Source organism: Laedolimicola ammoniilytica, from assembly GCF_025567165.1.
Lineage (GTDB): Bacteria > Bacillota > Clostridia > Lachnospirales > Lachnospiraceae > Laedolimicola > Laedolimicola ammoniilytica.
This window is the reverse complement of the sequence record NZ_JAOQKC010000015.1, coordinates 1-57,313: the sequence shown is the minus strand read 5'-3', so window position 1 is coordinate 57,313 and position 57,313 is coordinate 1. Positions and strand designations below refer to the sequence as shown.

The 57,313-nt window shown below is 52.8% G+C and carries 58 protein-coding genes and 1 pseudogene (1 of these 59 cut by a window edge); 52 read left to right on the top strand and 7 right to left on the bottom strand.

Going from position 1 to position 57,313, the window contains the following annotated elements:
- Positions 1 to 1,560: the 3' portion of a leucine--tRNA ligase gene (gene leuS, locus OCV63_RS11685; RefSeq protein ID WP_158364062.1), read on the top strand. Its footprint begins 858 nt before the window's first position; only the last 1,560 of its 2,418 coding nucleotides appear in the window; the start codon falls outside the window, past its left edge; its stop codon occupies positions 1,558 to 1,560.
- Positions 1,560 to 2,888: a chloride channel protein gene (locus OCV63_RS11680; RefSeq protein ID WP_158364060.1), complete on the top strand. Its 1,329-nt coding sequence runs from the start codon at positions 1,560 to 1,562 to the stop codon at positions 2,886 to 2,888. Before leuS ends, OCV63_RS11680 begins: the two co-directional genes overlap by 1 nt.
- Positions 2,889 to 2,904: 16 nt before the next feature.
- On the opposite strand, the gene OCV63_RS11675 is transcribed toward OCV63_RS11680, so the two are convergent.
- From OCV63_RS11675 to OCV63_RS11665, 3 genes are all read right to left on the bottom strand, one after another.
- Positions 2,905 to 3,309 (bottom strand): hypothetical protein, encoded by a 405-nt coding sequence (locus OCV63_RS11675; RefSeq protein ID WP_158364059.1) that lies wholly within the window; start codon positions 3,307 to 3,309, stop codon positions 2,905 to 2,907.
- 114 nt (positions 3,310 to 3,423) lie between these two features.
- A complete protein-coding gene (locus tag OCV63_RS11670) occupies positions 3,424 to 4,077 on the bottom strand; it encodes a hypothetical protein (RefSeq protein ID WP_262670832.1) in 654 nt (217 codons plus the stop codon).
- 189 nt (positions 4,078 to 4,266) lie between these two features.
- Positions 4,267 to 4,530 (bottom strand): chorion class high-cysteine HCB protein 13, encoded by a 264-nt coding sequence (locus OCV63_RS11665; protein ID WP_158364055.1) that lies wholly within the window; start codon positions 4,528 to 4,530, stop codon positions 4,267 to 4,269.
- A gap of 186 nt (positions 4,531 to 4,716) precedes the next feature.
- Between OCV63_RS11665 and OCV63_RS11660 the strand changes: the two genes are divergently transcribed.
- The 7 genes from OCV63_RS11660 (at position 4,717) to OCV63_RS11630 (ending at position 13,228) form a co-directional block, all read left to right on the top strand.
- Positions 4,717 to 5,505 (top strand): zinc dependent phospholipase C family protein, encoded by a 789-nt coding sequence (locus tag OCV63_RS11660; RefSeq protein WP_262670831.1) that lies wholly within the window; start codon positions 4,717 to 4,719, stop codon positions 5,503 to 5,505.
- Positions 5,506 to 5,528: 23 nt separating this feature from the next.
- Positions 5,529 to 6,764 (top strand): MFS transporter, encoded by a 1,236-nt coding sequence (locus tag OCV63_RS11655; RefSeq protein WP_158364051.1) that lies wholly within the window; start codon positions 5,529 to 5,531, stop codon positions 6,762 to 6,764.
- Between the two features lie 29 nt (positions 6,765 to 6,793).
- The gene (locus OCV63_RS11650; protein WP_158364049.1) at positions 6,794 to 7,705 is read left to right on the top strand and encodes a S8 family peptidase; all 912 of its coding nucleotides are present in this window, start codon (positions 6,794 to 6,796) and stop codon (positions 7,703 to 7,705) included.
- 49 nt (positions 7,706 to 7,754) lie between these two features.
- On the top strand, positions 7,755 to 9,467 hold the full coding sequence (locus OCV63_RS11645; RefSeq protein ID WP_158364047.1) for a S8 family peptidase: 1,713 nt from the start codon (positions 7,755 to 7,757) through the stop codon (positions 9,465 to 9,467).
- 76 nt (positions 9,468 to 9,543) lie between these two features.
- Positions 9,544 to 10,761, top strand: coding sequence for an NADP-dependent isocitrate dehydrogenase (locus OCV63_RS11640; protein WP_158364045.1), 1,218 nt, complete (start codon positions 9,544 to 9,546; stop codon positions 10,759 to 10,761).
- Positions 10,751 to 12,193, top strand: a complete 1,443-nt coding sequence (locus OCV63_RS11635; protein ID WP_158364043.1) for an MBOAT family O-acyltransferase — start codon at positions 10,751 to 10,753, stop codon at positions 12,191 to 12,193. Before OCV63_RS11640 ends, OCV63_RS11635 begins: the two co-directional genes overlap by 11 nt.
- 39 nt (positions 12,194 to 12,232) lie before the next feature.
- Positions 12,233 to 13,228, top strand: coding sequence for a hypothetical protein (locus tag OCV63_RS11630; protein ID WP_158364041.1), 996 nt, complete (start codon positions 12,233 to 12,235; stop codon positions 13,226 to 13,228).
- On the opposite strand, the gene abc-f is transcribed toward OCV63_RS11630, so the two are convergent.
- Positions 13,222 to 15,135 (bottom strand): ribosomal protection-like ABC-F family protein, encoded by a 1,914-nt coding sequence (gene abc-f, locus OCV63_RS11625; protein WP_158364039.1) that lies wholly within the window; start codon positions 15,133 to 15,135, stop codon positions 13,222 to 13,224. The genes OCV63_RS11630 and abc-f overlap by 7 nt on opposite strands.
- Positions 15,136 to 15,309: 174 nt before the next feature.
- Between abc-f and OCV63_RS11620 the strand changes: the two genes are divergently transcribed.
- The 13 genes from OCV63_RS11620 (at position 15,310) to rlmH (ending at position 28,143) form a co-directional block, all read left to right on the top strand.
- Positions 15,310 to 15,957 carry a redox-sensing transcriptional repressor Rex gene (locus tag OCV63_RS11620; RefSeq protein WP_158364037.1) on the top strand — a complete coding sequence of 216 codons (648 nt, stop codon included), beginning with the start codon at positions 15,310 to 15,312 and terminating at the stop codon, positions 15,955 to 15,957.
- Positions 15,958 to 16,050: 93 nt separating this feature from the next.
- Positions 16,051 to 17,217 carry an alanine racemase gene (gene alr, locus OCV63_RS11615; RefSeq protein WP_158364035.1) on the top strand — a complete coding sequence of 389 codons (1,167 nt, stop codon included), beginning with the start codon at positions 16,051 to 16,053 and terminating at the stop codon, positions 17,215 to 17,217.
- Positions 17,218 to 17,305: 88 nt separating this feature from the next.
- Complete coding sequence (locus OCV63_RS11610; RefSeq protein ID WP_158364033.1) at positions 17,306 to 17,653, top strand: type II toxin-antitoxin system PemK/MazF family toxin; 348 nt, start codon at positions 17,306 to 17,308, stop codon at positions 17,651 to 17,653.
- A 108-nt stretch (positions 17,654 to 17,761) separates the two neighbouring features.
- Complete coding sequence (locus OCV63_RS11605) at positions 17,762 to 18,490, top strand: YebC/PmpR family DNA-binding transcriptional regulator (protein WP_158364031.1); 729 nt, start codon at positions 17,762 to 17,764, stop codon at positions 18,488 to 18,490.
- A 15-nt stretch (positions 18,491 to 18,505) separates the two neighbouring features.
- A complete protein-coding gene (locus OCV63_RS11600) occupies positions 18,506 to 19,288 on the top strand; it encodes a CFI-box-CTERM domain-containing protein (RefSeq protein WP_158364029.1) in 783 nt (260 codons plus the stop codon).
- Between the two features lie 77 nt (positions 19,289 to 19,365).
- Positions 19,366 to 20,043: a ClpP family protease gene (locus OCV63_RS11595; RefSeq protein WP_158364027.1), complete on the top strand. Its 678-nt coding sequence runs from the start codon at positions 19,366 to 19,368 to the stop codon at positions 20,041 to 20,043.
- 142 nt (positions 20,044 to 20,185) lie between these two features.
- Entirely contained in the window at positions 20,186 to 22,957 is a 2,772-nt protein-coding gene (locus OCV63_RS11590; protein ID WP_158364025.1) for an FtsK/SpoIIIE family DNA translocase, read from the top strand.
- A gap of 21 nt (positions 22,958 to 22,978) precedes the next feature.
- Entirely contained in the window at positions 22,979 to 23,935 is a 957-nt protein-coding gene (locus OCV63_RS11585; RefSeq protein ID WP_158364023.1) for a chitobiase/beta-hexosaminidase C-terminal domain-containing protein, read from the top strand.
- A gap of 16 nt (positions 23,936 to 23,951) precedes the next feature.
- Positions 23,952 to 24,254, top strand: coding sequence for a Dabb family protein (locus OCV63_RS11580; RefSeq protein ID WP_158364021.1), 303 nt, complete (start codon positions 23,952 to 23,954; stop codon positions 24,252 to 24,254).
- 188 nt (positions 24,255 to 24,442) lie between these two features.
- Positions 24,443 to 25,327: a sulfide/dihydroorotate dehydrogenase-like FAD/NAD-binding protein gene (locus OCV63_RS11575; protein WP_158364019.1), complete on the top strand. Its 885-nt coding sequence runs from the start codon at positions 24,443 to 24,445 to the stop codon at positions 25,325 to 25,327.
- Entirely contained in the window at positions 25,327 to 26,715 is a 1,389-nt protein-coding gene (gene gltA / locus OCV63_RS11570) for an NADPH-dependent glutamate synthase (RefSeq protein WP_158364017.1), read from the top strand. The genes OCV63_RS11575 and gltA overlap by 1 nt, the downstream gene beginning before the upstream one ends.
- 151 nt (positions 26,716 to 26,866) lie before the next feature.
- Positions 26,867 to 27,667 (top strand): MBL fold metallo-hydrolase, encoded by an 801-nt coding sequence (locus tag OCV63_RS11565; protein ID WP_158364015.1) that lies wholly within the window; start codon positions 26,867 to 26,869, stop codon positions 27,665 to 27,667.
- Positions 27,664 to 28,143, top strand: coding sequence for a 23S rRNA (pseudouridine(1915)-N(3))-methyltransferase RlmH (gene rlmH / locus OCV63_RS11560; RefSeq protein WP_158364013.1), 480 nt, complete (start codon positions 27,664 to 27,666; stop codon positions 28,141 to 28,143). The genes OCV63_RS11565 and rlmH overlap by 4 nt, the downstream gene beginning before the upstream one ends.
- Positions 28,144 to 28,216: 73 nt before the next feature.
- Here rlmH and OCV63_RS11555 read toward each other — a convergent pair whose 3' ends face one another.
- A complete protein-coding gene (locus tag OCV63_RS11555; protein WP_262670830.1) occupies positions 28,217 to 29,626 on the bottom strand; it encodes an alanine/glycine:cation symporter family protein in 1,410 nt (469 codons plus the stop codon).
- 155 nt (positions 29,627 to 29,781) lie between these two features.
- Between OCV63_RS11555 and OCV63_RS11550 the strand changes: the two genes are divergently transcribed.
- From OCV63_RS11550 to OCV63_RS11460, 19 genes are all read left to right on the top strand, one after another.
- Positions 29,782 to 30,909 (top strand): D-alanyl-D-alanine carboxypeptidase family protein, encoded by a 1,128-nt coding sequence (locus tag OCV63_RS11550; protein WP_262670829.1) that lies wholly within the window; start codon positions 29,782 to 29,784, stop codon positions 30,907 to 30,909.
- A gap of 131 nt (positions 30,910 to 31,040) precedes the next feature.
- Complete coding sequence (locus tag OCV63_RS11545; protein ID WP_158364009.1) at positions 31,041 to 31,652, top strand: hypothetical protein; 612 nt, start codon at positions 31,041 to 31,043, stop codon at positions 31,650 to 31,652.
- A gap of 4 nt (positions 31,653 to 31,656) precedes the next feature.
- Complete coding sequence (locus OCV63_RS11540; protein WP_158364007.1) at positions 31,657 to 32,643, top strand: diaminopimelate dehydrogenase; 987 nt, start codon at positions 31,657 to 31,659, stop codon at positions 32,641 to 32,643.
- A 13-nt stretch (positions 32,644 to 32,656) separates the two neighbouring features.
- On the top strand, positions 32,657 to 33,199 hold the full coding sequence (locus OCV63_RS11535; protein WP_262670828.1) for a DUF2284 domain-containing protein: 543 nt from the start codon (positions 32,657 to 32,659) through the stop codon (positions 33,197 to 33,199).
- A gap of 175 nt (positions 33,200 to 33,374) precedes the next feature.
- A complete protein-coding gene (locus OCV63_RS11530; protein ID WP_158364003.1) occupies positions 33,375 to 33,635 on the top strand; it encodes a YabP/YqfC family sporulation protein in 261 nt (86 codons plus the stop codon).
- Complete coding sequence (gene yqfD / locus OCV63_RS11525) at positions 33,629 to 34,855, top strand: sporulation protein YqfD (protein ID WP_262670827.1); 1,227 nt, start codon at positions 33,629 to 33,631, stop codon at positions 34,853 to 34,855. Before OCV63_RS11530 ends, yqfD begins: the two co-directional genes overlap by 7 nt.
- A gap of 13 nt (positions 34,856 to 34,868) precedes the next feature.
- A complete protein-coding gene (locus tag OCV63_RS11520; RefSeq protein WP_158364097.1) occupies positions 34,869 to 35,858 on the top strand; it encodes a PhoH family protein in 990 nt (329 codons plus the stop codon).
- Positions 35,836 to 36,336, top strand: coding sequence for an rRNA maturation RNase YbeY (gene ybeY, locus OCV63_RS11515; RefSeq protein ID WP_158363999.1), 501 nt, complete (start codon positions 35,836 to 35,838; stop codon positions 36,334 to 36,336). Before OCV63_RS11520 ends, ybeY begins: the two co-directional genes overlap by 23 nt.
- 13 nt (positions 36,337 to 36,349) lie before the next feature.
- A complete protein-coding gene (locus OCV63_RS11510) occupies positions 36,350 to 37,531 on the top strand; it encodes a DUF3048 domain-containing protein (protein ID WP_158363997.1) in 1,182 nt (393 codons plus the stop codon).
- Positions 37,532 to 37,545: 14 nt separating this feature from the next.
- Positions 37,546 to 39,204 (top strand): putative polysaccharide biosynthesis protein, encoded by a 1,659-nt coding sequence (locus tag OCV63_RS11505; protein WP_158363995.1) that lies wholly within the window; start codon positions 37,546 to 37,548, stop codon positions 39,202 to 39,204.
- A 58-nt stretch (positions 39,205 to 39,262) separates the two neighbouring features.
- Entirely contained in the window at positions 39,263 to 39,727 is a 465-nt protein-coding gene (locus OCV63_RS11500; protein WP_158363993.1) for a hypothetical protein, read from the top strand.
- A gap of 61 nt (positions 39,728 to 39,788) precedes the next feature.
- Positions 39,789 to 40,640, top strand: coding sequence for a glutamate 5-kinase (gene proB, locus OCV63_RS11495; protein WP_158363991.1), 852 nt, complete (start codon positions 39,789 to 39,791; stop codon positions 40,638 to 40,640).
- Positions 40,637 to 41,500, top strand: a complete 864-nt coding sequence (locus OCV63_RS11490; protein ID WP_158363989.1) for a patatin-like phospholipase family protein — start codon at positions 40,637 to 40,639, stop codon at positions 41,498 to 41,500. The genes proB and OCV63_RS11490 overlap by 4 nt, the downstream gene beginning before the upstream one ends.
- A complete protein-coding gene (locus tag OCV63_RS11485) occupies positions 41,501 to 41,725 on the top strand; it encodes a DUF896 domain-containing protein (RefSeq protein WP_158363987.1) in 225 nt (74 codons plus the stop codon).
- On the top strand, positions 41,700 to 42,296 hold the full coding sequence (locus OCV63_RS11480; protein ID WP_262670826.1) for a 5-formyltetrahydrofolate cyclo-ligase: 597 nt from the start codon (positions 41,700 to 41,702) through the stop codon (positions 42,294 to 42,296). Before OCV63_RS11485 ends, OCV63_RS11480 begins: the two co-directional genes overlap by 26 nt.
- Entirely contained in the window at positions 42,297 to 43,538 is a 1,242-nt protein-coding gene (locus OCV63_RS11475; RefSeq protein WP_158363986.1) for a glutamate-5-semialdehyde dehydrogenase, read from the top strand.
- 3 nt (positions 43,539 to 43,541) lie between these two features.
- Positions 43,542 to 44,105 (top strand): 16S rRNA (guanine(966)-N(2))-methyltransferase RsmD, encoded by a 564-nt coding sequence (rsmD, locus tag OCV63_RS11470; protein WP_158363984.1) that lies wholly within the window; start codon positions 43,542 to 43,544, stop codon positions 44,103 to 44,105.
- A complete protein-coding gene (coaD, locus tag OCV63_RS11465; protein WP_158363982.1) occupies positions 44,102 to 44,593 on the top strand; it encodes a pantetheine-phosphate adenylyltransferase in 492 nt (163 codons plus the stop codon). The genes rsmD and coaD overlap by 4 nt, the downstream gene beginning before the upstream one ends.
- Positions 44,594 to 44,620: 27 nt before the next feature.
- Positions 44,621 to 45,202, top strand: coding sequence for an ATPase (locus OCV63_RS11460; RefSeq protein ID WP_158363980.1), 582 nt, complete (start codon positions 44,621 to 44,623; stop codon positions 45,200 to 45,202).
- On the opposite strand, the gene OCV63_RS11455 is transcribed toward OCV63_RS11460, so the two are convergent.
- Positions 45,159 to 46,121 carry a transporter gene (locus tag OCV63_RS11455; RefSeq protein ID WP_158363978.1) on the bottom strand — a complete coding sequence of 321 codons (963 nt, stop codon included), beginning with the start codon at positions 46,119 to 46,121 and terminating at the stop codon, positions 45,159 to 45,161. The genes OCV63_RS11460 and OCV63_RS11455 overlap by 44 nt on opposite strands.
- A 31-nt stretch (positions 46,122 to 46,152) precedes the next feature.
- Between OCV63_RS11455 and OCV63_RS11450 the strand changes: the two genes are divergently transcribed.
- From OCV63_RS11450 to OCV63_RS11405, 10 genes are all read left to right on the top strand, one after another.
- The gene (locus OCV63_RS11450) at positions 46,153 to 47,601 is read left to right on the top strand and encodes an aminoacyl-histidine dipeptidase (protein WP_158363976.1); all 1,449 of its coding nucleotides are present in this window, start codon (positions 46,153 to 46,155) and stop codon (positions 47,599 to 47,601) included.
- Between the two features lie 47 nt (positions 47,602 to 47,648).
- Positions 47,649 to 48,326: a M23 family metallopeptidase gene (locus OCV63_RS11445; protein ID WP_262670824.1), complete on the top strand. Its 678-nt coding sequence runs from the start codon at positions 47,649 to 47,651 to the stop codon at positions 48,324 to 48,326.
- A gap of 97 nt (positions 48,327 to 48,423) precedes the next feature.
- The gene (locus OCV63_RS11440; protein ID WP_158363972.1) at positions 48,424 to 49,236 is read left to right on the top strand and encodes a GTP pyrophosphokinase; all 813 of its coding nucleotides are present in this window, start codon (positions 48,424 to 48,426) and stop codon (positions 49,234 to 49,236) included.
- On the top strand, positions 49,237 to 50,646 hold the full coding sequence (locus tag OCV63_RS11435) for an RsmF rRNA methyltransferase first C-terminal domain-containing protein (protein ID WP_158363970.1): 1,410 nt from the start codon (positions 49,237 to 49,239) through the stop codon (positions 50,644 to 50,646).
- A 1-nt stretch (position 50,647) separates the two neighbouring features.
- Positions 50,648 to 51,370: a pseudouridine synthase gene (locus OCV63_RS11430; protein ID WP_158363968.1), complete on the top strand. Its 723-nt coding sequence runs from the start codon at positions 50,648 to 50,650 to the stop codon at positions 51,368 to 51,370.
- Positions 51,355 to 52,035, top strand: a complete 681-nt coding sequence (locus OCV63_RS11425; RefSeq protein WP_158363966.1) for an HAD family hydrolase — start codon at positions 51,355 to 51,357, stop codon at positions 52,033 to 52,035. The genes OCV63_RS11430 and OCV63_RS11425 overlap by 16 nt, the downstream gene beginning before the upstream one ends.
- A gap of 3 nt (positions 52,036 to 52,038) precedes the next feature.
- Positions 52,039 to 53,994: a YgiQ family radical SAM protein gene (locus OCV63_RS11420; RefSeq protein WP_158363964.1), complete on the top strand. Its 1,956-nt coding sequence runs from the start codon at positions 52,039 to 52,041 to the stop codon at positions 53,992 to 53,994.
- Between the two features lie 15 nt (positions 53,995 to 54,009).
- The gene (locus tag OCV63_RS11415; protein WP_158363962.1) at positions 54,010 to 54,834 is read left to right on the top strand and encodes a Cof-type HAD-IIB family hydrolase; all 825 of its coding nucleotides are present in this window, start codon (positions 54,010 to 54,012) and stop codon (positions 54,832 to 54,834) included.
- 18 nt (positions 54,835 to 54,852) lie between these two features.
- Positions 54,853 to 55,635, top strand: coding sequence for an SDR family NAD(P)-dependent oxidoreductase (locus tag OCV63_RS11410; protein WP_158363960.1), 783 nt, complete (start codon positions 54,853 to 54,855; stop codon positions 55,633 to 55,635).
- 110 nt (positions 55,636 to 55,745) lie between these two features.
- The gene (locus OCV63_RS11405) at positions 55,746 to 56,261 is read left to right on the top strand and encodes an NUDIX hydrolase (protein WP_158363958.1); all 516 of its coding nucleotides are present in this window, start codon (positions 55,746 to 55,748) and stop codon (positions 56,259 to 56,261) included.
- A gap of 136 nt (positions 56,262 to 56,397) precedes the next feature.
- Here OCV63_RS11405 and OCV63_RS17760 read toward each other — a convergent pair whose 3' ends face one another.
- Positions 56,398 to 56,751, bottom strand: coding sequence for a leucine-rich repeat domain-containing protein (locus OCV63_RS17760; RefSeq protein WP_416862031.1), 354 nt, complete (start codon positions 56,749 to 56,751; stop codon positions 56,398 to 56,400).
- A gap of 402 nt (positions 56,752 to 57,153) precedes the next feature.
- Between OCV63_RS17760 and OCV63_RS11400 the strand changes: the two are divergent.
- A pseudogene (locus OCV63_RS11400) lies at positions 57,154 to 57,306 on the top strand (IS256 family transposase); the annotation flags it as partial.
- Between the last annotated feature and the right edge of the window lie 7 nt (positions 57,307 to 57,313).

Genomic DNA, 57,313 nt, shown 5'->3' with positions numbered 1-57,313 from the left:
ATGCGTTCTAACGTGGACCGTGTACAGGACAAGGAGAAGACCGGCGTATTCACTGGAAGCTATGCCATCAATCCCATCAACGGAGCAAAAGTTCCCATCTGGCTTTCCGATTACGTACTGGCTGATTATGGTACCGGCGCGATCATGTGTGTACCGGCCCATGACGACCGTGACTTTGAATTCGCGAAGAAATTCAATATTCCGATCATCCAGGTTATCGCAAAGGATGGCAAGGAAATCGAGAATATGACAGAGGCTTACACAGAGGCAAGTGGAACCATGATCAATTCCGGCGACTGGAATGGTATGGAATCCGCAGTGCTGAAGAAGGAAGCTCCGCTTATCATCGAGAAAATGGGCGTAGGTAAAAAGACGGTCAACTACAAGCTGCGTGACTGGGTATTCTCCCGTCAGCGCTACTGGGGCGAGCCGATCCCGATTATCCACTGCCCCAAGTGCGGTAATGTTCCGGTTCCGGAGGATCAGCTTCCCCTGGAGCTACCGGAGGTTGACAGCTATCAGCCCACCGGCACCGGAGAGTCTCCGCTGGCTGCCATTGACGAGTGGGTGAATACCACCTGTCCCTGCTGCGGCGCGCCTGCAAAGAGAGAGACCAACACCATGCCCCAGTGGGCAGGTTCCTCCTGGTATTTCCTGCGTTACGTGGACAACCATAACGATGAAGAGCTGGTAAGCCGTGAAAAGGCTGACAAGTATCTGCCGGTTGATATGTACATCGGCGGTGTGGAGCACGCGGTACTTCATCTGCTGTACTCCCGTTTCTATACCAAGTTCCTGCATGATATCGGAGTGGTAGACTTTGACGAGCCGTTTACCAAGCTGTTCAATCAGGGTATGATTACCGGTAAGAACGGTATCAAGATGAGTAAGTCCAAGGGAAATGTGGTTTCCCCGGATGATTTGATCCGCGATTATGGCTGTGACGCGCTCCGGATGTATGAGATGTTCGTCGGACCGCCCGAGCTGGACGCAGAGTGGGACGACAGAGGCATCGACGGTGTATCCCGTTTCTTGAAGCGTTTCTGGAACCTGGTTCTGGACAATAAGGACAAGGAAACAAAGGAGACTCCGGAGAGTGTGAAGCTCCGTCACAAGATGGTTTATGACATCACCACCCGTCTGAACAGCTTCAGCCTGAATACGGTTATTTCCGGCTTCATGGAGTACAACAATAAGCTGATCGATCTGGCAAAGCGTCAGGATGGTCTGGATAAGGAGACCCTGGAGACAGCCGTTACGCTGATTGCTCCGTTCGCGCCCCATATCGCAGAGGAGCTCTGGGAGCAGCTCGGTCACAGCGAGACCGTCTTCGGACACGGCTGGCCGGATGCTGATGAGGAAGCCATGAAGGACGACGAGATCGAGATCGCGGTTCAGGTCAACGGCAAGACCCGCGGAACGGTAACCCTGTCCACCAGCGTATCCAAGGACGAGGCCATTGCGGCAGGAAAAGAAATCGTAGCAGACTGGCTGAAGGGTACAATTGTAAAAGAGATTTATGTGCCCGGAAGAATCATTAATATTGTGGTAAAGCCCTAATGGATGAACAGAAGCAAAACGAGATAAAAACTGAAAACACAGAAGAGCTGCGGGAGGGTGTTCTCCCGCAGCTTGAGAATCGGTTCCGGATTACGATCTGGAACCGATTAGTCGTTCTGATTAAGTGGCTGGTATTCGCGGCTCTGACTGGAATAGCCCTGGGATTGGTGGGAACGGCCTTTGGAAAGGGCGTATCTATGGCAACTGCCTTCCGAATGGAGCACCCCTGGATTCTCTACGGACTGCCCTTCGCGGGAGTCCTGATTGTCTGGATGTATCAATGGGAGCGGAAGCAGGAGCGGAGCAGCACCAATATGGTGCTGGACGCGATCCACGCAGAGCGTGAGATTCCACTGAAGACAGCGCCGCTGATCTTCATTTCCACCATTCTGACCCATCTGTTCGGCGGCTCCGCAGGACGCGAGGGCGCGGCTCTGCAGCTGGGAGGCAGCATCGGAAACTTTTTGGGCAGAATTCTGCGGATTGATGAAAATGACCGGCGCGTTATGATTATGGCCGGAATGAGCGCAGCCTTTTCCGCCCTGTTTGGCACGCCCATGGCGGCCACGGTGTTCTCCATGGAGGTTGTCAGTGTGGGAATCATGCATTACGCAGCCCTGGTGCCCTGCGTGGTGGCGTCCTATATTGCCTATGGGGTTGCCTGTCATTTCGGACTGACCGGAGAGCGCTTCGCGTTAGGCGTTTTGCCGGAACTGAATCCGGTCAACGGGTTCAAGATTATGGTTCTGGGTCTGTGCTGCGCGGCAGTCAGTATTCTGTTCTGCGTGGTGCTGCATAAGACAGAGGAACTGTTCGCGGAAAAGATTCAGAATGCCTTTGTGCGTCCGCTGGTGTCCGGCGCTCTGATTATCCTTCTGACCCTTGCTTTAGGAACCACGGATTATCTGGGAACCGGTATGCAAGTGGTGGAGCGCGCCGTGGTAGAGCAGCAGGTATTCTGGGCGGCATTTTTACTGAAGATCCTGTTCACGGCAATTACGCTGTCCGGCGGCTTTAAAGGCGGCGAGATTGTTCCTACCTTCTTTGTGGGAGCCACCTTCGGCTGTCTGATGGGACAGATTTTACATATTTCCCCATCTCTGGCAGGCGCCTGCGGTATGGCGGCCGTATTTTGCGGCGTTACCAACAGCCCCATTTCTTCTCTGCTTATCAGTCTGGAGATGTTCGGCTTCGAAGGAGCCCCCTTTTACTTTATCGCAATCGCTATCAGCTATATGCAGTCCGGATATTATGGGCTGTACCGCAGTCAGAAGATTATGTATTCCAAGGTGAAAACCAAATTTATCAATCGCAACGCAAAAGAGTAGGGGCTGTTACAGCCCCTTATTTCATGAAGCTTTTTGCCAGCTTCACCATCTGTTCCATCCGGGCCACTTCCTCTTCTGACTTCCCCTGTTTAAGCGTATTGAAAATCTCCTGAAATTCTCCCTCCGACATCGGATGATCCGAATTCTTCGCCATATTCATAATTTTCTGAAACTCCCTGGGTTCCATATGATTACTCCTTTCCGGTGCGTCATCAAAATGAACCTGCCCGTCATCAGAATCACTATCAGAATCAGATTTAGACGGCTGCACAGCCGCCATTTCAGTCATTATGCTGGAATACTTCATATAAGTTGTCAGCATTTCCATCATACGAATCAATGAGTCAATTTTCCGATTCAGTTCATTGCATTTGTGCTGAAGCTCATATAGGATCCGATAGCGCTCATCACCAGGCTTCATCTGAGTGCCTCCGGTTTTTTGTAATAAATATATGGAAAAAGGGGAGAAGTATGAATAAAAAAATTATGGCAGCCAACCAGGCTGCCCTTTCTCTTTTGTATAGATAGCCTGCTATCAGGCAATTTTTGCTTCTAAAGTAGTAACTCTTTTTTGCAAATCAAGGGCAATGTTCAAAAATGTTTCGGAATTCTGATACTCCAGTTTTACGAGATTCCCATATTGCCATAACTGATCTACTTTGGCATCCAGAACCGAAAGCTTCTTTTCCAGCTCTTCTCTAGTCCAGTCAACGTAACTCAGAACAGAATTTTCAGACTGAGAAATTCTTTCGTCTAACATGCGGCCAAATTCGCCACGGAGACTAGTCTCGGTCTCAGCAAGAGCCGTCTTGAATTCGCCACGGAGATTGGTCTCGGTCTCAGCAAGAGCCGTCTTGAATTCGCCACGGAGATTGGTCTCGGTCTCAGCAAGAGCCGTCTTGAATTCACCACGGAGATTGGTCTCGGTCTCAGCAAGAGCCGTCTTGAATTCGCCACGGAGATTGGTCTCAGTCTCAGCAAGAGCCGTCTTGAATTCACTACGGAGATTGGTCTCAGTCTCAGCAAGAGCTGTCTTGAATTCACCACGGAGATTGGTCTCAGTCTCAGCAAGAGCCGTCTTGAATTCACCACGGAGATTGGTCTCAGTCTCAACAAGAGCTGTCTTGAATCGTTCTTCGTTTTGATGGAACATTGACTGCAGGATTTGCAAATCCTTTTCGTCCAGCACCGCGCATATCCTCCTTTCGCTTTTGTATAGAGAGCATAGCATATGGGAATTCCAAAAACAAGCGTACAGATTGCACAAATTTTTGAAAGAATTTGAGAAAAACGAGCGGGAAACAGGCGAAAATATAAGAAAAAGCAGATACAAAAAGGGCGGGGGGAAACCTTTGTTTCTCCCCGCTGGAAAAGCTGATTAACAGCCGCATCCATTCCCGCAGCCACACCCGTTGTTACCAAAAAGTCCGTTTCCACAGCCGCCGCAGCAGCACAGAATCAGGATCAGCCACAGCCAGCTGCTGTCATTGCCACAGCCATTGCCACAGCCATTGCCGCCCAAAAAACCATTGCCGTTGCCACAGCAGGAGGTCAGAAGAAGCAGCCAAATCAGAGTATTGCAGCAGCTGTTGTTCCCATTGTCACAACCACACCCGCAGTTCGTAGCAGTTAAATCACTCATAAGAAATCCTCCAGGAAAATGAAATATTTTATATTGCCATAGTATGTGCGCCGGGGGAAAAGTGTGAGAAAAGATAACAGAAATTTTACCCGGATAACGCTTGTAAGAAAGAAGATTCTGTGAGACAATAGCTAAGAGTGCCGTATGCGGCACAAAATACAGATACAGAAGAAAGGAAGGGTACTTATGCCTGCAACCTACGCACATTATATATTCGGAAAGAAAGTCTATCGGGCGCTGCCCGGAGAATTACGGGAAATGATAAAAGAAAACAAGGCGGCCTATCTGCTGGGCCTTCACGGACCGGACCTCTTATTCTATTATAAGCCTTACAGCAAAAACCGTATCAATCAGCTGGGCGTGAAAATGCACGGACAGACCGCGCTGTCCTTTTTTGAAAATGCCAGAAAGCAGTATCAGAAGCGGCCCAATTATGTGCTGATTTCCTATCTGTGCGGTTTCATGTGTCATTTTATGCTGGATAGCGAGTGTCATCCCTATATCGGACGCTACATGGAGGAGCGGGGACTGGGGCATCTGGAAATCGAGACCGATTTCGACCGGGAGCTGATGATTGAAGATGGAAAGAATCCGCTGACCCATAACTGCACCCGTCATCTGGTCCGGGATCTGGACACAGAAGAAGCCATCGCGTCCGTGCTGGACGGTGTGACAGCGGACCAGATCGATGCCTGCATTCTCGGCTTTAAAAAGACTATCCGGCTGTTCCAGTGCCCGGCGAAAGCCAAGGCGAAATTCCTGAAGGGCTTCTTAACAGCCATCGGCCAGAGAAAAGGCCTGGGCGGTCTTGTCATGGACGGCCAGGTCAATCTGGAATGCGTGGAGAGCAGCATGTCGCTGGAGCGTCTGCTGAACCAGGCTGTGGAGCCGACGGCAGAAGAAATTGTAAAATATGTCCGGGTGATTGGAAGCGATAAAGAGCTTGATGAGCGGCTAAACCGGGATTTTGAGTAATGGCGCAGCGGGGGAGAGATGGAATGAAAAAAATGACAAAACTGGAGAAAAACTGGATCCTTTATGACGTTGGCAATTCCGCCTTTGTCATGCTGGCGTCCACGATCATACCGATCTATTATAAGAACATTGCGGCAGCCAGTGGTATCTCAGCGGCGGATTCTACCGCGTATTTCAGCTATGCCACGTCGCTGGTGACGATTATTGTAGCGGTTCTCGGCCCGGTGCTGGGAAGCTTCGCGGATACCAAAGGCTTCAAAAAGCCGGTCTTTACCTTTTTCATGATGATGGGCGTGTTGGGCTGTGCAGGCCTGGCGGTTCCGAAGACCTGGCTGGCCTTTCTGGTGGTCTATGTGATTGCCAAGGTGGGACTCAATGCCAGCCTGGTCTTTTACGACGCCATGCTGGGCGATGTGACCACAGACGATCGTATGGATGAGGTATCGGCCCGGGGCTATGCCTGGGGCTATATCGGAAGCTGCATTCCCTTTGTATTCAGTCTGATTTTCGTGCTGAAGGCAGACGCGTTCGGCATCTCCGGCACCCTGGCGATGGCTCTGGCCTTTCTGGTCAACGCAGCCTGGTGGTTCCTGGTGACCCTGCCGCTCCTTAAGAGCTATCAGCAGATTCATTATGTGGAGCGGACCGCGAATCTGGTGCGGGACAGCTTCCGCCGTCTGGGACAGAGCTTCGTGGAGATCCGGAAGACGCCGAAGATCTGGTATTTCCTTCTGGCGTTTTTCTGCTATATCGATGGTGTATACACGATCATTGATATGGCTACTTCCTACGGCAAGGATGTGGGCATCAGCGATACGAATCTTTTGCTGGCGCTTCTGCTGACCCAGGTGGTGGCGTTTCCCTGCTCAATTCTGTTCGGAAGACTGTCCCGAACGGTGCGCAATACCACACTGATTCAAGCTTCCATCATCAGTTATTTTGGTGTGGTGCTTTTTGCGCTGCAACTTGACAAGGCTTGGGAATTCTGGTTCCTGGCGGTCTGGGTGGCGCTATTCCAGGGTGCGATTCAGTCCATGTCCCGCTCCTATTTCGCAAGGATTATCCCGAAGGAGAAGGCCACAGAGTTCTTTGGCTTCTTCGATATCTTCGGCAAGGGAGCTGCTTTTGTGGGAACCATGCTGATGGGCATCTCTACGCAGCTCTTTCACACCTCGCGGGCTGGTGTGGCCATGCTGGCCGTGATGTTTGCAGCGGGCTTTGTGCTGTTTCAATTGGCAGTCCGGGCCGGGGATGCATAAAATAAGAAAAAGACAGGGAGTCTTTTCTTATGGATCGCGTGAGAAGACTGATCGAAGCGCAGGCGGCATATCGGCTGTCCCTCTACGGGGAGGGCGTGGGCGTGGCGGTTGTGGATTCCGGCATCAATGACAGACACCCGGACTTAAAGGGACGGGTGGTTTATTCTTATAATTACCTTACGAATTCCAGTGACGCGGCGGATGACTGCGGTCACGGGACTCACATCAGCGGAATTATCGGAGGAACGGGAGAGGCATCCGGCGGCAGGTACCAGGGACTTGCGCCGCGGTGCCATTTTGTTTCCCTGAAGATATTGGACAGCCGGGGAAATGGGGACAGCGTAAGCTTGATTCGCGCCCTGTACTGGCTGATGGAGCATGGAAAAGAGTATGACGTGCGGATTATCAATATTTCCGTGGGCGGGAGAGTGCCACAGGAAAGGATGCGCACAGAGCTTATTCAGGCAGTGGAGGAGGCCTGGGACGCGGGTTTTGTGATCTGTGCAGCCGCTGGGAATCAGGGGCCGGCCCGGGCGAGCATTACCGTGCCGGGAACCTGCGCGAAGGTGATTACGGTGGGTTCCTCCGACGATGAACTGGCGATTCCGGTGCAGGGTGTCCGAAGGTCCCATTATTCCGGGCGGGGTCCTGTGTCCGCCCAGGTACGAAAGCCGGAAACGGTGGCGCCGGGGGCGGAGATCCGATCCTGCCGGGCGGATTTTGAACGGGCGGGAAACAGATTTTACCGTGTGAAATCCGGTACCTCCATGGCCACCTCAGTGGCAGCCGGAAGTCTGGCTCTTCTTTTATCCGGCGAACCGCATCTTACGAACGAGCAGGTAAAAACCCGCCTGCGGACAGGGTGCCGCAGTCTGGGTTTGGCTCCGAACCATCAGGGATGGGGTGAAATCTGGCTGCCGGGACTACTGAAACAGACATGATTGAGTGGGCGAGGCATAGCTTTTAAAAAGAAGAAAAACGGAGTCTGAAATGGAAGAAAGAGAGGAGCAGTGCCGGGAAAAAATCGTATCAGAGGATTACGCTGATTTTATCTGGCAGACCAACGTGCGGGAGGAGGACATCCGGGAGATTTATCCGGATGTGTGTGTGCAGCGCATCAATGATTATTATACAGTCTTTTATGCGGACCGGAACAAGTGGACTGCCGATAGGGAGCGGCTGTACGAATATGGGTATGAGCTATTTCCTACTTTGTATACACCACTGCAGAGCGAGAGTCTGGAAGCTTCGGGAATTCTGGCACTGCAGAATCAGCCGGTTCTGAATCTGCGGGGACAGGGCGTTCTGCTTGGCTTTGTGGACACGGGCATCGATTACCGGAACCGATGCTTTCTGGATGCCGCCGGGAAAAGCCGGATTCTGACCATCTGGGATCAGATAGACCAGAGCGGTACCCCACCGGAGGGGATCGGCTACGGGAGCGTGTATACACGGGAACAGATCAATGAAGCGCTGGCAAGTGCGCTGCCCTACGAAATCGTGCCCTCCCTGGACAGCTCTGGCCACGGCACGAGGCTGGCATCGATAGCGGGTGGAAGCGAGAACCTTGAGAACAGCTTTGTGGGAGCCGCGCCGCTGGCGTCCATCGCCATGGTGAAACTGAAACCGGCCAAGTCCTATCTGAAGGAGTATTTTCTGGTAAGCCCGGAAGCCGAGGCCTATCAGGAAAATGATGTGATGCTGGGCGTGCGTTTTCTGGAGGAGCTGGCCCAGCGGGAAGGCCTTCCACTGGTCATCTGTCTGGCTATCGGCAGTAATATGGGCGGCCACACCGGCACCTCGCCCTTATCTTCTTATCTGAACGCCATCGGCGCCCGGGCTGGCCGCTGTATCGTGATTGCAGGAGGCAACGAGGCCAATCAGGGCCATCATTACTATGGCGTTATGCGGGAACAGGAACCCTACCAGGATGTGGAACTGCGGGTGGATGAGCGGGAGACTGGGCTGATGATGGAGCTCTGGAGCAACACGCCGGATGTGTTTTCTGTATCGGTCACATCGCCTTCAGGGGAGGAGGTTCCCCGGGTGACCTCGGCGCAGAAGAACTGGATGTTTGATTTCCTGTTCGAAAAGACGGTAATTTATGTGAATGTGCAGTCGCTGGATCCTTTCAGCGGGGAACAGCTCATTGCGATCCGCATGGCGGATCCCTCCCCGGGGATCTGGCGTATCCGGGTCTACGGCGAACGGGTGGTGGACGGCGTCTACAATCTGTGGCTGCCGGTCACCGGCTTTATCAGCGCTCAGACGGAATTTCTGAATTCCAACCCGGATATCACCTTGACGGAGCCGTCCAACACAGAGACGCCCATCACCGTGGGTGCATATCGGGCAGAAAATGGCAGTCTCTATATGGATTCTGGAAGAGGCTTTACGCGAAACGGAAGAATCAAGCCGGATTTGGCGGCTCCCGGCGTAAACGTCACGGCATACGGCCCGGATAACCGGGAAACGGCGGTGACCGGAACCAGCGCGGCTGCAGCCCTGACAGCCGGAGGGGCGGCCCTTTTGCTGGAATGGGGCGTCGGACGTGGCAACCGGCTGACCATGGGCACCCTGGAAATCAAACAGTTATTGATCCGCGGTGCGGATCGAAGTCCTTCCCTGCTTTATCCCAACCGTTCCTGGGGCTATGGAACCCTGAATCTTTATCAGGCATTTACGGCTCTCGGGCGATTTTAACTTGCAGTCCCCCGGGAAATCGTCTATAATAAATTTCAAAGCGCGGAAAAACCGCGGGACTCGAGGAGGACCTACGATGGATAAGATTAAGATGACAACTCCGCTGGTAGAGATGGACGGAGACGAGATGACCCGGATTCTCTGGAAGATGATCAAGGATGAACTTCTTCTTCCGTTTATTGATTTGAAGACTGAATATTATGACCTGGGTCTAGAGCATCGGAATGCGACGGACGATCAGGTGACCGTAGACGCGGCAGAAGCCACGAAGAAATACGGCGTGGCGGTTAAGTGCGCGACCATTACGCCGAACGCGGCCCGTATGGAGGAATATGACTTAAAGCAGATGTGGAAGAGCCCCAACGGGACCATCCGTGCATTGCTTGATGGCACTGTATTCCGTGTCCCGATTATTGTAAAAGGCATCGAGCCTTATGTAAAAAACTGGAAGAAACCAATTACCGTAGCCCGTCATGCCTACGGCGATGTATACAAGGCCTCTGAAATGCGGATTCCGGGTCCTGGAAAGTGTGAGCTGGTATTTACCGGCGAGGACGGCACCGAGATGCGGGAGACCATCCACGACTTCAAAGAGGGCGGCGTGGTACAGGGTATGCACAATCTGGAGAGCTCCATCGAAAGCTTTGCGCGGAGCTGCTTCTCCTATGCGGTTTCCCAGAAGCAGGATCTGTGGTTTGCCACCAAGGACACCATTTCCAAAAAATATGATCATTTCTTCAAGGATGTATTTCAGGAGATTTATGAGAAAGAATATAAGGAGAAGTTTGAGGAGCTGGGTATCACCTATTTCTATACCCTGATTGACGACGCGGTGGCCCGTGTCATCAAGTCTGAGGGCGGCTATATCTGGGCCTGCAAGAATTACGACGGCGACGTGATGAGCGATCTGATCGCCACAGCCTTCGGTTCTCTGGCCATGATGACATCTGTCCTGGTATCTCCTCACGGATACTTCGAGTATGAGGCGGCTCACGGAACGGTGCAGCGCCATTACTACAAGCATCTGAAGGGAGAGGAGACCTCCACGAACTCCATGGCGACCATCTTTGCCTGGTCTGGAGCCCTGCGGAAGCGCGGTGAGCTGGATCAGATCCCGGCTCTGATGAATTTCGCGAACAAATTGGAAGAGGCCTCCATCGCAACCATTGAGAACGGAAAAATGACCAAGGATCTGGCACTGATTACCACCCTTCCGAATCCGACGGTACTTTCCAGCAGTGATTTTATCAAAGAAATCCGAAAGACCTTAGAGGAATTTTTAAATGCTGTTTAATTCCAATGCGTTTTATGTATTTTTACCCATTGTATTTGCAATTTACTGGCTGACGCCCCCCAAGCATCGGTGGGGCGTCCTACTGGTGTCCAGCTATTATTTTTACATGAGCGCCAATGCGTCCTATATTTTCCTGATCCTGCTGACAACGGCAGTCTCTTATACCACGGCGCTGATTCTTGAGAAAACAGAAAATCCGAAGAAGCGAAAGCTCTGTATCTGGACAGCCCTGGTGGTGTGTCTCGGGCTTTTATTCTTTTTTAAATATTTCAATTTCCTGAGCAAATCCCTGGTGTCGCTTTTGAAGAGCGTGTCGATTTCCATGAGTCCCGTGACGTTGAATCTGGTGCTGCCGGTGGGCATTTCCTTTTATACCTTTCAGACGCTGGGATACGTGATTGATGTCTATAAGGGAAGGACGAAGGCCTGCCGTCATTTTGGAAAATATGCGGCGTTCGTGTCCTTTTTCCCCCTGCTTCTGGCAGGACCCATCGAGCGTGCGGAGCATCTGATGCCGCAGATGGAGAAGGAGCATTCTTTTGACTGCGATAAGGCGATTCGGGGTGCCAAGCTGATCGCCTGGGGCTATTTTAAAAAGATTGCCATTGCGGATGTGCTTTCTTCCAGCGTGGATATTGTATACAATCAAGTGACAAACTTTACAGGCCTGGCGCTTGGCGTGGCGACCTTTTTCTATGCCTTTCAGGTGTATTGCGATTTTTCTGGTTATTCGGATATCGCCAGAGGTGTAGCCTGCCTGTTCGATATTGATTTAGTCAATAACTTTAAAAGTCCCTATTTTGCGGCATCCATTAAGGAATTTTGGGGCAGATGGCACATTTCCCTGTCCACCTGGTTCCGGGACTATGTCTATATTCCGCTGGGCGGCAGCCGTGCCGGAACATGGAAAACCTACCGCAATCTGATTATTACCTTCCTGATCAGCGGGCTCTGGCATGGAGCCAACTGGACCTTTGTGGTCTGGGGCGGCCTGCACGGCCTGGGACAGATTGCGGAGCGGGTCTGGAACCGATATTTCCCACCGAAGAAAGAGAGGGGCGTTATCCGGGTTCTGGTGACCTTTGCCTTTGTGACCTTCGCCTGGCTCTTTTTCCGGGCCAACGATATGGGGGATGCGTTGTATGTGCTGGCGCACATGTTTGACGGCGTCACCCGGCCGGTGGAATATGCGAAGAACTGCTATCTGGCTTTCAAGGGCGCAGGGCTGATTCAGAGTACGGAACTGAAGCTGGTATTTTTCTGGATTTTCCTGCTCGTGGCTCATGATTTCATTGCCTTGAAGACGGATGTGGCCCAGTGGCTGGGAAGGTTTCGGAAGCCGGTGCGCTATGCGTTCTATTTTGCCCTGTTGTTTATCGTGCTTTACAGCAGACAGCTTGGGCAGTATGATTTTGTGTATTTTCAGTTTTAAAAATGAGGGCGGCCATCAAAGGAAAGTGAGAGAACATAGATGAAAAGATTTTTGCGTAAAATTGCGCCTTTCCTGCTCTTTATCCTGATTCTGGAAATCGCCATTCCCATGGCGGTGGATCCCTACAATGTGTTCCATTGGCAGAAGATACGGGATAACGGAGTAGAGCCCAACAGTAATTATATAAAAATGCAGTATATTCTGCACAATCCGGATAAATTTGATTCCTTCCTGTTTGGCTCGTCCCGGACCGGCTTCATCGACGTGGAGAAAATTCCGGAGGGAAAATGGTATAATATGTCCTACTCAGAGGGACTTCCTGCAGAGCATCTGGAGAATCTGCGGGAGCTGATTGCCAATGGAATCATTCCGAAAAATGTGATGATCGGCGTGGACAATATTTCCTGCTTTGTGGATCCGGCGCTTCATGAACAGCAGTTTTACCGGATTCCTTACCCAAGAACGAATAAACTGAGTTTTTATGCAAATTATTTCAGTATCAAGGGAGTGCTGCTGTCTCTGGACGTGATCCTGAATTACACGACGGAGGATCCGGATTATGTGACCCGGTATTATGAGAGTGGCTGCACCGTACGGGATCCGTCCCTGGGAGGTACATTTAAAAACGACGCGCCCTACTGGGACGATTACTATAAGGATTTCCTGAGCGACTCCATCTTTGCGGTGGAGGACATCCGGGATCTCTGTAAGGAGTACGGTATCAATCTGATTGTATTTTCCAATCCGATCTATTATAAGACCTATCAGCAGTCTGAGTATTATGGTTACGCCAATTACCTGAACTGGCTGGGAGGCGCCACGGGCGGTTATTATAATTTCAGCGGGGAAAATGACGTTACCAGAAATAAGAATTATTACTACGAGGGAAGCCACTATACTGAAGTGGTGGGCGATATGATCATTGATCGCATCTTTAATGGGAAGCGGGACGGTACCCTGGAAAGCCAGGGCTTCGGACTGTATGTCACCTATGACAATCTGGATGAATTAGAAAAAGCGCTGGCCAATCATTGAGCCAGCGCTTCCCATTGTTCATAGAGTATTTCAAGACGGGCCGCGATGGCCTCTTTTTCTTTGTGGAGCTTCATACATTCCGCCACGTTCGTGTAGACAGATTCCTGGGTCAGAAGCTGATCGATCTCACCGTCCCGGGTCTCCAGTTCGAAGATTTCCGCTTCGGTTTTTTTGAAATCATTTTCCCGTTTTCTCTGGCGGGCCTGTTCCTCTTTCTGCTGCTTCCAGTCCAGCTTTCCGGCAGATTCCGGTTCCGCCGCCTTTGTCTCTGCCGCTTCTGCGGGTACGGCCTTCGGTGTCAGAATCTCATGCTTTTCCAAATAATAATCATAATTGCCGATATAATTGACTAACTGGCCGCCGGTCAGATCGAGAATCCGGGTGGCGGTGGTGTTGATGAAATAACGGTCATGAGAGACGTAGAGCACCGTGCCGGTATAGCAGTTCAGGGCCTGCTCCAGAATTTCCTTGGAGACGATATCCAGATGGTTGGTGGGCTCGTCCAGGATCAAAAAATTGGCTTCGGAGAGCATCAGCTTGGCCAGGGAGACGCGGCCCCGCTCGCCGCCGGAGAGCTCCGAGATGCGCTTAAAGACATCGTCGCCGGTAAAGAGAAAGGCAGCCAGGGTGCTTCGAATTGTAGTATTGTCCAGATCCGGGTAGGCGTCCGAAATCTCCTCGAACAGGGTTTTCTCCGGGTGCAGCACATGGTGCTCCTGATCGTAGTAACCGATATGGACTTTCGAACCAAGTGTAAAGGAACCGCTGTCTGCCGGGAGAAGGCCGTTCAGGATTTTTAAAATCGTAGTCTTGCCGGTGCCGTTATTGCCGATGAGTGCCACACGCTCACCGCGTTTGACTTCGAAATTCAGATCGGTGAACAGAGTCTGGGGTCCAAAGGATTTTGCAAGGCCTTCCACGGTCAGTACGTCATTTCCGCTGACCACCTTGGGCTCCAGGGTGATGTGCATCTCGGAGCGGATCTCGCTGGGTTTCTCCAGAACCTCCATTTTATCCAGCATTTTCTCGCGGCTCTCGGCGCGCTTGATAGATTTCTCCCGGTTGAAGGATTTGAGCTTCTGGATGACCTCTTCCTGGTGCTTGATTTCCCGCTGCTGGTTCAGCCAGGCGTGCATGCGGGCCTCCCTTAGTTTGGATTTTTTCGCGGCATAGTCGGAATAATTTCCCTGGAAAGTGGTCACCTCGCCCGCGTCGATCTCGATGATTTTCGTGGCAATCCGGTTCAGAAAATACCGGTCATGGGCTACCACCAGAACCGCGCCGTCGTAATTCAGAAGGAAGGTTTCCAGCCAGGCGATGGAATTCATGTCCAAATGGTTGGTGGGCTCGTCCAGCATGATGAGATCCGGGTGGGAGAGAAGAAGCTTGCCTAAAGAGACGCGGGTCTTCTGACCTCCGGAGAGCTTGTTGACGTGTTTGTCAAATTCTTCCTCTTCAAAACCGAGACCTTTCAGAACGCCCACTACCTCGCTTTTGTAGGCGTATCCGTTTTTTAGTTCGAATTCATGATTCATACGGGTATATTGTTCCAGAGCCGTATCCAGGTTCTCCCCGGAGAGCTCCTTCATCCGTGCTTCGATGTCCCGGATGCGAGCTTCCAGATCAATAACGTCCTGCTTTACGGTCAGCAGCTCCTGATAAATGGTGTGATCGCTGTTCAGATCCTGATGCTGGGCCAGATAGCCGATGGTTCTGCCCTTGGACAGGATCACTTCACCGGAGTCCGCCTCCATTTCCCCGATGATGATTTTTAAGAGGGTGGATTTTCCGGCGCCGTTGATCCCGACCACGGCGGCCTTTTCCCGATCCTCGATGTGGAAGGACGCGTTTTTCAGAATCACATCCGTTCCGAAAGCTTTGTTTATATTTTGACATGCTAATATCATAAAAATACCTCTTTTTTCCGTTGTTGAATGCCACACGAAATTTATTATAGCGAAAAATGCGGGATTGAACAAGATTCTTTTAGAAGAATGCGGCAAAAAGATTGACAAAAAATTTGCTTTTCGATTATAATAAAAACAGTTTCGAAAAGTCTGGTTGAGGGATGTGTAAGGATTATGGAAGAGAGAGAGATCTCAAAAGCAGTAATTAAGCGGCTACCGCGTTATTATCGTTATCTTGGCGAACTGATGGAGAACGGAGTAGAACGTATCTCTTCCGGTGAGCTGAGTAAACGAATGAGCGTCACGGCGTCACAGATCCGGCAGGATCTGAACAATTTCGGAGGCTTCGGACAGCAGGGATACGGATACAATGTGAAGTATCTGTATGAAGAAATCGGCAAGATTCTGGGCCTTGACAAAAAGCACAACATGATCATCATCGGCGGAGGCAACCTGGGACAGGCACTGGCCAATTATGTGGATTTTGAAAAACGAGGCTTCTACATAAAAGGTATCTTCGATGTAAATCCTGTCTTAAAGGGCTTAAGCGTCCGCGGTATCCAGATTCATATGCTGGAGGATCTGGAGAGCTTTATTAAGGACGAGGAGATTCAGATTGCGGCCTTGACATTGCCGAAGTCCAAGGCGGAGGAAATGACGCGGCTTCTGGTTCGGTACGGAATCAAAGCCATCTGGAATTTCGCCCACATCGATCTGGATGTTCCGTCGGACGTTCTGGTGGAGAACGTACATCTGTCAGAGAGCCTGATGCAGCTTTCTTACAATATCACACGGTATGAGAAAGAGCATCCCCGTTCCTGATGGAGTACCGGAAGTGACGAGTCATAAAAGGGAGCTTATGGGCTCCCTTTTGCGTGCAGACGCATATATTAAGGATAGTGAGGAGTGTCAGACGTGAAAAAATATAAGCGCGTAGCGGCTTATGTGAATTTGGATGCCATAGAAGAGAATTTTGAGGCCATGAAGGCGAATCTGCAGGCCGGGACGCAGATTGCGGCGGTGGTAAAGGCCAACGGCTACGGCCACGGCGCGGTACCCATCGCGCAGATGATAGAGGAAAAGGATTATCTGTGGGGGTTTGCGGCAGCCACCATCGAGGAGGCGGTAGAGCTTCGGAAAAACGGAATCCGAAAGCCGATATTAATTCTGGGCTACGTATTTCCGGAGGATTACCCGGAACTGGTGCGCCTGGATATCTGTCCCACCGTGTTCCGGCTGGACATGGCACAGGAGCTTTCTGCAGAGGCCGTGCGTCAGGGAAAAAACGTGAACGTGCATATTAAAGTGGATACAGGGATGAGCCGCATTGGTTTTGCGGATACGGAGGAAAGTGTAAAAACAGTCTGTGAAATTGGGGAGCTTCCCGGGATCACGCTGGAAGGCCTGTTTACCCATTTTGCCAAATCCGACGAGGCGGATAAGGCGGCCACTGAAAAGCAGCTTATGCGGTATCAGGCTTTTAACAGGGCCTGTGAGGCGGCAGGCGTGCGTTTCCAAATTCATCATTGCTCTAACAGTGCCGGTATCATCGATCTGCCGGAAGCGAACCTGGATATGGTGCGGGCGGGCATCACGGTGTATGGCCTGTACCCTTCGGAGGAAGTAAAGAAAGAATTGGTTCCACTGAAACCCGCCATGGAAATGAAGAGCCATATCGTGCATGTAAAAGAGATCACGCCTGGTACGGAGATCAGCTACGGCGGCATCTATACGGCAGACTCCGTGCGCCGGATCGCCACCGTCCCGGTGGGCTACGCGGACGGTTATCCCAGAAGTCTGTCCAATAAGGGCTGCATTCTGGTGGCCGGAAAACGGGCACCCATCTGCGGCAGAGTCTGTATGGATCAGATGATGGTGGATGTGACGGAGATTCCGGAGGCAGTACCGGGGCTGGAAGTCACCATGTTCGGAAGGGACGGGGACGCCTATTTGTCTGTGGATGAGCTGGCGGAGCTGTCCGGACGCTTTAATTATGAATTTGTCTGCGACCTGTCCCAGCGGGTTCCGCGGATTTACCTGCGCCACGGTAAGGTCTCGGAGGTTCACGATTTTTATGCCTGAGAAGGCCTGAATGTGTATACACACTGTAATTTTGGAAATACTTGAGAAAGAAGTAACAACGTATTTTGAAAATTGGAGTGTGAAAAATGTGATAATCAGACGGGGCGATGTATACTACGCGGACTTACGGCCGGTGATTGGTTCTGAGCAGGGCGGCGTCCGTCCGGTACTCGTGATTCAAAATGATACCGGCAACCGGCACAGTCCCACCGTCATCGTGGCGGCAATTACCTCGAAGATGAATAAGGCAAAGCTTCCCACCCATGTGGAACTGAACACCAGGCAGTGCCAGATTGTCCGGGATTCGGTGATTTTGCTGGAGCAGCTGCGGACCATCGACAAGCAGCGCCTGCGGGATAAAATCTGTCATCTGGATGAGCGATCCCTGCAGCGGGTCAACGAGGCTTTGCGGGTGAGTCTGGAGCTGGATACATAAGACTTGCCATCTGAAAAAAATAGTGTTACAATAGAGAGAACCGTCTGCCGGGAACTGACAGAAGCGGCGGCGAAAAGTACAGATCAGGAAGAATAGGAGTGTTTAGATATGTCAGGACATTCAAAATTTGCGAACATTAAGCATAAAAAAGAGAAGAATGACGCAGCAAAGGGAAAGATTTTCACCATCATCGGCCGTGAGCTGGCCGTAGCCGTAAAGGAAGGCGGCGCTGACCCGAACAACAACAGCAAGCTGCGTGATATCATTGCCAAAGCCAAGGCAGCGAACATGCCCAACGATACCATAGACCGCGGCATCAAGAAGGCGGCAGGCAATGCCAACGCAGTAAACTACGAGTATGTATCTTATGAAGGATATGGCCCCAATGGTATTGCTATTATCGTGGACGCGCTGACCGACAATAAGAATCGTACCGCGGCAAATGTAAGAAGCGCATTTACCAAGGGCAACGGCTCCATCGGTAACCAGGGCTGCGTATCTTATATGTTTGATAAGAAGGGACAGATCATCGTGGATCGGGATGAGTGTGATATGGATCCGGACGATCTGATGATGCTGGCGCTGGACGCAGGGGCAGAGGACTTCTCCGAAGAGGAGGACAGCTTCGAGATCCTGACCGATCCGGATTCCTTCAGCGAGGTACGTGCGGCTCTGGAAGAGAAGGGCATCCCAATGGCGGAGGCTGAGGTGACCATGATCCCGCAGACCTATGTGACACTGACGGATGAGGACGCCATCAAGAACCTGCAGAGAACACTGGATCTGCTGGATGAGGACGACGACGTACAGAACGTATACCATAACTGGGACGAGTAATCGGGAGGACTACATATGGATCTGGTAGCATACGGGGAGAGTTATAATCAGGCCATGCAGGGGATCGAGGATATGCTCTTAAAAGAGGATAATCCCATGAAAACCTTTAAGCGGGACGTATATCCGGAGGCTTTTCAGGCGTATTTGAGAAGAAATCTGGATACCATCAATGCCATTGAGCGGGTGTACCAGCAGGAAGAGAATCCGGAGGCCTGGCTTACCAGGCTGTCCGATCATCTGATCGACTGCGTACAGTCAGAGCTTGACGGAATCACGAAAAAGGGAAAGAAAAGCGAGCAGCAGATCAATTACAATATGATTCTGGCTGTCTATGTATTTCCGGCACTGCTGGAGCAGAAGAACAATCAGTCTGCGGAGCCGCTGGCGGATGTGCTGATGACCCGCTGGAACGAGACCTTCAAGACTTCCGTGGGCAAGGCAGACTATGAGAAGATCGAGCAGGGTTTCCACCGGAAATTCTGTTATATCACCACGGCAGCCTGTGAGAGCCAGGGAAAGGCGGACAATTGCTACGAGCTGGAGCTTTTGCGCTCTTACCGGGACAATTATCTGCTGCAGAGCGAAGAGGGCGGGGCGATGGTCAAAGAATACTATAATATCGCGCCGACCATTGTGAACCGGATTGCCCGCCAGGAAAATGCGGGCGCCGTATATGATGAGCTGTGGAATTCTTATCTGATGGATTGCGTTCACAAGATCGAGAACGGCGAAAACGAAGCCTGCAGGGAACGTTACGCGGAGATGGTTTATGACCTGAAGAGTCGCTACATGTCTTAAGCTTTCAAACAGGTATAATTACCCTGACCGGAAAGCATACTAAAGAAAAAGTATGTGAGAAAGGTCAGGGTATTTTTATGGAAAAAGAGAAAAGCGAGGAAAAACAGAAAGAGCAGAATCAGGAAATCGAGGACTTCGGACAGGTGACGCTGGAGGAAGGGGAGCATCGGATTCATTTGCTGAATATCATAGGCGAGATCGAGGGGCATGAGTGCCTGGCCTCCAGCGCGAAAACCACCAAGTACGAGCACGTGATTCCACAGTTGGCGGCTCTGGAGGACAGCAAAAGCGTGGAGGGGCTTCTGGTGCTTATTAACACGGTGGGCGGCGATGTGGAGTCAGGACTGGCCATTGCGGAAATGATTGCGTCCTTAAGTAAGCCTACGGTATCGCTGGTGTTGGGCGGTAGTCATTCCATCGGCGTACCTCTGGCAGTATCTGCAGATTATTCCTTTATCGTTCCCACCGGGACCATGATGATTCATCCGGTACGGATGACCGGCCTTATTATCGGCGTGCCCCAGACTTTTGATTATTTCCAGAAGATTCAGGATCGGATTTCGGGCTTTATTACCACGCACAGCAGTATTTCCAGAGAACGATTGTCGAGGCTTATGCTGGAGACCGGGGAACTAACCAAGGATGTGGGATCCGTCCTGGTGGGCAGCCAGGCAGTGAAGGAAGGACTCATCAACGAGGTGGGCGGAATCGCCCGGGCCTTTGCGAAGTTGCGGGAGCTGATCCGGGAAAAATGATGCGTGGACAGCACGGTTAAAAAATGGTATAATATCGCAAGATATTATACCCTGCCGGATGGCATCCAAAGCGGAGCGGCATATCCGGAGGATATGGTATAATTAAAATAATTATGCGAATAAAAAGGGGAGGACAAAAGAGATGGCAGCAGGGAACTCCGGCAGACGCCGGACAACCACACGAAAAAAGACAACGGCCTCCAGAAAGACAACAGTAAAGCGGAAGGAAGAAAACGCGTTTATCCGGGACGAGGTGACGGTCCTGATTCTGTTTGCGGTTTCGGTTCTGCTTCTCATCAGCAATTTCGGGGTCGGAGGGGCTGCGGGCGGGTTCGTCAGCAGAGTGATGTTTGGTATCTTTGGAATTTTTGCATATATTCTGCCCATCGTTCTGTTTCTGGTTACAGCCTTTTCCATTTCCAACCGGGACAATACCATTGCCGCTGTGAAAGCGGCGGCCATGATCATCGCCGGCATGCTTCTGTGCGCGGTATTTGAGTTAGTGTTCGGGGAAAAGGACGGAGCGGGAACGGTGACGGCTTTTTACACCTATGCGTCGCAGCATAAAAGCGGAGGCGGAGCCCTGGGCGGCCTTATCTGCAAGGTGCTGACCGGAGCCTTTGGCGTGGTGGGTGCCTGGATTATTGTGGCGGCGCTGTTCATCATCTGCGCAGTGGTCATCACGGAGCGCTCTTTTATCGGCGGCGTAAAGACCGGAAGCAGGAAGGTCTACGATTCAGCGAAGGAGGACGCACGTCGATACCGGATTCAGGCGGAGGAACGCCGGGAGGCCAGAAGAAAGGCCATGGAAGAACGGGCGGCTCTGGAAGAGGAAGAGCGGGAGGGTGAAGAGGCAGAGGCGCTGGAACAACCAGTGAAGAAGCCCCGAGAACCTAAGCGCCCCCGTATGGATCATAAGGTGTCCGGTATTGCGCTGGAGGAGACTGCACTCAAAGAGGCAGCGGCAAAGGAAAGCCTGGAGAGCGTGGAAGCTGAACAGGCAGAGCAGGAAGCTGCCGTGAAAAAAGAAGTTTATACGGATGAAATGCGGGAGATTACGCTGCCGGGTATGGATATGGAAGCCGATGCAGCGTCCGATCCGGAGGATCCGGAAGACGGTCAGGAAAGCTTTCGCGATATGGAGGGCCCCAATCTGAAGGATCTGGACGAAATGTTCCGGATCCCGATTCACCGGGAGCGCAAGAGCGCAGAGCCGGAAGAGCACGAAACAGAATCAGAGTCGGTGATTCAGATGGAATCGCCGGAGTTTGTGCGGGAGGAAACCCCGGCGCAGACCACGCGGGCGGTCACTCCAATCCGAAACGTCGAACCGATATCTGCGGTACATACCCCAGAGCCTGCGCACCAGGTTCAGACAACGTCACAGACTGCGCTGCCTGTTTCAGCACCTGAGACACCGATGGCTGCGAAACCGGAATATGTCTATCCGCCACTTCGCCTTTTAAATCAGGTGAAGCATACAGAGAATAAAGACACCGACCGGATTCTCCATGAGACGGCCCTGCATCTGCAGCAGATTCTCCGGGACTTCGGCGTGGGCGTAACCGTGACCGACGTGAGCCAGGGACCGGCCGTGACCCGCTATGAATTGCAGCCGGATCAGGGCGTCAAGGTCAATAAAATCGTGAGCCTGGCCGATGATATCAAGCTGAATCTGGCTGTGACCGATGTGCGAATTGAAGCGCCGATCCCCGGAAAAGCGGCGGTGGGTATCGAGGTCCCCAACGCGGAGAATTCCATCGTATCCTTCCGGGAACTGGTATCCTCCCAGGAGTTTAAGAACCATAAATCCAAACTGGCCTTTGCGGTGGGCAAGGATATCGCGGGCAAAATTATGGTGACTGATATCGCCAAGATGCCCCATCTGCTGATCGCGGGAGCGACCGGTTCCGGTAAATCCGTCTGCATTAATACCCTGATTATGAGCCTGCTTTATAAGTCGTCTCCGGATGAGGTCAAACTGATTATGATCGACCCGAAGGTGGTCGAGCTGAGTACATACAATGGCATTCCCCATCTGTTGATTCCGGTAGTGACGGATCCGAAGAAGGCAGCGGGAGCCCTGAACTGGGCAGTGGCGGAGATGACTCACCGTTATAAGTTGTTTGCCGATTACAATGTCCGGAATCTTGCCGGATATAATGAGAAAATCAAGAATATCGAACATATTGAGGATGACACCAAGCCTCAGAAGCTGCCCCAGATTGTCATCGTGGTGGACGAGCTGGCCGATTTGATGATGGTAGCCCCGGGCGAGGTGGAGGATGCCATCTGCCGTCTGGCTCAGCTGGCCCGTGCAGCGGGGATTCATCTGATTATCGCGACCCAGCGGCCTTCTGTCAATGTTATCACGGGCCTTATCAAGGCCAATATGCCGTCCCGTATCGCCTTTGCGGTATCCTCGGGTGTGGATTCGAGAACCATTCTCGATATGAACGGCGCGGAGAAGCTGCTGGGCAAAGGCGACATGCTGTTCTACCCTTACGGTTATCCGAAGCCAGTCCGCGTACAGGGTGCTTTCGTGTCGGATGAAGAAGTCGGCGCGGTGGTGGAATTCTTAAAGGAACATAACAGTGGCAGCGGATACAGTGAAGCTGTGGAGGAACATATCAATACAGTTCAGACAGCGGAAAGTGAGGGCGCAGCCGGAACCCAGAACGACGGCCCGGAGAGAGACGCCCTGTTCGCGGAGGCCGGAAGATTTATCATTGAGAAGGACAAAGCGTCCATTGGCATGCTGCAGCGGTGGTTCAAGGTGGGCTTCAACCGGGCGGCACGGATCATGGATCAGCTGGCAGAGGCCGGTGTGGTCGGCGAGGAAGCCGGAACCAAACCCCGGGAAATCCAGATGACCCTGGAAGAATTTGAACGATATCTGGATGAATATGTCTGATTGCAAAAGAGAGGAAGCCTTATGAAGTGTCCGAATTGCGGGAACGAACTGGAGCCCGGAAAAATATACTGTGATCACTGTGGTCATGAAATACAGATTGTTCCGGATTACGATCCCCTGGATGAGCTTCTGATAGGCCGCGAGGAGCCGGAAGAACCTGGGATCGGAACGACGCCGAATCCGGAAACGCCCGTGGAGAATGGAGAGAAGAAGCCGTTTCGGGAAAAGAAGAAACCGATGGTCCTGCGTTTTCGTTATAAGTGTCTTCTTTTTCTGGCTGCGGTCCTTGTATGTGGCTGCGTATCCTGGTTCTCCTATTCCGCGATAACCAGCGATCATAATTATTCCTACCAGCTTCGGAAGGGAAGACGGTATGCGGAAAAAGAGGAGTACGAACAGGCTATCCCGTATCTGCTCCGGGCACAGAAGCTGCAGGGTGGGAAAAAGTCCGACGATACAGAAGTATTCCGCCTGCTGGCGGACGCTTATGCGAAAGTCGGAGACAGAGATGCTGCTGTAACTTATATGGAACAGGCCATCGAGGCAGAAACGAAGGCCCGGGGTGATGGCAGAGGATTGAAGGAGCTGTATCTGGATATGATGAATCTGCTGAATGAGACGGGACAGACGGAGATGGTCAGCATTGTCATAGAGGACTGCCCCTATGAGGATATCCGGGAGACTCTTGCCGCCTATCGCATTGAGAAGCCGGTCTGCGATACACCGGAGGGCATCTATAATTATTATTTGAGACTGAACCTGACGGCAGAGTATGGCTCCATCTATTATACACTGGACGGGACCGAACCGACAAAGGAGAGTACCCGTTACGAGGAGCCGGTGGAGCTGACTGAGGAGGGGGACGTGCACCTCTGTGCTGTAGCTATCAATAAAAAGGGTATGGTCAGCGAACCGCTGGTACTGGCCTATAAACTGGATTTTCCGGCTGCGAATACCGACACAGCCGGCGAAGAATAAAGAGGAGGAAGTAATTATGGTAAAGCATCTGGTTATGTGGAACTTCAAAGAGGATTTCCCGGAGGAGAAAAAGGAAGCGCTTGCAAAAGAGGCGGACGCCCGTCTGAAGGCCCTGGTAGGTCAGATTAAGGGCCTGACCTTCGCGGAAATGAAGCTGAACAGGCTTCCGGGAAGCAACCGGGAGCTGCTGCTGGTGTCTGACGTGGAGACCGCGGAGGATTTGGCGGCCTATCAGGTACACCCGCTTCATGTGGCGGTAGCGACTGAGATCATTAAGCCTGCCACCTGCGATCGCGCCTGCTTCGATTATGAGGTGTAAAAAATTAAGATTGTTGGAATTATGGATTTTATGGGATTATTTGCGCAGAAAATCAATCTAACGGTTGAAATCTGCGGGGAATTGCATTATTATATTAAAGATGAGTTAAATTTGGCCGTGGGATATGTTCCGACGGCCCTTAAGCGGGTATTCAAGGATCCGCAAGACTATACTCCAGGAGGGAACGTATGTTCAAGATTGTAAAAGCAGAGCAGCTCTCTGCAAATGTTTACAAGAAAGTTGTCCTCGCTCCGAGAGTGGCAGCATCTTGTCAGCCGGGACAGTTTATTATCGTAAGACTGGATGAGACAGGGGAGCGTATTCCGCTGACTATCTGTGATTATGACAGAGAAGCAGGAACCGTTACGATCGTATTCCAGCCCATCGGTGTATCTACCAGCAAGATGGTAGATCTGAAAGAGGGAGATTATTTCCTTGACTTCGTGGGACCGCTGGGACGTCCGTCCGAGCTGGTAACAGACGATTTCGAAGAGGTAAAGAAGAAGAAGGTTATCTTCATCGCCGGCGGCGTAGGAACCGCTCCGGTATATCCCCAGGCAAAATGGCTTCATGATCATGGCGTAGAGTGCGATATCATCATCGGCGCCCGTTCCAAGGACATCCTGATCATGGAAGAGGAAATGAGCAAGGTTGGTAATCTGTATCTGTGTACCGATGACGGAAGCTACGGCTTCAAGGGCGTAGGTACTGCTATGCTGGAGAAGCTGGTAAGCGAGGGTCATCACTACGATCTGTGCGTAGCCATCGGACCGATGATCATGATGAAGTTCGCCTGCCTGACCACCAAGAAGCTTGGAATTCCGACCATTGTCAGCATGAACCCGATCATGGTAGACGGAACCGGTATGTGCGGAGCCTGTCGTGTGGTTGTAGGCGATGAGGTTAAGTTTGCATGTGTAGACGGACCGGAGTTTGACGGCCACAAGATCGATTTCGATCAGGCTATGAAGCGTGCAGCTATGTACAAGACAGAAGAAGGCCGCCGCATGCTTGCATACAAGGAAGGAAAAACACATCACGGCGGATGTGGAAATTGCGGAGGTGACAAGTAATGGCTGACGTATTAAAGAAGGTTCCGGTAAGAGAGCAGGATCCGAAGGTTCGTGCTACGAATTTCGATGAGGTCTGCCTTGGCTACAATAAGGACGAGGCAGTAGAAGAGGCACAGAGATGTCTCGGATGTAAGAAAGCAAAATGTATGGAAGGCTGCCCGGTACAGATTCATATTCCGGATTTCATCGGCGCAGTAAAGGAAGGCGATTTTGCAAAGGCATACAGCGTTATCAGCGAGTCTTCCGCGCTTCCGGCTATCTGCGGACGTGTATGTCCCCAGGAGAGCCAGTGTGAGGGTCGTTGTATCCGCGGTATCAAGGGCGAAGCTGTTTCCATCGGCAAGCTGGAGCGTTTTGTAGCTGACTGGGCAAGAGAGCAGGGCATTAAGCCGGCAGCTCCCGCAGAGAAGAATGGCAAGAAGGTTGCTGTGATCGGTTCCGGCCCTGCAGGCCTGACCTGTGCAGGAGACCTGGCTAAGCTTGGTTATGATGTAACCATTTTCGAGGCACTGCATAAAGCAGGCGGCGTTCTGGTATACGGTATTCCGGAGTTCCGTCTTCCGAAGGACGGCGTAGTCCTTCCGGAGGTAGAAAATGTAAAATCTCTCGGCGTGAAGATCGAGACTGACGTTATCATCGGAAAGTCTGTAACCATCGACGAGCTGATGGAGAATGAAGGCTTTGACGCTGTATTTATCGGATCCGGTGCAGGACTTCCGAAGTTTATGGGTATCCCGGGCGAGACAGCCTGCGGCGTATTCTCCGCAAACGAGTTCCTGACCAGAAATAACCTGATGAAGGCTTTTGATGAGAAGTATGATACCCCGATCTTCCACGGCAAGAAGGTTGCTGTAGTCGGCGGCGGTAACGTGGCCATGGACGCTGCCCGTACGGCACTGCGTCTGGGCGCTGAGGTACATATCATCTACCGTCGTTCCGAGGAAGAGCTCCCGGCACGTAAGGAAGAAGTACATCACGCAAAAGAAGAGGGCATCATCTTTGATCTGCTGACCAACCCGGTAGAGATTCTCGAGGATGAGAATGACTGGGTAAAGGGTATCCGCTGCGTTCGCATGGAGCTTGGCGAGCCGGATGCTTCCGGAAGAAGACGCCCGGTAGAGGTAGAGGGATCTGAATTCGATATCGACGTTGATACCGTTATCATGTCTCTGGGAACCTCCCCGAACCCGCTGATTTCCTCTACGACCAAGGGTCTGGAAATCAATAAGAGAAAATGTATCGTTGCTGCAGAGGATACAGGAGCTACCTCCAAGGCCGGCGTATTCGCAGGCGGAGACGCTGTAACAGGCGCTGCTACCGTTATCCTGGCAATGGGCGCAGGCAAAGAGGCTGCAAAGGGTATCCACGAATACCTGAGCCAGAAATAAATCGCACATCATGTGAGTCCAAAGTCGTATCACAGAAAATCTCTGTGGTACGACTTTTTTTTCGGGAAGCTTCTTGCCAACCCCGGGTAGCTCTGGTAAGATAAAAAAGATTTTATGAAAGAATATTTTACAGAAAAGAGAGGAATTCCCTATGAAACTTACAATTCTGGGAACCGGCAGTGCGCTGGTGACGGAATGTTATAATACCTGTTATGTTTTAACCAGTGAAGAAGGTCATTTTCTGGTGGACGGAGGAGGCGGCAGTGAAATCCTGGCAAGACTGAAGCGGGCAGGGATTGACGTCAACGACATTCACCATATTTTTGTAACCCACAAGCATATCGATCATGTGATGGGAATTATCTGGATGCTGCGTGTGATCTGCCAGAATATGAACGCCGGAAAGTATCAGGGAGAGGCTTATATCTACGCCCATCAGGAACTGACGGAAATGCTTCGGACCCTGGCGGAGATGCTGCTGAACAAAAAAGAGACGAAGCTCATCGGCGACCGGGTACATCTGGTTCCCGTGTCCGACGGTGAGCAGAAGAAGATTCTGGGGCACACCTACACCTTCTTTGATATCGGCTCCACCAAGGCAAAGCAGTACGGTTACATGTGTGATCTGGGGGATGGTCGAAAACTGACCTGCTGCGGTGACGAGCCCTACAATGAGAAAGAGGAGCAGTATGCCGCCGAAAGCGACTGGCTTCTCCACGAGGCCTTCTGTCTGGACGGGCAGGCTGACATCTTCCGGCCCTATGAAAAGCATCATTCTACAGTAAAGGACGCCTGCGAGCTGGCAGAGCGCCTGCATGTGAAAAATCTGGTGTTGTACCATACGGAGGATAAGAATATCGCCCGTCGCCAGGAGCTGTACCGGGCGGAGGGAGAAACATATTTTACCGGAAACCTTCTGATTCCGGAGGATGTGGATGTGATTGAATTATGAAAATAACCTGTGTCGTAGTGGGCAAAATAAAAGAGAAATATTTTACGGACGCCATCAAGGAATATTCCAAGCGCCTGAGCCGCTACTGCAAGCTGGAAATTGTGGAACTGGCGGATGAAAAAACGCCGGACGGCGCCAGCGAGGCAGAGGAGCAGGCCATCCGGGAAAAGGAAGGGGAGCGGATTCTGAAGACTCTGAAGGACGACGCCTATGTGATCGCCCTGGCTATTGAGGGAAAGATGCTGGATTCTGTGGAGCTGTCCAAAAAGATTGAGAGCCTGGGTATTAGCGGTACCAGCCACATTGCTTTTGTGATTGGCGGTTCCTTAGGTCTGGCCCCGGCGGTCATGAAGCGGGCGGATTACGCTTTAAGCTTTTCCCGTATGACCTTTCCCCATCAGCTGATGCGGGTGGTACTGCTGGAGCAGCTGTACCGGAGCTATCGGATTATGAAAAACGAACCCTATCATAAATAGGGGGCAGAAAAGCAGCCAACAGATGAAAGAATAGAAAATCTGTTGGCTGCTTGTGTTTCGGAAAACGATGAATTTACAGCGTCTTATCATGCCGGTGATTCTGCTCGTAATCCTTCAGACTTTCGATCACCTTTGGAGACAGGGGAATCAGTGCTATCATATTGAAGATGGTCATCAGGCCGATACCGATGTCGCCCAGATCCCAGACGAAGGTGTAGGCCGCCAGTCCACCGATAAAGAGCATCACCAGGGCCAGTACCTTGTAAAGAGTCTGGGAGATCCAGTTATCGCCGAAGAGGTAGGCCACATTGGAACGGGCGTAAAACAGGATCCCGATAAAGGTGGAGAAGCTGAATAACCATAGAATGACAGCGATAAAGATCACGCCGATTTCACCGATGTGGTAGCGCATGGCGGTCTGTAACAGATCCATGCCCTGGAGCCCGTCGGTCAGAGAGACAGGCGTCAGAAGCATAATCAGAGCTGAACAGCTGCAGATGAGCAGGGTGTCTATGAAGACGCCCAGGGCCTGCAGAAGTCCCTCCTTAGCCGGATGGCTGATGTCAGCTGCGGCTGCTGCGCAGGGGGCGGAACCGCTTCCTGCTTCGTTGGAGAAGAGGCCGCGCTTGATACCGTTCATAACGACTGCGCCCATGCCTCCGGCAACAGCCTGACGGACGCCAAAGGCTTCTGCAAAAATGCGGGCGAAGACGGCGGGAACCTGTCCGATATTTTTGAAAATGATGAAAAGTGTCAGGACAAAATACAGGCCCGCCATAATCGGAACCACCACATCCAGCACCTTCACAGTCGCGTTTTTCCGAAGTACGATGAAAGCAGCCACCAGAACCAGTACAATAGTGGTGTACAGCGGCGGGATGTGGAAGGCGTTCTGAAAGGCTGAGGATACGGAATTTCCGATAACCTGGCTGATGCCGCACCAGCACAGGAGACCGGAGAGGGCGAAGAGCACCGCAATGACGGAACGCTTCTTTTTGCTTCCGGGCTTCACGAACAGGGCGTGAATATAATAGGCCGGGCCGCCCCGGAAGCCGCCGTAGAGGGGATCCCGCTGCTTGTAGATCTGGGCCAGCGTGGCCTCCGCGAAAGCGGTGGAGGAGCCCAGAAGAGCCATCACCCACATCCAGAAGACTGCACCCGGTCCTCCGGCAGAGATGGCCGCCACCACGCCGATGAGATTTCCCATGCCCACCCGGGTGGCCGTGGAGACGATCAGGGCCTGAAGCCCCGAGATCCCGTCTTTGTGCTCCGGACTGCGCTTTTCGATGGAGACCCGGAGCATTTCCGGAAATAGTCGGAAGGGAAGTCCCCGGGTTCGGATCGTAAAATAAATTCCCGCCGGGGCCAGAAGCAGCACCAGCAGCGAAAGCCCCAGAGAGCTTCCTCCAGGCAGGGGAAGGGTCACCAGATCGCCCCAGAGGAAATTGTATACAAGGTGAATCAGATTCATAAAGTAAGTCATAAGCCGTCTCCCTTTTTTCTTTATTCTTTTAGTATACCTTAGATTCCCGGGTTTGTATATTGAAACCGGGAAAAATTTCTGGTAAAATAGCAAAGAAATTAAACAAACATAATAAATACAAAAATTTATAATATATGGAAAATGGGAGGTTCCCAGTGATTAATATAGAAGAAGAGAACGACGAAGCATGGGAGCGCGGGCGTGCCAGACGGCGGGCTGAGCGGCGCAGAAGAAGACGGCGGCAGGCCAGAATCAGGCGGGCGATGGTCCTTGCATGTATGGGACTGGTCCTGATTTTGGTGGTAGTACTTGGCGTCACGACCGTCCGGCGAATTAGCAATAAATCCGAGAAGGGAACCGTGGAGAGCATCTATCTGACACAGAAGACAAAGCTGAAGGCCGCAGTACCGGCGGACACAGGTGCTGCGGGAGATACAGGTACAGAGACCAGTTTCCCCTATGTGTCAACTGGCGATTATGCCATCAGCGGTCTGGACACGGCTCCTTATCTGGGCAGTGACGAGGTCACCAGTACCCGGGCCCTTTTGGTGGATGCGGACAACCGTACGGTTCTGTATCAGCGGGGCGCAGGCGACCGGATCAGCCCGGCGTCCATGACCAAGGTGCTGACCCTTCTGGTGGCGGTGGAGCACGTGTCGAATCTTAGTGACACCTTTACCATCACCCGGGAGATCACCGACTACAGCTATTCCCACGATTGCAGCGCCGTGGGTTTCGATGAAAATGAGACCGTGACCGTAAAAGATCTCTTATATGGAACCATCCTGCCCTCCGGAGGCGACGCGGCGGCAGGCCTGGCCTGTTACGTTTCCGGTTCCCTGGACGGTTTTGTGGAGCTGATGAATCAGAAGCTTCAGGAGCTGGGACTCTCCGGCAGTGCTCATTTCACCAACTGTGTGGGACTCTACGACGACAATCATTACTGTACGCTGTATGATCTGGCGGTGATTATGGAAGCAGCTATGGATAACGAGCTTTGCCGGGAGATTCTGAACACCCGGACTTATGTGACCTCTTCTACCGAGCAGCACCCGGACGGCATCACCATTTCCAACTGGTTCCTGCGGCGGATCGAAGACAAGGACACCCATGGGGAAATTATCGGCGCGAAGACCGGCTACGTGGTACAGTCCGGCAACTGCGCGGTGAGCTCTAGTAAGTCGGACAGCGGACGCCAGTATATCTGCGTGACAGCGGACGCCCACAGCGCCTGGAGGTGCATCTACGACCATGTAGCGGTCTATGCAAACTACACAGAGTAGCCGAAGATGTGTAAGAAAACATTGACTATCCGAACGCAAAAAATTATAATAGGAACAGAAATGGGAGCGCAGGAATTTACAGATGTGCTCTCATTTCCTTGAGCAACAGGAAAGGACGCGGCTTACATAGTATGCAGAAGGAACTGGACTATTTTACGATTGAACATTCTTATGGAGGAAATCAGGACTGGTTTTGGGATCCCATGATGAAGATCGGAGGCTGCGCGGCGGTGACCGCCTGCGACAGCAGCATTTACTTCGACTGTTATAAGGGAACCTCCGGGCTCTATCCCTATGAAAAGACAGCACTGACGAAAAAGGATTACGTAAAGTTCGGTATGAAGATGAAGCCTTATCTGAAACCACGCCATACAGGCATTGACTCGCTGGAGATTTATATGGACGGTTTTGGAAAATATCTGGCAGATAATGGCTGCGACACCGTTCATATGGAGCCGCTCCCCGGTACGGAGGATGTGGAAAAGGCGAAGGCTGCAGTCATAGCTTCCGTTGACAGAGGCTTCCCGGTACCCTGCCTGATTCTGAAGCATGAGAACCCTCTGTTTGCCGATTATGTATGGCACTGGTTTCTGCTGACCGGCTACGACACGGCGGGAGATATCGCTATGGTCAAAGCGGTGACCTACGGCGGAAGCAAGTGGCTGGATATGGATGATCTGTGGAACACAGGCCATGAGAAGAAGGGCGGCCTGATTCTATATAAGGAAAAGAAAGAGGAGTAGAAAAATGAGTATCAGAGTAGGAATTATGGGATACGGCAATCTGGGAAGAGGCGTAGAGTGCGCGGTGGCCCAGAATCCGGATATGGAGCTGAAGGCGGTATTTACCAGAAGAAATCCGGAGGATCTACACATCTGGTCTGAGACAGCAGAGGTTGTAAGTGCCTCCAAGCTGGCGGACTGGAAGGACGAACTGGACGTCCTGATTCTCTGCGGCGGAAGTGCCACCGACCTGCCGAAGCAGACGCCGGAGTACGCAAAATATTTCAATGTCATCGACAGCTTCGACACCCACGCACAGATTCCGAAGCATTTCGCGGATGTGGACGCAGAGGCGAAGAAGAGCGGCAGGGTAGCCATTATTTCCGTAGGCTGGGATCCGGGCCTGTTTTCCCTGAACCGTATGTATGCAGGCGCAATTCTGCCGGAGGGCAAGGATTACACCTTCTGGGGCAAGGGCGTAAGCCAGGGCCATTCTGACGCGATCCGTCGGATCAAGGGCGTCAAGGACGCAAGACAGTACACCATCCCTGTGGAGAGCGCTCTGGAGGCTGTGCGGGCCGGAAAGAATCCGGAGCTGACTACCCGGGAAAAGCATACAAGAGAATGCTTTGTCGTTCTGGAGGAGGGCGCTGATCCCGCAAAAATAGAAGAAGAGATCACGACCATGCCCAATTATTTCGCAGACTATGATACCACCGTTCATTTCATTACCGAAGAGGAGATGCAGCAGTATCACAGCCGTCTGCCTCATGGCGGATTCGTGCTTCGAAGCGGCGTGACCGGACGGGAAAAGGAGAATCATCACCTGATCGAATATACCCTGAAGCTGGATTCCAACCCGGAGTTTACTTCCAGCGTGCTGGTGGCTTACGCGAGAGCGGCTTACCGCATGAGCCAGGAGGGCCTGAGCGGCTGCAAGACCGTATTTGACGTGGCTCCGGCTTACTTAAGCGCCAAGAGTGGAGAAGAACTGCGGGCAACCCTGCTGTAAGAACAGAATGGATATGCTGCGTGGAAAAATCGAAGCTAAATTAAGCGCCTACCCGGTCTGTGAATATGCCTTTGTAAGTCCGAAGGAGATTCCTTTCCGGGAGGAGGTGCGTTATATCTGCCAGACTGAATGTCCCCGCTACGGCACATCCTGGTCCTGTCCGCCTGCGGTGGGGACAGTGGAGGAGTGCCGGAAACGGTGCCTCGGATACGAGGACGTATTGATGTTTACCACCATTGCCGAGGGCGTGGATACGGAGGATATGTCCGCTATGTTGGCCACACGCCGGGAGCATGAGGAGATTACTAGGCAGATCCGGGATGAGATGCAGGATTTCTGCGGGAACATGCAAGTGCTTTCCACGGAGTCCTGTGCCATCTGTGAGAAATGCGCCTACCCGGACGCACCCTGTCGTCATCCGGATCGGATGTTCCCCTGCATTGAGAGCTACGGCATCCTGGTGACGGAGCTGGCGGAGAAAAATGGCATCACCTTTATGGGCGGAAGCGGACTGGTGACCTGGTTCAGTCTCATTTTATACAACAGGAAATTCTGATAGAATTCCCTGTTGTACAACCCTCCGGGGGATCGCACTGCGGCAGAGTGGAATTATGTCGCTAAAGCGACCTGCCGCAGGCGGAGAATCCTGCAACGCAGGATTCTATATAAACGGGCATAGGCGGAAAGAAAACTGCATATAGTGAGGTAAGGAAAACAAAGGTCCGGAATTCATGAGCGTAAAGGAGCGGCTGACAGATGCTCTGAATCTGCCAAAGGATCTGACGCTGGGTGCAGTGATTCTGACCATTACCGGAAAGCATGAGGCTTATGTGGAGAACTACATGAGCCTCATTGAGTATACGGATGAGCTCATCCGGATCCAGACCCGCACCTGCAAGCTGGAGATTCACGGGACGGGGCTTGATATTGCCTATTATACCAATGAGGAAATGAAAATCACCGGAGAGCTTCTGGAGGTGAAATATTGCTGATTTGGTTGTTCCGTTATCTGAAGGGTTACGTGCGGATTCGCATCCGGGGCTACTCGCCGGAACGCTTCCTGAATCTCTGTAAAGCCCGGGGAATTGTCCTGTGGGACTTACAGAATATGGAAAATGAATATGAAATGAATCTCAGTATCCGGGATTTTCGAAAAATCCGGCCCCTGTGCAGAAAGGCCCGGGCGCATCTTGTCATTACCGAGCGCCATGGGCTTCCTTTTTTTCTGTACCGGAATCGGCGACGGAAGATGTTCCCCGTCGGGATGCTGGCCTGCTGTCTGCTGCTCTACGTGCTGTCCCTGTTTATCTGGGACATCCGCATCGAGGGCAACCGGGCCCGGAGTACGGATGTTTTGCTGGATTATCTGGCGGAGGAACAGGTGGTCCATGGCATGCAAAAGAGCGCGGTGGACTGTAAGGAAATCCAGTCGCTGCTGCGGATTCATTTCCCGGATCTGACCTGGGTGTCGGCCCGGATCAGAGGAACCCAGCTCATCATCCGCGTCCGGGAAAATCAGGATCTGGAAGCGGAGGTTCAGAAAAATCCGGTGGAGACGAAGGAAGAAGCTGCAGATCTCTGCGCAGAACGTCCGGGCGTTATCACCAGTATTCTGGTGCGAAGCGGCACAGCCCGAGTACAGCCAGGGGACGAGGTGGAAGCCGGAACCGTGCTCATCGACGGCGCGGTGGAAATCCGGGACGACAACGGCGAGGTGACCGGTTATCAGGAAGTGCGGGCTGACGGCGATGTCTGGGCCAGAACTGTATACCGCTATGAAAATCAGTTTTCCATGTCCCATGAGGCCAGGCATTTTACCGGAAAGAAGCGTTACGGGATCTATCTGAAGGCCGGGAACGGGCTCGTTGCCCTTACGGATCCCAGAACCTTTCCCCTGTATACCACTGTGGAAAAAGAGTATCCGCTGCATTTAACCGGAAATTTTTACCTGCCCCTGTCCTTCGGGACCCTGGAGCGGGCCGAATATGAGCTTTACACGGAAAAGTATACGAAAAAAGGGGCAAAAGCCCTGGCGGAAACGGATCTTAATGAATTTTTAAATAATTTACTGCAAAAAGGGGTTCAAATTGTCAGAAATGATGTTAAAATAGATATTGGCAGGAATTTTTGCGTCTCGAAGGGCAAGATCGAAGTCCTGGAAGAGATTGCGGTTCCGAAGATCAGACAGAAGGAGCAGTCAGTACTTGAGTAATATCGTGGAAAAGATGCTGGACGTACCGGCCGAGCATCAGAGCAATGTGTTCGGACAGTTCGACAGCCATATCAAAAAAATAGAGCAGGCCCTGAAGGTATCGGTCATTGCCCGGGACGGCGAGGTGAAGATTCTGGGACCGTCTGAGTACACCAGGCAGGCAGCCCGGGTTATCGAGCAGCTTCTGGAGCTCTCGAGACGCGGCAATGTGATTCAGGAACAGAACGTGGACTACGCCCTGGCACTCTCTATGGAGGGACAGGAGCAGGCAGTCGTGGAGATCGACAAAGAGCTTATCTGCCATACCATCGCAGGCAAGCCCATCAAGCCCAAGACCCTGGGTCAGAAGAAATATGTGGATCTGATCCGGAATCATATGATCGTATTTGGCACCGGACCGGCCGGAACCGGCAAGACCTATCTGGCCATGGCCATGGCAATTACTGCCTTTAAAAATAATGAGGTGAGCCGGATTATCCTGACCCGTCCCGCCATCGAGGCCGGTGAGAAGCTGGGCTTTCTGCCGGGCGATCTGCAGAGTAAGGTGGATCCCTACCTGCGGCCTCTTTACGACGCCCTGTATCAGATCATGGGCGCGGAGAGCTTTCTGAAAAATATGGAAAAGGGGTTGATCGAGGTAGCTCCCCTTGCTTATATGCGCGGCCGTACCCTGGACAATGCCTTTATTATCCTGGACGAGGCCCAGAATACGACCCCGGCCCAGATGAAGATGTTTCTGACCCGTATCGGCTTCGGATCCAAGGTCATCGTGACCGGCGACGCCAGCCAGAAGGACCTGCCAAGCGGCACCAAGTCCGGCCTGGAGGTGGCACTGAAGGTGCTCTCCAGGGTGGAGGACATCGGCTTTTGCGAGCTCACCAGCAAGGATGTGGTGCGTCATCCGCTGGTACAGAAGATCGTTCAGGCATACGAGACTTATGAGAAAGCCCAGGAGCGCAGAAGCTCCAGAAAGGACAGCCATGACTATCAACGTAGAAGATGAAAGCAATAAGACCCTGCCGGACGTGGACACGGAAGGCATCGCCAGGAAGGTCATCGAGGCGGCGCTGGATTATGAGAAATGTCCCTACGAGGCGGAGGTCAATCTGCTTCTGACCGATGACGCGGGCATTCACGAGATGAACCGGGAGCACCGGGGGATTGACCGTCCCACAGACGTCCTGTCTTTCCCGATGCTGGAGTATGAGACCCCGGCGGATTTCTCTTTTGTGGAGGAGGATGAGGAGGACTGCTTTAACCCAGAGAGTGGCGAACTGGTGCTGGGCGACATCGTCATTTCCGTGGACAAGGTCATGGAGCAGGCCGAGAAATACGGTCACAGCCGGACGCGGGAGTACGCGTTCCTGATCGCCCACAGTATGCTGCACCTTTTCGGCTACGATCACATGGTACCGGAGGAGGCAAAGGTGATGGAGGCGAAGCAGGCTGCCATTCTGGAAAGCCTGAATATTTTACGTTAGGGAGGATTTCCGGATGAAGCAGGGGTACCTGAAGAAACTGGGCATGCTGTGTCTGGCCGCAGGCCTTATGATAACGGCGGGCTGCGGAAAGGCAGAGACACAGGAGGCCAAAGAAGATACATTCAACACCGAGGCGGAGGTCATCGCCTGGGAGAAAGAGGAGCAGACGGATAACGAAGACGATACTGCAGGAGAGAAAGAAAAACCGGCTCCCCGCGAGGTGGTAGACGGCAAGATTCGAAGCTATTTCAGCGGTGAATGGATCGACGAGGAGCTTGGGAAAACCAGGCCGCTGGCCATCATGTTAAATAATACCTCGGCGGCGCTTCCCATGTCCGGCGTATCGAACGCGTCGGTCATCTACGAGTGCCCGGTGGAGGGGCGTATCACCCGCTGGATGGGCGTTTTTGAGGACTGGAAGAATCTGGGAAGAATCGGCTCCGTGCGAAGCTGCCGTCTCTATTATCTTCATTTTGCCCAGGAGTTCCATCCGGTGTACGCCCATTTCGGACAGGCCCAGTACGCGCTTTCAGATCTGAACAGCGGTAAATTCGACGTGCTGTCAGGCGGAACCAAGGGCATCAAGCATCCGGCCACGGCCATGTACGACCGCATCAGCCGTCCGGGTAAGGCTACGGAGCATACGCTCTACGCATTTCCCAAGGGCATTTTGAAGGATATCGAGAAAAAAGGGTATGATATGACCATGCCAGAGGATTACCCGGGCAAATTCAAGTTTGCGGATACGGGCGAGATCGCGGAGTATCAGGGCTATCCGGACGCTACGGTTCTGAAACCTGGCGGAGACGGCGGCAAAAACGGCTTTGGCGGCGTCAGGGCAACCTTCAAGTACAATGCCTCTGATCGGAAGTACTATCGCTGGACCTACGGCAATCCCCACACGGACGAACTGAACGGACAGCAGGTGGCGGTAACTAACGTCATTTTCCAATACTGTGACGGCAATGTGCTGGACGCCAAGGACTATCTGCATTTCGCAACTCAGTCCAACGGCAATGAATGTAAAGTGTTCACCAATGGCAAGGAGATCGACGGCTACTGGAAGAATCCGGGAGAACTTGGCACTCCGGCCCGTTATTACGATGAAAACGAGCAGGAAATAGTATTGAATAACGGAAAGACCTTTATCTGTATCATCTGGAATGATTATAAGGATGACGTGGTCGTTCAGTAAGGAAAAGCGGAATCATGGGAAAGAAAAACAGCTCAAAATCCAACTATATTATGCAGGGCAGCATTCTGGCTATCGCGTCCATCGTGAGCCGGATCATCGGACTTCTCTACCGGCTGCCGGTCACCAATATCATCACGGACCATGGAAATGATTATTATTCCGCAGCCTACGAGATCTACAATGTAATCTTATTGATATCCTCTTACAGCCTGCCCCTGGCGGTATCCAAGGTGGTATCGGCCAGGGTGGCGCTGGGCGAATACCGCAATTCCTGGCGGGCCTTTAAGGGAGCCCTCTACATGGCCCTGGTGGTGGGCGCGGCCGGTTCGGCTCTGACCTTCTTCGGCGCAGGATTCTTTACGGGAACCCTTCTCAATACGCCGGAAAGTGAGCTATGCCTGAAGGTGCTGGCTTTGGCGGTCTTTGTCATGGCGGTGATGGGCGTACTCCGGGGCTTTTTCCAGGGCATGGGAACCATGATGCCTACGGCTATTTCCCAGATCATTGAGCAGATCGTCAACGCCATCGTGAGTATCGCGGCGGCCAGTTATCTGTTCTCTTACGGCGTGAAGCTGGATGCAGCGGCAGGCATCACGAACGGCAAGAGCGGAGCCATCTACGGCGCGGCCGGAAGTACCCTGGGTACCAGCCTGGGCGCGGCGGCCGGCCTTCTGTTCCTGATTATGGTTATGCTCATGTACAACCGGGTGCTCCAGAAAAGTATGCGCCGGGATCATGTGAGTCGGCAGGAGAGCTACGCAAGCACCCTGCGGGTTCTGATAATGACCATCGTACCCGTTATCTTAAGCACGGCAGTCTATAATATCAGCGGCATCGTGGATCAGGGCGTGTTCAAATATCTGATGCTGGATGTGCAGAAAGCGGATAAGAGCACGGTGGAGATCTACTGGGGCATCTACGTGGGCAAATATAAGCTTCTGACCAATGTGCCCATTGCCGTAGCGTCAGCCCTGTCCGCGTCTACAATCCCGGCGCTCACCAGAGCACGGATTTCCGGCGACTGGGACGAGATGCGCAGGAAAACAGAGGGTGCTATCCGTATGGTTATGATGATCTGTATCCCCAGTGCCTTCGGCCTGACGGCTCTGGGTGAGCCGATCCTGGATCTTTTGTCCTGGAACAGCAATGAGATCGCGCCGAAGCTCTTTCTGATTGGTTCGGCTTCCGTCATTTTCTACGGCCTGTCCACCCTGACCAACGGTATCCTCCAGGGCATCGACCAGATGCAGATTCCGGTGCGGAATGCAGTCATTGCCTTGGTGACCCATCTGCTTCTGATGATTGGACTGGTACAGTTTGGCAGGCTCCATATCTATGGTGTGGTCATTGCCTATATGTTCTTCGCTGTTCTCATGTGTATCCTGAACGGCGCGGCCATTCGAAAGCATCTGGATTATCATCAGGAGATCAAACGGACTTTTGTGATTCCGGCTGTATCCTCCCTGATTATGGCGCTGGCCGTCTGGCTTCTGTATCAGCCGCTCCATAAGGTGATCGGTGTGCGGATTTCCACGGTTCTCTGCCTGGGTCTGGCGGTGATCCTTTACGCCTTCTTTATCCTGCTGCTGCACGGCATCACCGAGGACGAACTGCGGGCCTTCCCCAAAGGAAGAACGCTGGTTCGGATCCTGAAGAAAATTCATCTTCTATAAAGTTTCGAAATGAAAACCCTTCTTTTTGGACATACTATTCAAAAAAGGAGGGTTTTTTATGGCAAAACGAATTCTGGCGGCTATGGCAGGGATCGGGATTCTGATGGGCCTGGCCTATTATTCCGGCAGTCTGACCTCGGAGCGGGCCCTGGAACAGGAGCGGGCCAGACTTCTGGCGCAGATTGAGAGCCTGGAGCTTCTGACCAGAGAGCAGGCGGCTGCGGGGCGGGATACGGTGCGGGCGGAGACCACAGACTCTACGGAGAAACAGCCGGAGGGCCGGGAGACGCGGGAACCGGACGAAGAAGCTTTGGATACGGAAACTTCGGATACGGCGCTGTTTTATCTGAAAGAAAGGGACGGGTATCTTGCCATTTACCGGGAAGACGGCACGACCCTGTACGAGACCACAGACATACCATTATCATTGCTTCCGGAAGCCTTACAGCAGGAAATCCGTGCCGGAAAGAGCGTGGAGAGCGAACAGGCGCTCTATGATTTCTTGGAGAATTACTCCAGTTAAACTTGCTATTCCGGTCATTATGGTGTAAAGTTAAATGGACTACAAGTAAAGGACAAAAGACATGGATACAGAGTATAGAGAGAAAATAAAAGATAAAAAACGCATTGTGGTAAAGGTGGGAACCTCCTCGCTGATTCATAAGGAGACTGGCGGCCTGGATCTCATCAAGGTGGAACATCTGGTGCGGGAGCTTTCGGATCTGCACAATCAGGGCAAGGACGTGATTCTGGTCACCTCCGGCGCCATCGGTGTGGGAAGAAAAGCCGCGGGCCTTACAGAAAAGCCGGACAGCATTCCCATGAAGCAGGCCTGCGCGGCTATCGGTCAGGCGAGACTGATGATGATCTATCAGAAGTTCTTCGCCGAGTATAATCAGGTGGCGGCACAGATTCTGATGACCCGCAACACCATGATCAATCCGAAGAACCGCAGACATGCCCAGGATACCTTCGGAGAGCTGTTGAACTTAGGAGCCATCCCGGTAGTCAATGCCAACGACAGTATCTCCACCTTTGAGATTCTCCATGGCGACAATGACACCCTGTCGGCCATCGTGGCTTCCCTGGTGGACGCAGATCTGTTGATCCTGCTCTCGGACATCAACGGCCTTTACACAGATAACCCGAACACGAACCCGGACGCGGAGTTTGTCCCCTTCGTGGAATATCTGAACGAGGATCTGATGGGGATGGGAAAGGATGCAGTGAGCAGCGTGGGAACCGGCGGCATGGCCACCAAGCTTATCGCGGCGGAGCTTGCCACCGCGGCAGGCGCGGATATGCTGATTGCCAACGGCGGCGATATGAGCGTCATTCACAAGATCGTGGGTGGCGGGCAGTATGGAACCTTTTTCCAGGCACATAAGGATGAACATTTTGATTTAAAAACATTTCTGGAGGCGCATTTCTCATGAAAAAAGCAGGAATGGTACTGGAGGGCGGCGGCACCAGAGGCGTATTTACAGCCGGCGTACTGGACTATTTTATGGAACAGGGCATGTATCTGCCCTATGTAATCGGCGTGTCGGCGGGAGCCTGCAACGCGGTGGACTATGCGTCCCACCAGCCGGGGCGGATGAAGCTGTGTACCATTGATTTTCTGGAGGCCGGAAGCTATGTGGGACTTAAATCCCTGGTGAAGACTCACAGCCTCTTCAATATGGATTTGATCTTTGATATTTTTCCAAATAAGATCATTCCCTTTGACTACGACACATTCTTTTCCTCTGGCATGGAGTGCATTCTGACGGCCACCAACGCCCTGACCGGCAAGGCCGAGTACCTGTCGGAGAAAAGCGACCGTCAGCGGCTGATGACCATCTGCCGGGCTTCGTCCAGTCTCCCGGTGGTATCGCCCATCGTAGATGTAGATGGCACGCCCATGGTGGACGGCGGCGTGGCGGATTCCGTGCCGATTCGAAAAGCTCTGCATGACGGCGTGAAGAAGCCCATTATCATCCTGACGAGACAGGAGGGCTACCGGAAAGCGCCCGCGAAGAAGACATTGAAAATGGCGCAGATTATGTACCAGAAGTACCCGAATCTGATTCGTGCCATCAAGTACCGGGCCTATTATTACAACCGCACCATGGAGCTCATTGAGGATCTGGAACACCGGGGCCATGTCTTTGTGATCCGTCCGCAGGTTCCGGTGGTCAAGAATACGGAGAATCACGTAGAAATTTTAACAGATTTTTACAATCACGGATATGAATACGCACAGGACATTTTTGAAAAAGCGGCGTCCTTTGCGGGATGGGAAGGAGAAAAGTAAATGGATCCACAGAAGATTGCGCGCATCAACGAGCTGTACCGCCGTTCCAAGGCGGAGGGGCTGACCGATGCGGAGAAGAAAGAGCAGAAGCTGCTGCGCCTGGAATATATCGAGGCCGTCCGCATGAACCTGCGCGGACAGCTCAACAACATTGATATCAAGGAAAAAGACGGAAGCGTCGTAAATCTGGGTGAAAAGTATGATGCAGACAGGAAAGGAAACTAAAAAGGATTTAAAGAAAGCGCTGCGAAAGGAAATCAAGGCGCTGCGGGCGGCCCATACGGACGAGCAGATCCATGAGCTGAGTCTGGGCGTGCGGGATCAGGTGCTGACTCTGCCGGAGTACCGGGAGGCTGAGGTGATCTATGCCTATGTGGACTGCAAGCATGAGGTGGAGACCTCCGATATCATCCGGGCGGCCTGGGCTGACGGAAAAAGAGTGGCCGTGCCGAAGGTGCTGGGGCAGGATATGAAGTTCTTCTACATCACTTCTCTGGAAAATGATCTGGAGGAGGGCTATTTCGGTATCCGGGAGCCGTTTGAAAAGCACGCGGCGGATGAAACCGGCGATGAGGAAAAGGCTCTGATGCTGATGCCGGGCGTGGCCTTTGACGAAGAGCGTCATCGGATTGGCTACGGCGGAGGCTTTTACGACCGTTTCCTGGAGGCGCATCCGAAGCTTTCCAGAGTGGCGCTGGCTTTTGAATTCCAGGTAAAAAAAGAGGTTCCTTATGAAACGTTTGACATCTGTCCGGAGAAAATCGTGACAGAGAAACGGGTAATTGGGAGGGTATAGATGACATTAGAGTGCATTGGACAGAGAGCAAAAGAGGCGGAGCCGATTTTACGTGTGATGACCCGGGAAGAGAAAGACCGGGTGCTTTTGAAGGCGGCGGAGCTTCTTGTGAGCGAACAGGAAAAGATCCTTGTGGCCAATGAAAAGGACATGCAGGCGGGACAGGAGCGGGGGATGAAGCCGGGACTTCTGGATCGATTGAAGCTTACAAAGGAGCGCATCGCGGGCATGGCGGAAGGACTTCGCCAGATCGCGGATCTGCCGGATCCGGTGGGCGAGGTCATGAAGGACTGGGTGCCGGAGAACGGCCTCCATATCCGCCAGGTGCGGGTGCCCCTTGGCGTCATCGGTATCATTTACGAGGCCCGGCCCAATGTGACGGCGGACGCCTTCGGACTCTGCTTTAAGACCGGTAATCCGGTGGTGCTACGGGGCGGAAGCGACGCGATTCATTCCAATCAGGCCATTACTGAGGTGCTTCAGAAAGCCCTTGCAGCGAACGGCTGCCCGGAGAGCTCTATACAGCTCCTGACTGATACCAGCCGTGAGACGGCGGCAGTTTTTATGAAGCTGAACAGGTACATAGATGTGTTGATCCCAAGAGGAAGCGCGGGACTTATCGCTACGGTTGTAAATAACAGTACGATCCCGGTCATCGAGACTGGTTCCGGCAACTGCCACATCTATGTAGACGAGGCCGCGGATCTCGAAATGGCTGTGAATATTGTATACAATGCCAAGACCCAGCGCATCGGCGTCTGCAACGCCTGCGAATCTCTGGTGGTAAACCGGAAGGTGAAAGACGCCTTTCTGCCGCTTTTGGCGAAGCGCCTGCAGGAGAAAAACGTGGAGCTGCGGGGCGACGAGGCGGCCCGGGAAGCGGTAGCGATGACGCCGGCTACCGAGGAGGACTGGGGAACCGAGTATCTGGACTACATTCTCTCGGTGAAGACTGTGGATACGGTGGAGGAGGCCATTGCCCATATCAACCGCTATAATACAGGCCACTCTGAGGCGATTATCACAGAAAATAAAGAACATGCAGAGAAATTTTTAAAGGAAGTGGACGCGGCGGCGGTCTATGTGAACGCTTCGACCCGCTTTACCGACGGCTTTGAGTTCGGCTTCGGCGCGGAGATCGGCATCAGCACCCAGAAGCTGCACGCCAGAGGCCCCATGGGACTGGTAGCGCTTACTTCTTATAAATACGAGATTACCGGCAGTGGCCAGGTAAGGGGGTAACCAATGAGAGTCATAGCAGGAACGGCCAGAAGCATGCCGCTCAAATGCATCGAGGGACTGGACACCAGACCCACCACCGACCGAATCAAAGAGACCTTATTTAATATGCTTCAGCCGGAGATCCCGGGCTGTCGGTTTCTCGATCTCTTCGGCGGAAGCGGGGCCATCGGCATCGAGGCCTTAAGCCGGGGCGCGGACTATGCGGCCTTTGCGGAAAATAACCGGAAGGCCTATGACTGCATCGGCGACAACCTGGCCTTTACAAAACTTGCGGACAGGGCGCGGGTATTCTTTATGGACGCCCTGGGTGCCCTTCGTGTGCTGGAGGGCGAGGAGCCCTTTGATATCATTTTCCTGGATCCGCCCTATGGAAAGGGACTGGAGCGGGAGGTACTCGGTTATCTTCTGGATTCCAGCCTCCTGACAGAAGATACGACCATCATTCTGGAGGCGGCCTTAAATGAGGAGACCGACTGGATCGAAAATCTGGGATACCATATCCGTAAGGTGAAAAAATACAAGACGAATAAGCATCTCTTTATTGAGATGGATGAGGAAGACGAATGATTAGAGCAATTTATGCGGGAAGCTTTGACCCGGTGACCAAGGGACATCTGGATGTGATCATCCGCGCGTCCCGGATCGTGGACGAGCTGGTGGTGGGCGTCTTGAACAACCGCGCCAAAACTCCGTTGTTTTCTGTGGAAGAACGTGTTAAGATGTTAGAGGAGGTCACAAAGGAATACCCGAATATCAAGATTCGTTCCTTTACGGGACTTCTGGTGGATTTCGCCAAGGAGTGCGAGGCCCACATTATTGTGAGGGGCCTGCGCGCTATTACAGACTTCGACTATGAGCTTCAGATGGCCCAGACCAACCGGATCATGAGTCCGGATCTGGATACGCTGTTTCTCACAACCAGTCTGGAGTACGCTTATCTCAGTTCCACCACGGTTAAGGAGGTGGCGGCCTTCGGTGGTGATATTTCCGCCTTTGTACCGCCCTACGTGGAAGAAAAGATCCGGGAGCGGATGCATGAGCGTTATGGAATCTAAATAGGAAATGGAGAGGAGAACGGTTTTATGAGCAGCAAGATCGAACAGATCATCGAGGAGATCGAGGAGTATATAGACGGCTGCAAGCCGCAGACATTATCAAAGACGAATATCATCGTCAATAAAGAGGAAATCGAGGAGCTGCTGCGGGAGCTTCGTATGAAGACCCCGGAGGAGATCAAGCGCTATCAGAAAGTGCTGGCGAACCGGGACGCCATTCTGGCGGACGCTCAGGCAAAGGCAGACGCGATCATCAAGGAGGCCAATATACATACGACCGAATTGATCAACGAGCATGAGATCATGCAGCAGGCGTATGTACAGGCCAATGAGATTATGGCAGCCGCCGAGGCGGAGGCTCAGAAGCGTCTGGATGCAGCCACCATTGAGGCCAATAACTTCCGGATGCAGGCTATGCGCTACACCGACGATATGCTGGGGAACCTGCAGAATCTGGTTCGTCAGACTATGGAGGGACATGCAGCCCGTTATGAATCTATGATGAATTCTCTGAACAACTTTAATGAAATTCTGGCAAGCAACCGGGCAGAACTTGGACCGGCTATCACGGAGCAGCCGGAAGAGGAAGCGCCGGAAGAAGATCAGTAAGTCCCAGGTACAGGAGGGCGAGACAGGCGGTGAGCAGGGCGGTACAGGCTTTGGCTTTCAGATAGTCCGGAACAGAAAGCGGGGTTCCAAGCAGCATGCTTTCGGTCTGGGCAGCGCCGGACAGACCTCCGAAGGAAACGAAAAAGAGTGACAGCACCCAGGCGGCGCGCTTCGTAAGGAACGAAGTGTGAGCAATAATGGAGAGCCCGTTGGTGATTTCCAGAAGTCCGACCGCCACGCAGGAGCACAGCGGCAGAGAGCCGATAAGGAGAAGCAGCAGCTTTGCCAACATGGAGAACAGGATGAGATAGCCGCCGAGCTTCAGGATATTTTCCAGGCCGTCCATGATACAGGCATCCACGATTTTGAAGCTGATTTGAGATCCGGATGTCTTTTTTTCTATGGAGAGATCTGGAAAAATCCGACCCCGGCGGGTCAGACGTGCGTAGAGCAGTGGGGAGCCGTAGACCAGGAAGAGGGAGACTGGGATCAGCTCCGGCATTCCGAGGGCTTCGATCAGGCAGTAGCCGGTCAGGAAGGCGGGACTGGCATTATTTGTAAAGGTGAGAAGGTACGCGCCCTCTTCCTGGGAAATGCGTCCCTCCCGCACCAAATCGGCGGAGAGCTTCGCACCTACGGGATAGCCGCAGAGAAAACCAGCCAGCAGGCAAAAAGCCCCGTTCGGGGACAGACCAAAGAGTCCCCGGGCCAGGGGAGCGATGAACTGTGTAACGCCTGAGACCCCGTCCAGGGCGATCAGCAGGCGGGAGAGAATAAAAAAGGGCAGCAGCACCGGAAGCAGGGTGTGGAACCAGAGCAGCAGTCCGTCTGCGGACGCCACCCTGGCCTGCACCGGGTTCAGAAGTAAAAAACCAAGCAATAAAAGACAGACCGTCATATAAATAATTTTTTTTCTCATAGAAATCTATATGAGAGCAAGGAGGACGAATATGCGAGTATTGGAAGGATTAGAGCCGAAGAAGGTATTTGAATTTTTTGAGGATCTGACACAGATTCCGAGAGGATCAGGAAATGAGGCAGGCGCAGCAGAGTATTGTATGGAGTTTGCGAAGAAGCGCGGCCTTTCTGCGTCCCGGGATGAATTCAACAACGTGGTCATCGTAAAAGAGGCTTCCGCAGGCTACGAGGATGCGCCCACTGTCATTATCCAGGGCCATCTGGATATGGTGTGTGAGAAAGAGGCGGACTGCGCCATTGATTTTGCAAAGGATCCCCTGGACGTGGCTGTAGACGGTGATTTCGTATACGCAAAAGGAACCACCCTCGGCGGAGATGACGGCATCGCGGTGGCTATCGCCCTGGCGATTCTGGATGACGACAGCCTGTCCCACCCCCGTCTGGAGTGCCTGTTCACTACCGGCGAGGAAGTGGGACTCTTAGGAGCCAAGGATTTCGACGCTTCCCATATGAAGGGCCGCAGACTTATCAACATCGACTCTGAGGAGGAGGGTATCTTTACCGTAAGCTGTGCAGGCGGCATGGATGGTATTCTGCATATCCCGGCAGTCTATCAGGAGACTGGGGGCGTACGTTACACCGTGACCGTGGACGGTCTGCAGGGCGGACATTCCGGCGCGGAGATCCATAAGGAGCATGGCAATTCCAACATTCTGATGGGCAGAGCCCTGTGCTGGCTGGACGAGGTGGTGAACTTCCGTATCGCCGGGCTCTCCGGCGGCCTCATGGACAATGCGATTCCCCGCAGCACCAGAGCGGTTCTGTACGTGCCGGAGGAAGAGTGCCAGGCCTTTGAGGAACGCCTGACCGCCCTCGACGCTATTTACAAGACTGAATACGCGGCCAGCGACGCAGGCGTGACTGTGGGCTTCGTATCGGAAGGAAAGGCTGTCGGCCAGGCTCTGACGCCCAAATGCGCGTCCATTCTGATGTATGTGCTTCATATGGTGCCCAACGGCGTCATCAAGGACAGCATGGATATCCCGGGACTCGTACAGACTTCCCTGAACCTTGGTATCTTACGCCTTACCGAGGAAGAGGCGACCGCTACCTTCAGCATCCGCAGCTCCATCGAATCCGAGAAGCAGGAGCTGGGCGACCGTCTCCGTCACTGCGTAGAGTTCCTGGGCGGAACCTACGAGGAGAAGGGCTCCTATCCGGGCTGGGAGTACCGTCATGAGTCGGAGCTGCGGGATACCTGTGTGTCTGTATACAAGAAAATGTACGACCGGAATCCGAGAGTCATGGCCATTCATGCAGGTCTGGAGTGCGGCCTGTTCAGCGGTAAAATGGAAGGTCTGGACTGCGTCTCCATCGGACCGAATCTGTATGACATCCATACTCCAAAGGAGCGCTTAAGCATTTCCTCCACAAAACGGATCTATGAATTTGTAGTAGAGGTTCTAAAAGAGCTGCGTTAAGCATATAGTATCCAGTAGGCATTTTTGATGCGGAGTGGATGAGGCAGATGCGGAAGCTTTCAGCGGCGGGACAGCTTTTACTGCTGGTGAGTCTGGGCCTTGTGATTCTGGGAAGCGAACAGCGGATCCGGGAGCGGGCCGGGCTTGCCGGGGCAGAGAAGAAGCAGGAACGGACGGAAGAGACAGCGCGAAGGTACTATGAGCTGTACGAGAATATCTGGAAAGATCTGGAATATTTCCCAATCCCCCAATGGAAGGAGAGGGAGCTTCCGGTGACCTTCGAGAACAGCTGGCTCATTGAGCGAACCTACGGCGGAACCCGCGGCCATGAAGGGACGGATCTGATGCCGCCGGAGAACAAAAGTGGGGTGTATCCGGTGGTCAGCATCTCGGACGGCACGGTGGAGAACGTGGGCTGGCTGGAAAAAGGCGGCTGGCGGATCGGCATCCGGAGTGTCCATGACGTGTATTTTTATTATGCCCATCTCGCTTCCTACGCGGAGGAGTTTCAGAAAGGCGACGTGGTAAAGGCGGGGCAGCTTCTGGGATATATGGGCGATACGGGCTATGGAAAGCAGGAGGGTACCTCCGGCCAGTTTCCGGTGCATCTACATCTGGGAATTTATCTTCGGAGTGAGGAATTCCAGGAACTGGCGGTCAATCCCTACTGGTTTCTGCGCTACCTGGAGCAGGAACGGCTTACCGTGTCCCAGGAAGATCCCTGATGCAGGCGCAAAATTATGCGTCAGCATGATTCCTGTGCATCGCGAAGCGTGTGTTACTGTGGACAAAGTGAACAGTAACAAGAAGGAGAGCTTTTTTATGGAGATACAATTGTGGCGGGAGATTTTAAACCCCTATGAGCTGGCGGTCAAGGAGGTTATGACCAAATTCAACCACCTGATCAAGGAGCATCAGGATCGGGGACTCTATTGCCCCATCGAGCAGGTGGAGGGCCGGGTCAAGACCATTTCCAGTATTCTGGATAAGTGCCAGAAGAAAAAAATCGATCTGGAGGATATCGAGGAAAAGATCTACGATCTGGCCGGTATCCGCATCATCTGCCAGTTCGTGGAGGACATCGATAAGGTCGTGGAGATTATCCGGGGCCGCAAGGATATGGAGATCAAGCAGGAGCGGGATTACATACGGGAAATGAAGAGCAGTGGTTACCGCAGCTATCACATCATCCTTTACTATACCGTCGATACCCTGGATGGCCCCAAGCGCCTGCAGATGGAGGTGCAGATCCGCACCATGGCCATGAATTTCTGGGCCACGGTGGAGCATTCCCTCCAGTATAAATATAAACGGAACATCCCGGATCACATCAAAGAGCGGCTTTTGGGCGCCGCGGACGCGATTATTACCCTGGACAATGAGATGTCTACCGTTCGCAGCGAGATCATGGACGCCCAGATATCGTTCCGGATTCAGGCCAATATCGTGGCAGATATTCTGAACAACATTCAGAACCTGTACCGGGTGGCCAATAAGCGGGAGATCCTGAAGATTCAGGATGAATTTTATCGGATTTACGCCATGAATGACATCGATCAGCTGGAGCGCTTTGACCGGCAGCTTGACCTGATTGCGGAGGGCTATCGGGCCCAGTCCTTACCTACGGAGGAATAGATGTTACAGTTACCGGAATCCTTTTTAGAGGAAATGAGAGAGCTCCTGGGCGGTGAATACGACGCCTGGGAGAAAAGCTATGAAGGGAACGAAGGCTTTCGCGGCCTTCGTGTCAATACAGGGAAGCTGCGTCCGGAGGAGTTTCAGGCTCTTTCGGCCTTTTCTTTGCGTCCGGTGCCCTGGACCAGGAACGGCTTTTACCTGGAGGGACAGGAGCAGGCTTCAAAGCATCCGTACTACGCGGCGGGTCTTTATTATCTCCAGGAGCCCAGCGCCATGACGCCGGCGGCCTGTCTGCCTATTGAAGAGGGCGACCGGGTGCTGGATCTCTGCGCGGCTCCCGGCGGCAAGGCCACGGAGCTGGCGGCGAGGCTTCACGGAACGGGCGTTCTGGTAGCCAACGACATCAGCAATTCCCGGGCAAAAGCCCTGCTTAAGAATCTGGAGCTCTTTGGCGCTGGCAACATTCTTGTGACCAGTGAAACTCCGGAGCGGCTTTTGGACTATTTTGAAGGCTGGTTCGATAAAATTCTCGTGGACGCTCCCTGCTCCGGCGAGGGTATGTTCCGAAAAGAGCCGTCTATGGTAAAAGACTGGCTGGAAAAAGGGCCGGATTATTATGCCGGGATTCAGCGGACTGTGGTGACTGCGGCGGCAAAGCTGCTGCGTCCGGGCGGCCTGCTCCTGTATTCTACCTGCACCTTTTCCCGACATGAAAATGAGGAAACCATCGAACGGCTCATGCAGGAGGAGGGCTTTACCCTGCTTCCTCTGCCGCTTCCGAAAGACAGGGCGGATCTTGGCTTTGCGCCGGGGCTTGATACTTGCGCGGAGGCGGCGCGGCTGTTTCCGCACAGGCTGAACGGCGAAGGCCATTTTGTGGCATTACTGCAAAAGAACGAATGTTTGCCTGACTGTCCAGATGCTTCCGGCGCGGGTTTCCCCAAGCGGAAAGAAAAAGCCGACGCCAGAGGGATACTGAAAAAGCTTCCGGAGGAATGGCTGGATTTTGCAAAGGATCTGCATGTGGCGTGGGATTCCCGTCTGTTCCGCCTCTACGACAGCCGTCTGTACCTGCTGCCGGAGGCCCTGGCAGGCAAGAACATCCGTTCTCTGCGTTTCCTGCGCACTGGTCTCTATCTGGGCGAAGTGAAGCAGAAGCGCTTTGAGCCCAGCCAGGCTCTGGCCATGGCGCTCCGAAAAGAGGACTTTGCCCTGACGGCAGATCTGAAAGCGGACGACGAACGTGTGGTCCGGTATCTGAAGGGCGAGACACTGGAGCTGGAAGACCTGGTTTCTCCCAAAGCGAAGGGCTGGTGCCTGGTCTGCGTAGACGGTTACCCCTTAGGCTGGGGCAAGCTTTCGAACGGCACCCTGAAGAATAAATATTATCCCGGATGGAGGTGGTAGCATGCGCCTGGACAAATATCTCTGCGAGGCAGGATACGGAACCCGAAGCGAAGTAAAAAAACTGCTGCGAAGCGGCGTAGTTACCGTGAACGGGAAGAAAATCACAAAGCCGGAGACGAAGATTCAGGAAGGCGACCGGGTCTGCGCAGCCGGAAAAGAGGCCACATTTTCCAAGGTGGAATACTGGATGCTGCATAAACCGGCCGGGTATATCTCCGCCACCGAGGATAAAAAGCTTGATACGGTATTGGAGCTTTTACCCGAGAACGCCCGTTCGGATCTGTTCCCGGTGGGACGGCTCGACCGGGATACGGAAGGACTTTTGCTTTTGACCAACGATGGCAAGCTGGCCCATTATCTGTTGTCGCCCAAGCGGCATGTGGACAAGACTTATTACGCCCGGATAGCCGGTCAGGTAGAGCCGGAGCATGTGCAGGCTTTTTTCGAGGGCCTGGATATCGGTGATGAGAAAAAGACCCTTCCGGCGGATTTACATATCTTACAGTCCGGTCCGGAATCGGAGATCGAGGTAACCATCCGGGAAGGACGCTACCATCAGGTAAAACGGATGTTCGAAGCCATCGGCTGTGAGGTTACGTATCTGAAACGTCTTTCCATGGGAAGCCTGAAGCTGGATGAGAGCCTGAAATGTGGCGCGTGCAGGCCACTTACGGAAACAGAGATTCGAAACTTGAAGGAGGAGACAGGATGCTGGATGGAATAAAAGCAGTCCTTTTTGATCTGGACGGAACGCTGGTGGACTCCATGTGGATGTGGGGCGCCATCGACGTGGAATACCTGGGCCGTCATGGGCTGGAGGTCCCGGCGGGACTTCAGCAGGCCATCGAAGGCATGAGCTTTTCGGAGACGGCCATCTATTTTAAAGAACGTTTTTGTCTGCCGGACAGCCTGGATGTTATCAAAGCCGAGTGGATCTCCATGTCCAGGGAAAAGTACGCCCACGAAGTTCCCTTAAAGCCAGGCGCGCGGGAGTTCCTGGAATACTTAAAGGCGCACGGCATCAAAGCCGGAATTGCCACCAGCAATGGCCGGGAGCTTCTGGACGCCGTGGTAGAAGGACAGAAGATGACGCCGTATTTCCAGTGCCTGATGACCTCCTGCGAGGCCGGGGCCGGAAAGCCCGCGCCGGATATCTACCTTAAGGTGGCGGCAGAGCTTGGCGTAGCGCCAGAGGACTGTCTGGTCTTTGAGGACACGCCCGCGGGCGCGCAGGCCGGAAAGGCAGCCGGAGCGAAAGTATGTTCGATCTACGATGATTATGCAAAAGCTCGGCAGGCGGAGAACCGCAGACTGGCCGATTACTATATTCACGATTTTTATCAGGTGCTGGACGGATCCTACGAGACGCTGGCACAGGAACAGGAGTAATACATGAGACAGCAGGGATTTTTGCCCGCGACAAAAGAAGAATTAGAAGAACGGGGAATCGCGCAGCCGGATTTCGTCTACGTCATCGGCGACGCCTACGTGGATCATCCCTCCTTCGGCCCGGCCATCATCGGACGGGTGCTGGAGAGCCACGGCTACAGCGTGGCGATTCTGTCCCAGCCGGACTGGAAGAACCCGGAGAGCATTCAGATCTACGGGGAACCCAGACTCGCCTTTCTCGTCTCCTCCGGAAATATGGATTCTATGGTAAACCACTATTCCGTGTCGAAGAAGCGCCGGAAGACCGACGCCTTTACACCGGGCGGCGTCATGGGAAAGCGCCCGGATCGGGCAGATATGGTTTACAGCAATCTGATCCGCCATGTGTATAAGCATGTGCCGATCATCCTGGGAGGCATTGAGGCAAGCCTGAGACGCATGGCCCATTACGACTACTGGGCGGACGGCTTCAAACGCTCCCTGCTTCTGGACAGTGGCGCGGATCTCATTTCCTATGGAATGGGCGAGCGGTCCATCGTGGAGATAGCAGATGCGTTGAATTCCGGGATCTCTGTCCGGGATCTGACCTTTGTAAATGGGACGGTCTATAAGACCAGCCATAAAGAAGACATCTATGACGCCATTTTCCTGCCGGATTACGAGAGCATGAAGGCAGATAAGACCCTGTATGCCAGAAGCTTCGGGATCCAGCAGAAGAACGCCGATCCCATCCGCGGCAAACGGATGGCGGAGCAGTATTCCGAACATCTGTTTATCGTACAGAATCCACCGGCGAAGCCCCTCACTCAGGAGGAAATGGACGAGGTCTACGATCTGCCCTTTCAGCGGGCGGTGCATCCCTCCTGTCTGGCAGAAGGCGACGTCCCGGCTTTTTCAGAGATTAAATTCAGCCTGGCCAGCTGCCGGGGCTGCTTTGGAGCCTGCAGTTTTTGCGCTCTGACCTTCCATCAGGGGCGTATCATCCAGGCCCGGAGCCATGAATCCCTGCTCCGGGAGGCGGAAGCCATGACCAAAGATAAGGATTTCAAGGGCTATATCCACGATGTGGGCGGCCCCACCGCGGATTTCCGGCGGCCTGCCTGCGACAAGCAGTTAAAGGCCGGAGCCTGCCCGGAACGACAGTGCCTGTTTCCGAAGCCCTGTCCAAACCTGAAGGCCGATCACAGCGACTACATCAGCCTGCTTCGAAAGCTCCGGGCCGTTCCCGGCGTGAAAAAAGTGTTCATCCGTTCAGGTATCCGCTTTGACTATGTGCTGGCGGATCCGGACCAGACCTTTTTAAAGGAGCTCTGCGAGTACCATGTGAGCGGTCAGCTGAAAGTGGCTCCCGAACATGTGTCCGACGCGGTCCTGTCGAAGATGGGCAAGCCGGAGCGCAGTGTCTACGAGGAGTTCTGCCGCCGCTATAGGAAAATGAACGAAACCTTACAGAAAAAGCAGTATCTGGTGCCCTACCTCATGTCCTCCCATCCGGGATCGACCCTGAAGGAGGCCGTGGAGCTGGCCGAGTACTGCCGGGATCTGGGCTACATGCCGGAGCAGGTGCAGGACTTTTACCCGACGCCCTCCACCATGTCCACCTGCATGTATTACACGGGCCTCGATCCCCGCACCATGGAACAGGTCTACGTGCCGAAGAATCCCCATGAGAAGGCCATGCAGCGGGCCCTGATCCAGTACCGGGATCCGAAGAACCGGGATCTGGTACGGGAAGCCCTGGAGCGCTGCGGCCGCCGGGATCTTATCGGCTACGGCCCCAAGTGCCTGCTTCGCCCCGCGGGCGGAAGACCCGGAGAGCGGAGCGGACAGAAAACCGATTTCCGAAAAAACAGTTCCGGGAACAAAGCAGGCGGACGTACAAAACAAGCGGAAACAAATGTCCGGAATAACGTCGGAGCGAAAAAGAAGACGATTCGGAACGTACACAAGAAGAAATAACAGGAGGATCCATCTATGAACCAATATCAACTGATCGCCCTGGATATGGACGGTACCCTATTAAACAGCAAAAAAGAAATCAGCCCTGGCTGCAAGGCGGCCATCGAAAAGGCTCTGGCCGCGGGGAAAGATGTGGTACTTTCCACCGGCCGCTGTCGCCCGGAGCTGACAGAATTCCGGGAACTGATCCCGGGCCTACGCTATGTGAACTGCACCAGTGGAGCCATGGTCTACGATTTTCAGGAGCAGCGGGTGATTTATTCCAACACCATGGATATCCCCACTGTCAAAGAAATTTTCCTCCTGGCACGGAAGGAAGAAGCTATGCTGCACATTCTGGATGAAAAATCCATCGAACAGACCAACCAGCTGGCACACATTGAGCTTTATGGCATGGGTCCCTACAAGGAACTGCATGCCAGAACCGTAGAAGCCCACGATGACTTATACGGCTTCTATATGGCCAATCCATGGCCCATAGAAAAGATCAATCTGTATCACAAAAGTCCGGAATCCCGGGATCGCACCAAGGAGCGTATCCTGGCAGCCGGACTTCCCGTGGAAATGGTACATGCGGAGAGCTCGTCTCTGGAGCTGACGGCCACAGGCGTCGATAAGGGCGTGGGCCTTACAAAGCTCTGCGAGGCCCTGGGCATTCCGGTGAGCGCCAGCATCGCCGTGGGGGATGCGGACAATGATTTAAGTGTTCTTCGGACGGCAGGCCTTGCCGTGGCCATGGGAAATGCGTTGGATTCTGTGAAAGCGGTCTCCGATGTCACCGTGGCGGACTGTGACCACGATGGCTGTGCAGAAGCCATTTACAAATATCTGCTTGGATAAAACCGGGAGGTGGCAGTGATGGAGAAAAAGAGAGCGTCAATCGCGATCGTAACAGGAGCGTCCTCCGGCATGGGCCGGGAGTTCGTCCGCCAGATAGCGGAAAGCTACCGCTCCATATCGGAAATCTGGGTGATCGCAAGAAGAGAGCAGGCTCTACTGGAACTGCAGGATGAGCTGAAGGAGAAAACGATGATTCGGACCCTGCCCATGGATCTGGCGGAAAAGGACGCCTGTACAGAGCTTGCGGCTCTGCTTAAAAAGGAAAAGCCGGTGATCCGGATCCTGGTGAATTCCGCAGGCCTGGGACATGCCGGAAAGCTGGAGACCCAGGATGTGGATCAGATCTTAAATATGATCGATGTCAACTGCCGGGCGCTGACCGCGGTTACCATGACCTGCCTGCCGTATTTCCGGAAGGGAAGCCGGATCATCCAGCTGGATTCCGGTTCGGCCTTTCTGCCACAGCCGGGCTTCGCGGCCTACGCGGCCAGCAAGGCTTACGTGCTGTCTTTGTCGAGAGCGCTGAAGGAAGAGCTGCGCAGCCGCCAGATCTCCGTGACCGCCGTGTGTCCGGGCCCGGTGAAGACCGATTTCTTCGCTACCGGCGGCATCAAGCTGAACCCGGTCAAGCGCCTGTTCCTGATAAAGCCCGAGCGTGTGGTACGGAAGGCCCTATTTGACGCGGAAAAAGGCAAGGCCGTGTCCGTCTGCGGCGGCAGCATGAAGCTGGTCCGCGCGGCCTCCGGCGTACTGCCCCCGGGCGTCATGACGTGGCTTTCCGCCATGCTGTTTTCCTTTTGAGGACGGAAATCGGCACTACAAAATTTGATATGGTTTTCCGGAAATGCTCTGGAAGTAAAACTCTCTCTGTGATACAATGAATTTAATTTAATTACAGGGGGAGTTTTCTTATGGAAAAAACAGTCGGCACCTTGACGACGCTGTGTTATCTGGAACAGGACGACAAGCTCCTGATGATGCACCGGGTCAAGAAAAAAAATGACGTGAATCAGGACAAATGGATCGGCGTAGGCGGCCATGCGGAAGCCTATGAGAGCCCGGAGGACTGCCTCCTGCGGGAGACTTTCGAAGAAACCGGTCTGACGCTGACGGATTATCGTTTCCGCGGACTTGTGACCTTCGCCCTGAAGGGCGTAGAGACCCAGTACATGTGCCTCTACACAGCCACCGGCTGGGAAGGCGACCTGGACTACAACTGCAGGGAAGGCGACCTGGAATGGGTCCCGAAGGAGCAGATCCGCGATCTGGAGCTCTGGGTAGGCGATAAGGTCTTTTTCAAGCTCCTGGAACAGGAAGTCCCGTTTTTCTCGCTGAAGCTTGCCTACGACGGTGATACGCTGGAAGAGTGTGTGCTGGATGGAAAGGAACTGGATTGGCGGGAGTTTTTGGGGGAGGAGTGGAGTTGAGGGAAGGAAATCTTTAGATGCAGAAAAGTAAAACAAGGGTGAAAAAGCTTTCACCCTTGTTCTCCGCGAAAAGCCTCGAACAATCTAATAAAAGGCTGGACGGTCTCTAATCAGAGGTTTCCGGATCGTGTCCAGTTTATCTATAAGTTATTAATATACGATCATCAATTTTCACATTAGAATAATTCTCAATTTGTTCCAATACAAGCCCTGAGTAGGCAAATGCTTCCGCCTGTATTTCTTTTACAGATTTAGGTATTGTTAATGTCTCTAGCTTGCAAATACAAAAGGCTTCCTGTCCAATGCATTCTACATTACATAAATCTATATATTTCAGACAAGTGTGTGAGAATGCACGTTTTTTTATTTCAACCACAGTGGAAGGAAGAACCACGTTTCTAATAGGTGTATATGAGAATGCATCTTCTCCTATTGATTCAACACCGTCTGGAATTCGGATATCTTTCTCATGGCCAAGGTATGCAACCAATTTGGTGAAGGAAAGACCAAGCTTTGTCAGGGCATGGGGTCTTTCCTTTCTTTTATTTGCGACAAGAATATCATATCAGATTTTTACGGGAAAGTGTAAAAGTAAATTCAACTGGAAACTTGGGCATGCGGACGAAAAGTTGGACTGTGTAATCTCTTCCTGTGATGATATTATTATTGCAACCGGGTTAAGACCAAATCGTGATCAAGCATATGCATTTTATGATTTGCCATGTAGTGTACATATGATAGGTGATTGTACAAACGTTGGACGCATAAGAGACGCAAATGAAGATGCTTATTATTTGGCTTCGAATATTTAAGGAATATTTTGTGATTGAATAGTAAAGGAGAACCTAGTCTATGAAATTTAATGATTTATTTAAACCAATCAAAGTTAACTCAGAGAAGCGTATTTCCAAGTGATACAGCGCTGTTAAAAGCCTTATATCTGGCCACTTTCGAGGCTACTAAGAAATGGACAACTATCATCCGGGACTGGGGCCAGGTCTACGGGGAGTTGAGTATCATGTACGAAGGACGACTTCCAGAATAAGTAAAAA

Bases quoted from the DNA above. Each gene is read 5' to 3' on its own strand.
- OCV63_RS11680 (WP_158364060.1), top strand. From the start codon at position 1,560: ATGGATGAACAGAAGCAAAACGAGATAAAAACTGAAAACACAGAAGAG.
- OCV63_RS11675 (WP_158364059.1), bottom strand. From the start codon at position 3,309: ATGAAGCCTGGTGATGAGCGCTATCGGATCCTATATGAGCTTCAGCAC.
- OCV63_RS11665 (WP_158364055.1), bottom strand. From the start codon at position 4,530: ATGAGTGATTTAACTGCTACGAACTGCGGGTGTGGTTGTGACAATGGG.
- OCV63_RS11660 (WP_262670831.1), top strand. From the start codon at position 4,717: ATGCCTGCAACCTACGCACATTATATATTCGGAAAGAAAGTCTATCGG.
- OCV63_RS11655 (WP_158364051.1), top strand. From the start codon at position 5,529: ATGAAAAAAATGACAAAACTGGAGAAAAACTGGATCCTTTATGACGTT.
- OCV63_RS11650 (WP_158364049.1), top strand. From the start codon at position 6,794: ATGGATCGCGTGAGAAGACTGATCGAAGCGCAGGCGGCATATCGGCTG.
- OCV63_RS11645 (WP_158364047.1), top strand. From the start codon at position 7,755: ATGGAAGAAAGAGAGGAGCAGTGCCGGGAAAAAATCGTATCAGAGGAT.
- OCV63_RS11640 (WP_158364045.1), top strand. From the start codon at position 9,544: ATGGATAAGATTAAGATGACAACTCCGCTGGTAGAGATGGACGGAGAC.
- OCV63_RS11635 (WP_158364043.1), top strand. From the start codon at position 10,751: ATGCTGTTTAATTCCAATGCGTTTTATGTATTTTTACCCATTGTATTT.
- OCV63_RS11630 (WP_158364041.1), top strand. From the start codon at position 12,233: ATGAAAAGATTTTTGCGTAAAATTGCGCCTTTCCTGCTCTTTATCCTG.
- abc-f (WP_158364039.1), bottom strand. From the start codon at position 15,135: ATGATATTAGCATGTCAAAATATAAACAAAGCTTTCGGAACGGATGTG.
- OCV63_RS11620 (WP_158364037.1), top strand. From the start codon at position 15,310: ATGGAAGAGAGAGAGATCTCAAAAGCAGTAATTAAGCGGCTACCGCGT.
- OCV63_RS11605 (WP_158364031.1), top strand. From the start codon at position 17,762: ATGTCAGGACATTCAAAATTTGCGAACATTAAGCATAAAAAAGAGAAG.
- OCV63_RS11600 (WP_158364029.1), top strand. From the start codon at position 18,506: ATGGATCTGGTAGCATACGGGGAGAGTTATAATCAGGCCATGCAGGGG.
- OCV63_RS11595 (WP_158364027.1), top strand. From the start codon at position 19,366: ATGGAAAAAGAGAAAAGCGAGGAAAAACAGAAAGAGCAGAATCAGGAA.
- OCV63_RS11590 (WP_158364025.1), top strand. From the start codon at position 20,186: ATGGCAGCAGGGAACTCCGGCAGACGCCGGACAACCACACGAAAAAAG.
- OCV63_RS11585 (WP_158364023.1), top strand. From the start codon at position 22,979: ATGAAGTGTCCGAATTGCGGGAACGAACTGGAGCCCGGAAAAATATAC.
- OCV63_RS11580 (WP_158364021.1), top strand. From the start codon at position 23,952: ATGGTAAAGCATCTGGTTATGTGGAACTTCAAAGAGGATTTCCCGGAG.
- OCV63_RS11575 (WP_158364019.1), top strand. From the start codon at position 24,443: ATGTTCAAGATTGTAAAAGCAGAGCAGCTCTCTGCAAATGTTTACAAG.
- gltA (WP_158364017.1), top strand. From the start codon at position 25,327: ATGGCTGACGTATTAAAGAAGGTTCCGGTAAGAGAGCAGGATCCGAAG.
- OCV63_RS11565 (WP_158364015.1), top strand. From the start codon at position 26,867: ATGAAACTTACAATTCTGGGAACCGGCAGTGCGCTGGTGACGGAATGT.
- rlmH (WP_158364013.1), top strand. From the start codon at position 27,664: ATGAAAATAACCTGTGTCGTAGTGGGCAAAATAAAAGAGAAATATTTT.
- OCV63_RS11555 (WP_262670830.1), bottom strand. From the start codon at position 29,626: ATGACTTACTTTATGAATCTGATTCACCTTGTATACAATTTCCTCTGG.
- OCV63_RS11545 (WP_158364009.1), top strand. From the start codon at position 31,041: ATGCAGAAGGAACTGGACTATTTTACGATTGAACATTCTTATGGAGGA.
- OCV63_RS11540 (WP_158364007.1), top strand. From the start codon at position 31,657: ATGAGTATCAGAGTAGGAATTATGGGATACGGCAATCTGGGAAGAGGC.
- OCV63_RS11535 (WP_262670828.1), top strand. From the start codon at position 32,657: ATGCTGCGTGGAAAAATCGAAGCTAAATTAAGCGCCTACCCGGTCTGT.
- OCV63_RS11530 (WP_158364003.1), top strand. From the start codon at position 33,375: ATGAGCGTAAAGGAGCGGCTGACAGATGCTCTGAATCTGCCAAAGGAT.
- OCV63_RS11520 (WP_158364097.1), top strand. From the start codon at position 34,869: ATGCTGGACGTACCGGCCGAGCATCAGAGCAATGTGTTCGGACAGTTC.
- ybeY (WP_158363999.1), top strand. From the start codon at position 35,836: ATGACTATCAACGTAGAAGATGAAAGCAATAAGACCCTGCCGGACGTG.
- OCV63_RS11510 (WP_158363997.1), top strand. From the start codon at position 36,350: ATGAAGCAGGGGTACCTGAAGAAACTGGGCATGCTGTGTCTGGCCGCA.
- OCV63_RS11505 (WP_158363995.1), top strand. From the start codon at position 37,546: ATGGGAAAGAAAAACAGCTCAAAATCCAACTATATTATGCAGGGCAGC.
- OCV63_RS11500 (WP_158363993.1), top strand. From the start codon at position 39,263: ATGGCAAAACGAATTCTGGCGGCTATGGCAGGGATCGGGATTCTGATG.
- proB (WP_158363991.1), top strand. From the start codon at position 39,789: ATGGATACAGAGTATAGAGAGAAAATAAAAGATAAAAAACGCATTGTG.
- OCV63_RS11490 (WP_158363989.1), top strand. From the start codon at position 40,637: ATGAAAAAAGCAGGAATGGTACTGGAGGGCGGCGGCACCAGAGGCGTA.
- OCV63_RS11485 (WP_158363987.1), top strand. From the start codon at position 41,501: ATGGATCCACAGAAGATTGCGCGCATCAACGAGCTGTACCGCCGTTCC.
- OCV63_RS11480 (WP_262670826.1), top strand. From the start codon at position 41,700: ATGATGCAGACAGGAAAGGAAACTAAAAAGGATTTAAAGAAAGCGCTG.
- OCV63_RS11475 (WP_158363986.1), top strand. From the start codon at position 42,297: ATGACATTAGAGTGCATTGGACAGAGAGCAAAAGAGGCGGAGCCGATT.
- rsmD (WP_158363984.1), top strand. From the start codon at position 43,542: ATGAGAGTCATAGCAGGAACGGCCAGAAGCATGCCGCTCAAATGCATC.
- coaD (WP_158363982.1), top strand. From the start codon at position 44,102: ATGATTAGAGCAATTTATGCGGGAAGCTTTGACCCGGTGACCAAGGGA.
- OCV63_RS11460 (WP_158363980.1), top strand. From the start codon at position 44,621: ATGAGCAGCAAGATCGAACAGATCATCGAGGAGATCGAGGAGTATATA.
- OCV63_RS11455 (WP_158363978.1), bottom strand. From the start codon at position 46,121: ATGAGAAAAAAAATTATTTATATGACGGTCTGTCTTTTATTGCTTGGT.
- OCV63_RS11450 (WP_158363976.1), top strand. From the start codon at position 46,153: ATGCGAGTATTGGAAGGATTAGAGCCGAAGAAGGTATTTGAATTTTTT.
- OCV63_RS11445 (WP_262670824.1), top strand. From the start codon at position 47,649: ATGCGGAAGCTTTCAGCGGCGGGACAGCTTTTACTGCTGGTGAGTCTG.
- OCV63_RS11440 (WP_158363972.1), top strand. From the start codon at position 48,424: ATGGAGATACAATTGTGGCGGGAGATTTTAAACCCCTATGAGCTGGCG.
- OCV63_RS11435 (WP_158363970.1), top strand. From the start codon at position 49,237: ATGTTACAGTTACCGGAATCCTTTTTAGAGGAAATGAGAGAGCTCCTG.
- OCV63_RS11430 (WP_158363968.1), top strand. From the start codon at position 50,648: ATGCGCCTGGACAAATATCTCTGCGAGGCAGGATACGGAACCCGAAGC.
- OCV63_RS11425 (WP_158363966.1), top strand. From the start codon at position 51,355: ATGCTGGATGGAATAAAAGCAGTCCTTTTTGATCTGGACGGAACGCTG.
- OCV63_RS11420 (WP_158363964.1), top strand. From the start codon at position 52,039: ATGAGACAGCAGGGATTTTTGCCCGCGACAAAAGAAGAATTAGAAGAA.
- OCV63_RS11415 (WP_158363962.1), top strand. From the start codon at position 54,010: ATGAACCAATATCAACTGATCGCCCTGGATATGGACGGTACCCTATTA.
- OCV63_RS11410 (WP_158363960.1), top strand. From the start codon at position 54,853: ATGGAGAAAAAGAGAGCGTCAATCGCGATCGTAACAGGAGCGTCCTCC.
- OCV63_RS11405 (WP_158363958.1), top strand. From the start codon at position 55,746: ATGGAAAAAACAGTCGGCACCTTGACGACGCTGTGTTATCTGGAACAG.